The 57,671-nt window shown below is 54.5% G+C and carries 49 protein-coding genes; 13 read left to right on the top strand and 36 right to left on the bottom strand.

The genetic code is table 11. The features are described from left to right. The first annotated feature begins 122 nt into the window (after window positions 1–122). Together HY282_18700 and HY282_18695 are read left to right on the top strand one after the other, a co-directional pair. A complete protein-coding gene (locus HY282_18700) occupies window positions 123–2,603 on the top strand; it encodes an MMPL family transporter (protein MBI3805787.1) in 2,481 nt (826 codons plus the stop codon). A 150-nt stretch (window positions 2,604–2,753) separates the two neighbouring features. Next, on the top strand, window positions 2,754–4,289 hold the full coding sequence (locus tag HY282_18695) for a diguanylate cyclase (protein ID MBI3805786.1): 1,536 nt from the start codon (window positions 2,754–2,756) through the stop codon (window positions 4,287–4,289). A gap of 31 nt (window positions 4,290–4,320) precedes the next feature. Here the strand turns inward: HY282_18695 and HY282_18690 are convergent, their stop codons facing one another. The 5 genes from HY282_18690 to HY282_18670 form a co-directional block, all read right to left on the bottom strand. Continuing rightward, complete coding sequence (locus HY282_18690) at window positions 4,321–4,944, bottom strand: exopolysaccharide biosynthesis protein (protein MBI3805785.1); 624 nt, start codon at window positions 4,942–4,944, stop codon at window positions 4,321–4,323. Window positions 4,945–5,038: 94 nt separating this feature from the next. Further along, window positions 5,039–6,703 carry a radical SAM protein gene (locus HY282_18685; GenBank protein ID MBI3805784.1) on the bottom strand — a complete coding sequence of 555 codons (1,665 nt, stop codon included), beginning with the start codon at window positions 6,701–6,703 and terminating at the stop codon, window positions 5,039–5,041. 371 nt (window positions 6,704–7,074) lie between these two features. Next, window positions 7,075–8,013: a metal-dependent hydrolase gene (locus HY282_18680; GenBank protein ID MBI3805783.1), complete on the bottom strand. Its 939-nt coding sequence runs from the start codon at window positions 8,011–8,013 to the stop codon at window positions 7,075–7,077. A gap of 90 nt (window positions 8,014–8,103) precedes the next feature. After that, the gene (locus HY282_18675) at window positions 8,104–8,604 is read right to left on the bottom strand and encodes a hypothetical protein (GenBank protein MBI3805782.1); all 501 of its coding nucleotides are present in this window, start codon (window positions 8,602–8,604) and stop codon (window positions 8,104–8,106) included. A gap of 134 nt (window positions 8,605–8,738) precedes the next feature. Beyond that, entirely contained in the window at window positions 8,739–9,095 is a 357-nt protein-coding gene (locus HY282_18670) for a hypothetical protein (GenBank protein ID MBI3805781.1), read from the bottom strand. 128 nt (window positions 9,096–9,223) lie between these two features. On the opposite strand from HY282_18670, the gene HY282_18665 reads away from it, so the two are divergent. The 5 genes from HY282_18665 (at window position 9,224) to HY282_18645 (ending at window position 13,466) form a co-directional block, all read left to right on the top strand. Next, entirely contained in the window at window positions 9,224–10,030 is an 807-nt protein-coding gene (locus HY282_18665) for an alpha/beta fold hydrolase (protein MBI3805780.1), read from the top strand. 75 nt (window positions 10,031–10,105) lie between these two features. Then, entirely contained in the window at window positions 10,106–11,290 is a 1,185-nt protein-coding gene (locus tag HY282_18660; protein MBI3805779.1) for a pyridoxal phosphate-dependent aminotransferase, read from the top strand. A 726-nt stretch (window positions 11,291–12,016) separates the two neighbouring features. Further along, window positions 12,017–12,439, top strand: coding sequence for a DUF1841 family protein (locus HY282_18655; protein MBI3805778.1), 423 nt, complete (start codon window positions 12,017–12,019; stop codon window positions 12,437–12,439). Between the two features lie 16 nt (window positions 12,440–12,455). After that, window positions 12,456–12,932, top strand: coding sequence for a peroxiredoxin (locus tag HY282_18650; protein ID MBI3805777.1), 477 nt, complete (start codon window positions 12,456–12,458; stop codon window positions 12,930–12,932). Between the two features lie 30 nt (window positions 12,933–12,962). After that, window positions 12,963–13,466, top strand: coding sequence for a hypothetical protein (locus tag HY282_18645; protein MBI3805776.1), 504 nt, complete (start codon window positions 12,963–12,965; stop codon window positions 13,464–13,466). On the opposite strand, the gene bioB is transcribed toward HY282_18645, so the two are convergent. From bioB to HY282_18625, 4 genes are all read right to left on the bottom strand, one after another. Next, window positions 13,415–14,446 carry a biotin synthase BioB gene (gene bioB, locus HY282_18640; GenBank protein MBI3805775.1) on the bottom strand — a complete coding sequence of 344 codons (1,032 nt, stop codon included), beginning with the start codon at window positions 14,444–14,446 and terminating at the stop codon, window positions 13,415–13,417. The genes HY282_18645 and bioB overlap by 52 nt on opposite strands. A gap of 69 nt (window positions 14,447–14,515) precedes the next feature. After that, complete coding sequence (gene corA / locus HY282_18635; protein MBI3805774.1) at window positions 14,516–15,481, bottom strand: magnesium/cobalt transporter CorA; 966 nt, start codon at window positions 15,479–15,481, stop codon at window positions 14,516–14,518. Window positions 15,482–15,578: 97 nt separating this feature from the next. Continuing rightward, window positions 15,579–17,309: an ATP-dependent DNA helicase RecQ gene (locus HY282_18630; protein ID MBI3805773.1), complete on the bottom strand. Its 1,731-nt coding sequence runs from the start codon at window positions 17,307–17,309 to the stop codon at window positions 15,579–15,581. A 55-nt stretch (window positions 17,310–17,364) separates the two neighbouring features. Beyond that, window positions 17,365–18,321, bottom strand: coding sequence for an NYN domain-containing protein (locus HY282_18625; protein MBI3805772.1), 957 nt, complete (start codon window positions 18,319–18,321; stop codon window positions 17,365–17,367). 258 nt (window positions 18,322–18,579) lie between these two features. Here HY282_18625 and HY282_18620 point away from each other — a divergent pair, with 258 nt between their 5' ends. Both HY282_18620 and HY282_18615 read left to right on the top strand, forming a co-directional pair. Further along, window positions 18,580–18,831, top strand: a complete 252-nt coding sequence (locus HY282_18620; protein ID MBI3805771.1) for a MoaD/ThiS family protein — start codon at window positions 18,580–18,582, stop codon at window positions 18,829–18,831. 61 nt (window positions 18,832–18,892) lie between these two features. Then, the gene (locus HY282_18615; GenBank protein MBI3805770.1) at window positions 18,893–19,333 is read left to right on the top strand and encodes a molybdenum cofactor biosynthesis protein MoaE; all 441 of its coding nucleotides are present in this window, start codon (window positions 18,893–18,895) and stop codon (window positions 19,331–19,333) included. 90 nt (window positions 19,334–19,423) lie between these two features. Here HY282_18615 and HY282_18610 read toward each other — a convergent pair whose 3' ends face one another. The 14 genes from HY282_18610 to HY282_18545 form a co-directional block, all read right to left on the bottom strand. Continuing rightward, window positions 19,424–20,851 carry an amidophosphoribosyltransferase gene (locus tag HY282_18610; GenBank protein ID MBI3805769.1) on the bottom strand — a complete coding sequence of 476 codons (1,428 nt, stop codon included), beginning with the start codon at window positions 20,849–20,851 and terminating at the stop codon, window positions 19,424–19,426. A 14-nt stretch (window positions 20,852–20,865) separates the two neighbouring features. After that, entirely contained in the window at window positions 20,866–23,088 is a 2,223-nt protein-coding gene (purL, locus tag HY282_18605) for a phosphoribosylformylglycinamidine synthase subunit PurL (GenBank protein ID MBI3805768.1), read from the bottom strand. An 80-nt stretch (window positions 23,089–23,168) separates the two neighbouring features. Continuing rightward, window positions 23,169–23,888, bottom strand: a complete 720-nt coding sequence (gene purQ / locus HY282_18600) for a phosphoribosylformylglycinamidine synthase subunit PurQ (GenBank protein MBI3805767.1) — start codon at window positions 23,886–23,888, stop codon at window positions 23,169–23,171. Between the two features lie 31 nt (window positions 23,889–23,919). Next, the gene (locus HY282_18595) at window positions 23,920–24,297 is read right to left on the bottom strand and encodes a response regulator (protein ID MBI3805766.1); all 378 of its coding nucleotides are present in this window, start codon (window positions 24,295–24,297) and stop codon (window positions 23,920–23,922) included. After that, window positions 24,290–25,138, bottom strand: a complete 849-nt coding sequence (locus HY282_18590; GenBank protein MBI3805765.1) for a GAF domain-containing protein — start codon at window positions 25,136–25,138, stop codon at window positions 24,290–24,292. Before HY282_18590 ends, HY282_18595 begins: the two co-directional genes overlap by 8 nt. A 64-nt stretch (window positions 25,139–25,202) precedes the next feature. Continuing rightward, window positions 25,203–26,285: a chemotaxis-specific protein-glutamate methyltransferase CheB gene (gene cheB / locus HY282_18585; protein ID MBI3805764.1), complete on the bottom strand. Its 1,083-nt coding sequence runs from the start codon at window positions 26,283–26,285 to the stop codon at window positions 25,203–25,205. A 13-nt stretch (window positions 26,286–26,298) separates the two neighbouring features. Further along, on the bottom strand, window positions 26,299–27,153 hold the full coding sequence (locus HY282_18580) for a protein-glutamate O-methyltransferase CheR (protein ID MBI3805763.1): 855 nt from the start codon (window positions 27,151–27,153) through the stop codon (window positions 26,299–26,301). Beyond that, window positions 27,150–29,219, bottom strand: a complete 2,070-nt coding sequence (locus tag HY282_18575; protein MBI3805762.1) for a HEAT repeat domain-containing protein — start codon at window positions 29,217–29,219, stop codon at window positions 27,150–27,152. The genes HY282_18580 and HY282_18575 overlap by 4 nt, the downstream gene beginning before the upstream one ends. Window positions 29,220–29,244: 25 nt before the next feature. Next, on the bottom strand, window positions 29,245–30,396 hold the full coding sequence (locus HY282_18570; protein MBI3805761.1) for a response regulator: 1,152 nt from the start codon (window positions 30,394–30,396) through the stop codon (window positions 29,245–29,247). A gap of 101 nt (window positions 30,397–30,497) precedes the next feature. Continuing rightward, entirely contained in the window at window positions 30,498–32,720 is a 2,223-nt protein-coding gene (locus HY282_18565) for a methyl-accepting chemotaxis protein (protein ID MBI3805760.1), read from the bottom strand. Window positions 32,721–32,760: 40 nt separating this feature from the next. After that, on the bottom strand, window positions 32,761–33,255 hold the full coding sequence (locus HY282_18560; GenBank protein ID MBI3805759.1) for a chemotaxis protein CheW: 495 nt from the start codon (window positions 33,253–33,255) through the stop codon (window positions 32,761–32,763). Window positions 33,256–33,264: 9 nt separating this feature from the next. Continuing rightward, the gene (locus HY282_18555; protein MBI3805758.1) at window positions 33,265–35,367 is read right to left on the bottom strand and encodes a HAMP domain-containing protein; all 2,103 of its coding nucleotides are present in this window, start codon (window positions 35,365–35,367) and stop codon (window positions 33,265–33,267) included. A gap of 1 nt (window position 35,368) precedes the next feature. Further along, complete coding sequence (locus HY282_18550; GenBank protein MBI3805757.1) at window positions 35,369–35,938, bottom strand: purine-binding chemotaxis protein CheW; 570 nt, start codon at window positions 35,936–35,938, stop codon at window positions 35,369–35,371. Between the two features lie 76 nt (window positions 35,939–36,014). Beyond that, window positions 36,015–36,302, bottom strand: coding sequence for a MerR family transcriptional regulator (locus tag HY282_18545; GenBank protein ID MBI3805756.1), 288 nt, complete (start codon window positions 36,300–36,302; stop codon window positions 36,015–36,017). A gap of 365 nt (window positions 36,303–36,667) precedes the next feature. Between HY282_18545 and HY282_18540 the strand changes: the two genes are divergently transcribed. Next, entirely contained in the window at window positions 36,668–37,780 is a 1,113-nt protein-coding gene (locus HY282_18540) for a hypothetical protein (GenBank protein ID MBI3805755.1), read from the top strand. Window positions 37,781–37,793: 13 nt separating this feature from the next. Next, window positions 37,794–38,240, top strand: a complete 447-nt coding sequence (locus HY282_18535) for a hypothetical protein (protein ID MBI3805754.1) — start codon at window positions 37,794–37,796, stop codon at window positions 38,238–38,240. Between the two features lie 193 nt (window positions 38,241–38,433). Here the strand turns inward: HY282_18535 and HY282_18530 are convergent, their stop codons facing one another. The 11 genes from HY282_18530 to HY282_18480 all read right to left on the bottom strand — a co-directional run bounded on the left by HY282_18530 (window position 38,434) and on the right by HY282_18480 (window position 49,997). Continuing rightward, the gene (locus HY282_18530) at window positions 38,434–40,509 is read right to left on the bottom strand and encodes a chemotaxis protein CheA (GenBank protein ID MBI3805753.1); all 2,076 of its coding nucleotides are present in this window, start codon (window positions 40,507–40,509) and stop codon (window positions 38,434–38,436) included. A gap of 7 nt (window positions 40,510–40,516) precedes the next feature. Further along, a complete protein-coding gene (locus HY282_18525) occupies window positions 40,517–40,888 on the bottom strand; it encodes a response regulator (protein MBI3805752.1) in 372 nt (123 codons plus the stop codon). A gap of 86 nt (window positions 40,889–40,974) precedes the next feature. Continuing rightward, a complete protein-coding gene (locus tag HY282_18520) occupies window positions 40,975–42,150 on the bottom strand; it encodes a DUF4388 domain-containing protein (GenBank protein ID MBI3805751.1) in 1,176 nt (391 codons plus the stop codon). A gap of 2 nt (window positions 42,151–42,152) precedes the next feature. After that, on the bottom strand, window positions 42,153–42,401 hold the full coding sequence (purS, locus tag HY282_18515) for a phosphoribosylformylglycinamidine synthase subunit PurS (protein MBI3805750.1): 249 nt from the start codon (window positions 42,399–42,401) through the stop codon (window positions 42,153–42,155). Window positions 42,402–42,459: 58 nt separating this feature from the next. Further along, window positions 42,460–43,758: an adenylosuccinate lyase gene (locus HY282_18510; GenBank protein ID MBI3805749.1), complete on the bottom strand. Its 1,299-nt coding sequence runs from the start codon at window positions 43,756–43,758 to the stop codon at window positions 42,460–42,462. Then, the gene (locus HY282_18505; GenBank protein ID MBI3805748.1) at window positions 43,751–44,296 is read right to left on the bottom strand and encodes a hypothetical protein; all 546 of its coding nucleotides are present in this window, start codon (window positions 44,294–44,296) and stop codon (window positions 43,751–43,753) included. The genes HY282_18510 and HY282_18505 overlap by 8 nt, the downstream gene beginning before the upstream one ends. Window positions 44,297–44,373: 77 nt before the next feature. Next, window positions 44,374–44,811 carry a transcription antitermination factor NusB gene (gene nusB, locus HY282_18500; GenBank protein ID MBI3805747.1) on the bottom strand — a complete coding sequence of 146 codons (438 nt, stop codon included), beginning with the start codon at window positions 44,809–44,811 and terminating at the stop codon, window positions 44,374–44,376. A gap of 100 nt (window positions 44,812–44,911) precedes the next feature. Beyond that, a complete protein-coding gene (locus HY282_18495; GenBank protein MBI3805746.1) occupies window positions 44,912–45,376 on the bottom strand; it encodes a 6,7-dimethyl-8-ribityllumazine synthase in 465 nt (154 codons plus the stop codon). 25 nt (window positions 45,377–45,401) lie between these two features. Further along, window positions 45,402–46,604: a bifunctional 3,4-dihydroxy-2-butanone-4-phosphate synthase/GTP cyclohydrolase II gene (locus tag HY282_18490; GenBank protein ID MBI3805745.1), complete on the bottom strand. Its 1,203-nt coding sequence runs from the start codon at window positions 46,602–46,604 to the stop codon at window positions 45,402–45,404. A 178-nt stretch (window positions 46,605–46,782) separates the two neighbouring features. Further along, window positions 46,783–48,192, bottom strand: coding sequence for a type I glutamate--ammonia ligase (glnA, locus tag HY282_18485; GenBank protein ID MBI3805744.1), 1,410 nt, complete (start codon window positions 48,190–48,192; stop codon window positions 46,783–46,785). After that, window positions 48,189–49,997, bottom strand: coding sequence for an NAD+ synthase (locus tag HY282_18480; GenBank protein MBI3805743.1), 1,809 nt, complete (start codon window positions 49,995–49,997; stop codon window positions 48,189–48,191). Before HY282_18480 ends, glnA begins: the two co-directional genes overlap by 4 nt. A 361-nt stretch (window positions 49,998–50,358) precedes the next feature. Here HY282_18480 and HY282_18475 point away from each other — a divergent pair, with 361 nt between their 5' ends. Together HY282_18475 and HY282_18470 are read left to right on the top strand one after the other, a co-directional pair. Then, the gene (locus HY282_18475) at window positions 50,359–51,423 is read left to right on the top strand and encodes a glycosyltransferase family 4 protein (GenBank protein ID MBI3805742.1); all 1,065 of its coding nucleotides are present in this window, start codon (window positions 50,359–50,361) and stop codon (window positions 51,421–51,423) included. Window positions 51,424–51,461: 38 nt separating this feature from the next. Then, window positions 51,462–53,636 (top strand): amylo-alpha-1,6-glucosidase, encoded by a 2,175-nt coding sequence (locus HY282_18470; protein MBI3805741.1) that lies wholly within the window; start codon window positions 51,462–51,464, stop codon window positions 53,634–53,636. 83 nt (window positions 53,637–53,719) lie between these two features. Here HY282_18470 and HY282_18465 read toward each other — a convergent pair whose 3' ends face one another. Both HY282_18465 and recJ read right to left on the bottom strand, forming a co-directional pair. Then, window positions 53,720–55,897, bottom strand: coding sequence for a bifunctional (p)ppGpp synthetase/guanosine-3',5'-bis(diphosphate) 3'-pyrophosphohydrolase (locus HY282_18465; GenBank protein MBI3805740.1), 2,178 nt, complete (start codon window positions 55,895–55,897; stop codon window positions 53,720–53,722). Then, window positions 55,891–57,657: a single-stranded-DNA-specific exonuclease RecJ gene (gene recJ / locus HY282_18460; GenBank protein ID MBI3805739.1), complete on the bottom strand. Its 1,767-nt coding sequence runs from the start codon at window positions 57,655–57,657 to the stop codon at window positions 55,891–55,893. Before recJ ends, HY282_18465 begins: the two co-directional genes overlap by 7 nt. Window positions 57,658–57,671 lie beyond the last annotated feature (14 nt).

Raw genomic sequence — 57,671 nt, 5'->3', positions numbered from 1 at the left:
CCGGAGGAAGCCGGACCGATTTGCACTCTTCCGTATAAAATGGTATTCTTTAAAAGCTTTTTGCCCTCGCCGCGGCATGGTTTCGGCGCCGCACCGTTTCGAAATGAGGGCTTGGGAGATCAATGGCGAGAAAGTACTTCGAGTGGATCACGAACCACGCCTATGCCGTGATGGCGGGGGTGGTGATTATTACCCTCCTTTTTCTTCTGAGACTTCCCCTCCTCAAAACCGAGCTCGATCCAAAACGGATTCTTCCGCAAGACCATCCCTATATCCAGATGAACAACAAGATCGAGCAGCTCTTCGGAGGGGGCCGCACGGTAGTCGTCGGCGTCGTCTCCAAAAACGGCACCATCTTTACCCCGCCGCTCCTGGCCAAAATCGATCGGATGACCCGTGAGATCGAGAAGATCCCCGGCGTCTACCCCGACAACGTCCTCAGCCTCGCCTCGCGAAGGGTCAAACACCTTCATGTCAATGACCAAGGATTCAACGTCGAGCGGTTAATGCCCGAGGTCCCGGGCACGCCGGAGCAGGCCGAGGCGATTCGTCAGCGGGTCTTTGCCAACCCCCTTTTTGTCGGCTCGCTCGTCTCGGCCGACGCAAGCGCCGCGGCGATCGTGATCGATGTCCAAGACACCGAAGCGGCGGAGAAGATCCGAAAGGCGACCGCCGCGATTGCGGAGGGGCCGGCCGCCGAGCCGGTGAGCGACCTGGCGATCTACAACCAGCTGAAAGCAATCGCCGACAAAGAGAGCGACGGGACCACTTCCATCCACCTCGGCGGACTGCCGGTCTCCCTCGCCTTTTTAGAGAAAGACACCGCCGTCATGAACCGATGGGTCTTCCCGGCGGCCTTCGTGATCATCATGCTGATTCATTACCTCTCGTTCCGGACCTTTCAAGGGATGATCATCCCGCCGCTGACGGCGCTCCTCAGCGTCATCTGGGCGCTCGGGTTTATCAGCTTCACCGGGATGAAGCTCGACCTTTGGACGAAGGGGCTGACGCCGATCTTAATCGTGGCGATGGCCGCCGGCCACTCGGTGCAGATCCTCCGCCGATTCTATGATGAGCTCGAGTATGCGATCGGGATGGACATCCCCGACCCGGCGCAGAAGACCGCCGTGGTCGAGGCGAACTCCAAAATGGCGCCGGTGCTCCTCACCGCCGGCCTCGTCGCCGCGGCGAGCTTTGCTTCGCTGATCACCTTTAAACTCTCCACCTTCCAGTCGTTCGGATTGATGACCGCCTTCGGCATCGTCAGCGCCCTCGTCCTGGAGATGACCCTTGTCCCGGCGCTCCGCTCGCTGATTCCGCCGCCGAGCGGAGAAGAGCTGGAAGTGGTCTTGCGGAAGACCTTCGCCGACCGCCTTCTCTCGAAAGTCGCCGCTTGGACCCTCGGCCCTCAGGCGAAGTGGATCTTGATCGGCGGGGTCGGTACGGTGTTGATCGCATTTCTTTTCGCCGACCGAATCGTCTTGACCAATTCACTGCGCGATCTCTTTTTCCAGCATACCGCGCTGCGCAAAGACGACCGGGTGTTAAATGAAAAGTTCGGCGGCACCTCGACGCTGAACATCCTCGTCAGCACCCCTCAGCCGGATGGCCTGAAAGATCCGAAGATCATGCGGGCGATCGAGGGGCTCCAGACCCGGCTGAAGGAGAATCCGGCGGTCGGCCGGACCGAGTCGTATGTTGACTACGTCAAGCGGATGCGGCGGACGTTCTATCAGGACGACCCGAAGTCGGAGCAGATTCCAGACAGCCCCGAAGAAGCGGCGCAGTTCCTCTTTCTCTACTCCGTCTCCGGCAATCCGGATGATTTCAAGCGGCTTGCCGATATCGGATATCAGAACGCGGTGATTTTGACCTTCCTAAAATCGGATACGACCCGTCTCGCCGAGCAGCTGGTCCAGACAATCAACGAATATAAAGCGGCGCACTTTCCCCCCGATGTGACGATCGGCATCGCTGGAAGTGTCCCGACGACCCTCGCGCTCAATGAAGTAATCATCCGCGGGAAGCTCTTGAACATCGTCCAGATGATCGCCATCACCTTTATCCTCTCCTCGATCATCTTTCGATCGTTCTGGGGCGGGGTCGTCGTCGTCATTCCGCTTCTGATCGCCGTCATCTGGAACTTCGGATTTATGGGATTGACCGGTATTCCGCTCGGGATCTCGACGGCGGCGGTCTCCGCGATGGCGGTCGGGATGGGGGCCGATTATGCGATCTACCTCCTCTATCGGCTTCGGGAGGAGCTCGCGCTCAACCGTCACCTTGAACGGGTGCTGCACGTCACCCTGACCACCGCCGGAAAAGCCATTCTTCTGATCTCCGGCGCGTTCGCCGCCGGCACCTTCCTCGTCACTTTTACCGGCTACTACTTCCATATGGAAGGGCTCCTGATGCCGCTCGCCATGCTGACGAGCGGTGCCGCCGCCGTGGTGCTGATTCCCGCCGTCGTCATGACCTTCCGTCCTCACTTCATCTTTCGCGTCATCCCTTCCGAGTGGATTGAGCTCTATACCCGCGGCGAGACGCAGAAGTTCAATGTCGAGGGAGATGTCGTTCGCAAACCGGGGAAAAAGTCCAAATAACCTCTCTTTTTTACCTGACCGTTTTGGCCTGGTTTGAGAAATAATCTCGATATAAAAAAGAGGTTGAAGTTTAAAAGATCGGTGTTATAATTCGCATACTTTATTTTCCTGCTCGACCCGACGAATCCCGAGTCCTCACAGAAAAGGCCGATGTCGCTCTACTCCCAAAATGAAATCCATATTCAAAGCAGCCTCCAGGCCTACCGAAAGCGCCTTATTTACCTCTCCGCCTCGGTATACATCTTCAGCCTCTTTCTGATCTTTGCCGTCTCCAGAACCCTTCCGCCGGAACAGGTCTCCTGGCCCGGCGTCATCTTTATTCTGGTCAGCGGCATTTTCTCGATTCTCGCCCTGATTGCCGTCCCCTGGCACCGGCTCCGCCCCGACTGGCTGCTGATCATGGCCTTTCTCTCGGTGGTCAAGATCCGTCTGCTGATCTCCGTCACCGGTGAAAGCGCCAGCCCCTTTTTCTCGCTCTATCTTTTCGTGATCATTTTATCGGGCGCTTTTTTCACCGGACTTCCGCTCCTCTCCGTGGTCCTCTCGGTCGTGGTCGTCTCGGCGAACGGCTTTTTCTTCGGACCGCGCCCGCACTTTGACCTCCAATACCTTCTTTCTATTTCGGTCTATGCTGTCGCGGCACTGGTGACCAACCTGCTCCTGAAAGACCTCTATCGAAAATCAGACCAGGCCCAGCGTGCGGCGGAGCAGCTCGAAACGCTCTACGAAGCCTCGCAACTCCTTCATACCGAGCCGATGAAGCAGCTCCCCTTTGGGCTGATTTTGGAGCTCGGCCGACGGGCCACGCGGGCACGGTCGGCGATTCTGGAAATTCTCGACGAGACCGGACACCTCCTCTGCTTTTCTAAAGCCGGTCCCTCCGCGGGCGACAGCGACTCTTTAGAAAAACTTCGATTGGATCTTCGCCCCTTCCATCCGGTCGGGTGGACCGATCCGCCGGAAGAAGCGGTGGAAGAAGTCTTCTCCGAGTCGAAGAGCCCTTGGACACTTCATGTCGGAGAAGGTCACCTCGAACTGTTGATCTTGGAAGAGAAGCCGATTGGGCGGATCTGCGTCGCCGACAAATGGGACGGGGCCCCCTTCAGCGCGGAAGATCAGATCATGCTGGTTCGCCTGAGCCGCGACATCGCAATCGAGATTGAAAAGAGACGGTTGCTGAAAAAGATTCAGACGATGGTAATCACCGACGAGTTGACCGGGCTCTCAAACCATCGACACTTCTACGAACGCTCGAAAGACGAGATCGAGCGGGCATCGCGGTATCTTCACTGCTGCTCTCTATTGATTATCGATGTTGACGATTTCAAGCCGATTAACGACACCTACGGTCATCCGGCCGGCGACGCCGCTTTGAAAGAGATCGCCCGGACGATCCAAGCGGCGGTCCGCAACACCGACCTCTGCGCACGGTACGGCGGCGATGAATTTACGGTCGTTCTTCCGGAGACGACGAAGGAGGCGACGCAGAATGTCGCGGAGCATTTGCGGGCCGCCGTTGCCGGCCTTCACTTTGAGTCGGGCGGCAAGGAGATCCCGCTGTCGCTCAGCATCGGGATGGCGACCTATCCCGAAGATGCAACCGATTTGACCACGCTCATCGCCGCCGCCGACGCCGCCCTCTATCATTCCAAACGGATGGGGAAAAACCGCATCTCCGCGCTGTAACACTCTTTCCAAGCCTGAACGAAGAATCCGCTTAAAATCCCAACCAACTTAATCCTGCTTTTCCGACCCACACCAGCGAGACAAGATAAATCCAGGTCAGGCCGGCCATCAGGTAGCCGGCGACGATGACGAGGCCGTCGTTCTCCATCATTCCCGCGGCGGTAAGCAGGATCGACCAGGCCGGCAGGGTGTTGGTGAACGGGATCGGAAGCGGGAGCGCCAAGACAAAGCCGCTGATCAGGATGGAGAGGCCGTTGAAGAAATTCAGCGAGGGCCACTCTTTGAAAAAGCGGAGCCGGGGATGGAGGATCTTCTCCAGACGGGTGGCGATCGCCAGCGCGGCGTGAATAATTTTTTCGAGGGTCGAATATGGAATCTCAATGGCGAGGAGCCGCCGCGGCAGCCACGGCCGCTGCCGCAGGGCGATCCGCAGGCCGAAGAACATCAAGATCAGGCCGAACGGGGTCGACAGGCCTGGCAAGGGGATCGGCGTGCAAAACGGAAGGGTAAGAAGAATGACCAAGACATCGAGCCCGCGGCCGTGGAGGATCTCGATGATCTTCCCGACCGTCATCCCCTTGCGGCCCGCTTCCCTCAGAATGAACCGAAGATCCTCCGAAAGCCGCGTGGGATGGGTTCCCGCATTCGATGTCAAAATTCCCGCTCCTCCGTTGATCCGGCCTGCGTGCTCTTTCGCATGATCGGATGATTATAACGAAGCGGAGGAGGGGGAACAATCCCCTTTCGAACTATTTGCGTCCCTCTCCGATCCCGATCGCTTCCGGAACGCCGCGCTCCGGGGTGGAGGGGAGAACTTTCAACGGCTGCGCCTTGACGACCGGGGTCATCGCGAGATCGGGGCCGGTTTTTGGGGTGGGATCCTTCTCTACTTTTCGGGCGATCCGAGAGAGCTTCCAATACAACGCCGCCATGCCGAAGATGGTTGATCCGACCTCCCGAAGGCGCCGCCAAGCAAAGACGAGTCGGCCCTCCTGCGGCAGCGACGGACGCCGCTCGGAGCGGTGCTTTCTCCGGATGATTCCCGCCTGAAGCGGATGAACCCCCTCGACAAACATCGATCCGCGGAACCAGAGCATCTGGCTGACCATCTTTCCGACGTTCCGCTCCCCGTCGGCCATCCGGCGGCGGAAGATCGTTTCGATATGCTCAAAGGTATAAAAGGTCTTCCAGGCGTCGTGATAAGCCCGCATCCACTCTTCCTGCGACATCTTTGAATGGGCCGTGCAGGGATGTTCGGAGTCGTATTTGTTCATGTCGGGATCGAGCCAGACCCCTTGATTGACCAAAATCTGATGGTCCTCCGAACCGGGGAGCGGCGTGAGAACAAAAAATTCGACCAGGTCGAGCGGCAGCTCGTTCTTGAGGACCTCGACGTCGCGCATCACCGACTCATAAGTGTCGTTCGGAAAGCCGATGATGTAGCCGGCATAGGTGACCGCCTTCGTCTTCCGCCACGCCTGGAGCATCGTCCGGTACTCTTCGACGTTATTCTGCTTCTTCCCGGTCTCCTTCAGCGTCGCGCTGTTGACACTCTCCAATCCGATAAAGACCTTCTTGCAGCCGGCCTTCGCCGCTTTTTCGATAAAGCGGGGGAGCCGGTGGCAGGCGGTGTCGACCTGAATTAAGAGCGAGATCCGGATCTTCTCCCGCTCGCGGAGGAGAATAATCCGGTCGAGGATCGCCTCCCAATTTCGGTTCCGGGCGAAATCGTCGTCGGTGATGAAGTAGCAGTTGAGGCCGCGCCGGTGATTCTCCCGGATGATCGCTTCGACGTCGTCGGCGGTCCGCCAGCGGGACTTTCTCCCCTGCACGTTGATGATGGTGCAGAAGCTGCACTCGAAGGGACATCCCCGTCCGGCATCGAAGGTCGTCATGTTGCCGACGACCCGCGTCACCGTCTCCACCGGCAAGATCGGCATCGGCTGGCCTTCGAGCGACGGGAGGTCCTTCATAAAGTTGTATAGCGGTTTCAGGCGGCCGTGCAGCGCATCTTCGAGCAGATCCCCCATCCGCTCCTCCACCTCCCCAGCCACCAGCGTGATCCCCTCGTCCATCGCTGCCTTGAGATCTTCGGGAAGTTCCTTCAGCATCGAGAGGCAGCCGCTGACATGAAACCCGCCGATCATCACCGTCAGGCCGGCGGCCCGAAACGGCCGCGCCAGATCGATGGACCGCGGGAACTGGTTCGACTGGACCCCTGCAAAACAGATGACCCCCGATTCATTCGGCGCCTTCAGTTGCTGAATGATTTTTTGAACCGGAATTCGCTGATTGATCTCGTCATAGACATCGATCGCGAGATCGACATCGGCCCCCAACCGTCCCGAAGTCCGCACCTGCTCGGTGATGGTGTAGAGACAGGCCATCGTATTGCTCGGAATCGCCGACCGCATCCATCGGATGACATACCCTTCATCGTCATAATGAGACGGCTTGATCAGGACAACGCGGAAAGATCGCTTCAAATCAGCTCCTTATACAGAAAGTCTTTAAACCAGACGTCCCTCTAGAGGGGAGGGGCCGGAGAACCAATGCCGGTGGAAATGTGGATTGGCATTTGCAGTATAGCAGTTTCTAAAAAAGAAACCAGAGGAATTTGCTCTGTAGAAAGAATTATCCAGGTGAATTTAGAGGAAGTCATTTGACTTCATCCAATGATAACACATCCCACGATCCGATATTCCGAGGCTGCCTCACGTCCGCTCCCCTATCCGAGGGATGGCGGAAGAGGTCGAGCTTCATCCGATTCTCCCCTCGCTGCCGGTCAGGGTGACCGGAGGGGGGTTGCGGTCGGCAGCGCGGTCCGCTCCTGCCCAACCGGAAATCGGAAGATAAAGGGGGTCATGCGCGGGAGGACCAATGTCCGAAACCGCAGGTCATAGACAATCGCCTCCGCCGTTTGCTCCGTGAGATTCCAAACCGGCGCTTTGAAGAACCACTCCAAACGATGCGCCAACGGGGTCCGCCGCGCTTCTTCGACGACCGGATGGCCGACCTCGGTCACCACCTCTTCGCGCAGATCGATTCCGGCTGTCCAGGGGTGGACGAGGTAGATCCGATATTGCTTCCCCTCCCGCGTGACCCCCCGCCACCGGTGCGGACCGAGCGGCTCCGGAAAGACATAGCTGAAGTCGACCGGAGTACCCGCCGCGGCGTTGACGATCTCCTGCGCCCGTAGCCGGCTCCAACCGCAAAAGGCAAGGTAGAGAAGAACCATCGCCGCTGAAATCTGCGAAAGTCCGATCAGCGATTCTTTAAACCGACGAAGGCGAACCAAGAGGAGCGGCATCGCCAGCAATCCGGTTAAAATCAGATCGATGATGAAGACGATGCCGAGCTCCGGACGCCAATCGCGCCATGGCCAGAAGAGCACCACGCCGAAGGAGTTGATCAGGTCGAAGAAGAGGTGGACCAACGCGCCGAGGAGGGTCAAACCGATCACCGTCGGCCACCGAAGCTGCGGATAGAACCGCCGCAAGATTGCACTTAGGATGAAAACCCAGATCGGCAAGAGCAGAAGGGAGTGCCCGAAGGTGCGCCGCATCAGGATGGCGGTCGGGTCGCCGGTGAGGACCACAGCGGCATCAATGTCGGGAAGGTTGTTGGCGAGCGCCAGGATCGGCACCGCCGGCTTGCCGATCCGCTTCCGGAAGAACGCATTCGCCATGACGACGCCGACGAGGGTGTGAGTGACGTTATCCATCTGAGGATTATAACATCGTCGAGGTCGGGCAAACAATCTACCGATGGAGCCGATCGCTTCTGATGGAATCAGTTTTGAGGAAAGCGGACCCTAACGCTGCATAAAGAGACCGCAGCGGATGGAGAATGTCTTTTCTAATTGATCGAGGGCCCGATCAACCTGGTGCATCTCCCGGTTCAGCCTCTCCGGATCGTCGATGGCCGCTTCCAAGGCATGCACCTGCTCTTTAATCGACTCGACTTCGACGAACAGGTCTTCATCGAAGGCGAGAAGCTGCTCGAGCGGGTCGATCGACCAGGGATCGAAGCGTCCCCGGTCATTTTGGCCTGCATACCGGATCAGGTTCCCCAGCTTGTCGATCTTGACCGAAAGATAGTCGATCCCTTGCAACAGGCCGAGCTCTTTTTTTTCTATTAAAGCATCCAGCGCCGGCTTGATCTTCTCCAGTCCACGACCGCACCCTTGTAACTCTGAAACGAGACTCAAGCGGACCACCCGGTCTCGCTCCCGAATCGCCTCTCGGTCCTGATGACCGGCCACACCGGGGACGATTCGCATCCATTCCTTCAGATCGTTTTTCCATCCCATCATTTCACCTATCTTCCTCACTAAAGCGCTAAAGCGGTCTATCCCTCGAATGACCGGAGCAGGTACCGATCCGGTCTCTCGGTGCAAAGGTAGCAGAGGTCGGTTCCCTGTCAAGGCGAGAGAAAAAAAACGGGCCGCTAACCCTGCTCGCGGAGGATGGTCCGCGACTCGCTGCCGAACGAAAAGCCCTCTTCCACCTTCCCTTGAATATTGAGTCTCTCCCCTTTGCGGGGAAGCGGCTTGGAGGTCACGACCTGAATCTCTCCGGTACCGTCGGTCAAAATAAAATATTTGTAGAGGACCAACGAATAGGCATCTTTGACCTCTCCGGCGACCTGGACCGTTTTGCCGACCCAATCGCGCGGATGGCCCTGGATTTCGCCGATCGGCACCTCCGGATTTTTCTTCTCTTTCGACATCGAGGCGCAGCCGGCCCCGACGAAAAACAGCGTGATCAAGATCAAAAGAACCCTGCCGGAACGTTGTTTCTTCATCTGTTTTCCTCCAAAACGCCTCTCTCCATTGTAAGGAATTTTCGGAGGGAAGCACAAGCGGGCCCCGGTGCGGCTTCTCAATCGGATTCTGATCTGTTATAGTTCCAAAAATTGGAGAAGAACGTTCAATGGCGGAATCATCTCTCCCCCTTCACTGCATCGACGGAGGCTCCGGTCCGCCGCTGCTGCTGATTCACGGACTCTTCGATCTTCTGGAGACCTGGGAACGGCTGATTCCCCTCTTATCGGATCAATTTAGGACGATCGCAATCGACCTTCCCGGCTTCGGAAAGAGCCCCCTTCCCGCCGCATGGGAAGAGAGTCTTTCGGGAATGATTGAAGCGGTGGTTCAATTTCTCGATGCCCGCGGGCTCGACAAGGTCTCGATCGTCGGGAGCTCGATGGGAGGGGGAATCGCCCTCGGCGTGGCCGGGAGGCACCCCGACCGGGTCGACCGGATTGTGTTGCTCAATCCATACGGTTTCCCCTCGACCCCCTATGCGGTCGAGGTCGCGCGAAGCCGCATCTTGGGCCGGCTCCTCCCTTTTCTCCTTCGAGAACCGACACTGAAGCGCTGTGCCCGATCGATCTTCCAACGCTCCCTTCACGACCCTCAATTGATCTCCGACGTTTTGATCGAGCGGGTGACCGCGCCGTTCGCCACCCTCCGGCAGCGCCGGGATCTTTTCCGATTCTTACGCGGTATCTCCGCCGTCGAGATGCGGGAAATCGATGCGCTCTTGCCCCAGATTCGTCAGCCGGTGCTGATCGTATGGGGTATAAACGACCGCTGGCTGACGATGGAGCATGCCAACCGGCTCCATCAACATCTTCCAAACAGCCGATTGATCACAATCCCCGACTGTGGCCATCTCCCGCAGATGGACAAACCCAAAGTGGTGGCGGAAGCGATCCATGAATTTATAAAGAGATAATCGACGCCGTCGCCGGGGAAGGGAAAGTCACTCCCGTCATTTGATCTTTTCATCGATTCCTCATAAAATACCGTCATGTTCTCAGACCTCGCGAACGATTTCCAAGGTGAAACCAATCCGCTCTACCGCGAGCGAAACGCGCTCCAAGCCCGCGGAGAGAAGATCATCGATCTTGTCTCCGGAAATGTCCACCATCATGATTTGGTTTACCCCCAAGGCACATTGGAGCGGGCGCTGCAAGAAGGAGCGCGCCTCGCCCAGACCTATCGGCCTGACCCGCTCGGCCAACAGACCGCCCGCGAGGCGATCAGCCGGTCCTATCTAAATGAAGGGCTCTCGATCCCGCCCGAGCAGATTCTCTTGACCCCCGGCACGAGCCTCTCCTACTGGTATGCCTTTCGATTGTTGGCCGATCCGGGGGATGAGATCCTCTCCCCGCGTCCCTCCTATCCCCTCTTCGATGCGATCGCTACGCTCGCAGGGGTCCGAATGATCGGCTATCGACTGAGAGAGGGGGCGCGATGGGAGATCGACTTCGATCAGCTCGAATCTCAGATCACGCCGCGATCACGCGCAATCATCCTGATCTCCCCTCACAACCCGACCGGCGCCGTCGCGACTGAGACGGAGATCGCGCGGATTGCCGAGATCGCCGGACGTCATCAGTTGGCCATCATTTCAGACGAGGTCTTTAGTCCGTTTCTCTTTAAGGAGCATCGGCTTCCCCGCCCGGCCGCGGCCGACGGACCGCTCGTTCTGACGTTGAACGGCTTCTCGAAGATGTTCGCCCTGCCGGGAATGAAGATCGGCTGGATGGCGGTTACCGGCAGAGCGCCGGAGGTCGAGAAGGCGATGATGGCGCTGGAGACGATCTCCGATACTTTTCTTCCGGTGAACGAAGCCGCCCAATTCGCCATCCCCGCGATCTTCGAAGGAGGAAAGACCTTCTCGGCCGAATATCAGGCCGCCATCGCAGAGCGTGCGCAGCGTGCGGTTCGGATCCTCTCCCCATCCCGCCGACTCTCTTTGATCCCGCCGGAAGGGGGCTTCTATGCCACCTTGCGATTGAATAATTCAAACGCCGACGAAGAAGAGATCGCACTCGAGCTCCTGCGCCGGGAACGGATCCTCGTCCACCCCGGCTACTTTTATGATCTCGATCCGGCGCATCTGATCTTAAGTTTTGTCTCAGCCCCTCCCCTGCTCGAAGAAGCCCTAAATAGACTCAATGTCTTCATAAACTCAGGGAGCCATCTCTAATGTTGTTACCTAATCAAATACCAAAAACTTGGGAATGGTAATGGCCCCAGACCCCCTGTATTAAGTTCGTGGGGTTTTACCCCCCCACGGCCGAACTCGGCGCGACCGCACAAAGAGCAGTGCGGACTGTGCCTCAGACAGGCGCCCTGTAAAGGTAGATGGAACATTTCATTTATAGCGGTGGCACACTGCGTCCTCGCTCCACCCATCCCCCAGTGGGGCCCTTGCGCTCCGACACAGCGTGCCACCGAGGAGATAAACCCAAATCTAGTACTGTTTGTGTTTGAATTAAAAAAGATCGTAAGCGACTGCGCGACAAGGGCGTACTACGCCCCCCCACGCTGCTGCGTTTTATATCAGATGTCTCACCGACCGAATCAGGTCACCTGTCGAAGCACCATCCACGATGCTCTTTCGTGCGTGGTGCAAGTTGTGACCGTAAGGGGGGAGCGGGGGGGATCTCTCCCCCCGGCTGCACGGGGAGGCCTTGGGGTGGGGCAAGGCGCACCTGGTGTAACGATCAGAAATCCATCTTCTTCTCCTTGCGCCGGCCCCACAGATGATAAACGGCCGGGCAGTCGGCCCCCACGGTGGGGGGTGGGGCGAAACCCCACGCCCTATGCCTTCAAATAAGACGCTGCCCATGATTCTCCAAATTTGACTTCAATCAATCCCCCGTTATAAGCTGAATCTTCTCCGTCGAAAGTGATTTCTGAGCAAAATGCCATGGACTTTATGACCGCCCAGAACCGGGCGCGTTTTTTCGAAATCTGGAAGAAAGCAAAAGAGAACCAACCGATCGAGGGAGAAGAGGCGCTCTTCGCCGAAATCATGCTGGAGCATCGCGAGCACCATTCACTCTTCGATCTCGGCGAGGGGGCGTTCAATATCGACTTCGCCGCCCGCCGCCAGACCAATCCCTTTCTCCACACGGCGCTCCACGCGATGGTGGAGCAGCAGATCCGATCGCATCAGCCGGTCGAGGTCGAACAGGCGCTGCTGTCGCTCCTCTCCCGCGGAGAGTCTCGACACGAGGCGCTCCACCGGATCGGCGGGCTGCTTGCTCAGACGATTCATGAGGCCGTCACGCAGAACAAATCGATCGACGAGGCCCGGTATCTGTCAGGCCTTCGCGAATTCATCCGCTAATCTAAAAGGAGGGACCATGGAGAGACATCTTGCGGAAGGGGTACCGGCCCCCGATTTTAACCTTCCCACCCAGGAGGGAAAAAGCATTCGGCTTTCCGACTACAAAGGAAAGAAAAATGTGATCCTCTATTTTTATCCGAAGGACGACACCCCCGGCTGCACCAAAGAGGCCTGCAATTTTAGGGATGACATCAGCAAGTTTCGGGCGGCCGACGTTGAGATCCTCGGCGTCAGCACCGATCCGGTCGCCTCGCACCAGGTCTTCGCGCAGAAATATCAGCTGAATTTTCCGCTCCTCGCCGACGACAAGAAAGAGGTCGCCCAGCTTTACGGCGCGCTGAACCCCGAAAAGGGATATGCCAAGCGGATGACTTATCTGATCGACAAAGCGGGAATCATCCGTCGGATCATTCCCGCCGTCCAGGTCGACGGACACAGCGAAGAGCTGCAGCGGGCGGTCAAAGCGCTCGCCCCCACCCTCCCGATCGATTAGTGGTTCGACCGGGAGGGAGACGGTGTCCCGATGTCGATAGATCGAAAACCCACAACCGCGGCGCTTAACCTCAGCGCCGATCGAGGAGAGCGGATCGGCAATCCGAAAGGCGCGCCGGAGGGAATGGCAATCGAATATCTTCTTCCGGGAGGATTGAAGGACGATCTGCTCTATCTAGAAGGACCGTGGCGGCGCTTCTCCGACCGGTTGACCTTTTCAGGCCCCGGCGGCGGCGCGATCTATATTCGGTATACGGCGAAGGAGGTCTGTCTGGTGATGTCGTCGGAGGAAGAAGCGGTCATCTGGATCAATCACGATCGGCGAAAGATGCGGCGGGAGGAACTCGGTCCGGATGGGATGATCGATGATAAGGGGCGCGCGTGGGTCCGGGTCACGGCGCATCGGAACTATCGGCTGATCCGAAATCCCGGCGCTGAACAACACGAGCTCCGGCTCTTTACTCAGGCGCGGGGGCTCTCCCTTTACGCTTTTACCTTCGATTCCGGCGACTCCGGAACCGACTCGCCGCAGTAGGCGACGGCACGCAGGCCGAGATCGTCGATCATCTTCAGGTCGTCTTCCGGCGTTCGGCCGAGCGTCGTGAGGTAGTTTCCAATGAGGGTGTGGCTCGCGCCGGCGGCGAACATCCACGACTGCAAATCGCGCAGATGGACTTCCCGCCCCCCGGCGGTCATGATGTCTTTCGACGGGAGCATCAGCCGATAGACGGCGATAATTTTTAAGATTTCCATCGGACGGAGCGGCGGCAGATTCTCGAACGGCGTCCCCTTGATCGCATGGAGGAAGTTGAGCGGCACGACATCGGCGTCGAGCTCCTGGAGGGCGACGGCGAGCTCGACTCTCTGATCCGGATTCTCTCCCATTCCAAAGATCCCGCCGGAGCAGATCCCGATCCCCGCTTCCTTACAATATTGAATCGTCCGGACCCGGTCGTCATAGGTATGGGTGGTACAGATATTGGGGAAGTGCGATCGGGCGGTCTCGAGGTTGTGGTTATAATAGGCGAGTCCCGCCTCTCTTAATTTGAAGGCGATCTGCCGGTCGGCAATGATCCCGAGCGAGGCATCGGTCCGGGTATGTCCGGCGGCAACCAGCTCCCGAATCCGCTGCAACACCGCTTCGAGCTCCCGCCCTTCACGCAGTCCCCACCAGGCGGCGACGATGCCGAACGCCTCGGCGCCGTTGCTTCCCGCCTCCTTGGCCGCCTGGATGATCCCGTCCGAATCCATCAGAGGATAGGTCGGGACCCCGGTGTCGTGATACGCCGATTGCGCGCAGAAGTTGCAGTTTTCCGAGCAATTTCCCGCCTTCGCATTGACGATCGAGCAGAGGTTGATCTGATCGCCCCGGTGGTGATGCCGAACGCGATTGGCCGAGGCGATGAGATCGAAGAGATCGGGCCCGGCCACCTGCATCAGCCGGCATCCTTCTTCATAGGTCAGCCGCTCTCCGGCAATCGCCTTCTCTTCCATCCGACGGATAAAATCCCGCATCGTCCCCTCCCCTTTTATTCCAGCATTCCAACCGTGACAATTTTGGCGGAGTTTAGCATAAGACTTTCTTTAAAGCCATTTCTTTTTTCTGAAGAAATGGAGCATCCCGGCGGTGACGATGAGCATGATGCCCAGGACGACGAAGTAACCGTACCGGGTGTGGAGCTCTGGAATGTTGTCGAAATTCATTCCATAAATTCCGGTGATCAGGGTGAGCGGCATCAACGTCGCCGTGAAGATCGTCAAGACTTTCATGATTTCATTGAGGCGATTCGAGATCACCGAGAGATAGGCATCGAGGGCGCTGGTGATCAGGTCGCGGTACGATTCGGCGAGGTCGGTGATCCGGGCGAGGTGATCATAGATGTCGCGGAAATAGATCGCCGCCTTCGGGCTGATCACCGGAAAATTGTCCCGGCTCAGCCGATTGAGGATCTCCCGCTGGGGACTGGCGACCCGACGGAGATGCATGATCTCTTTCTTGAGGGTAAAAATTTTGTTCAGCGTCGCCCGGTCCGGGTGCGAGAAGACCTCCTCTTCGATCCGGTCGATCGCCGAATCGAATTGATCGAGCACCGGAAAGTAATTGTCGACCATCGTGTCGAGAATTTCATGCAGGAGAAAATCGACGCCGTGCGTGATCGACGGCCCCTGCTTCACGCAGCGCTCCTTCGCTTTGGCGATGCTGCGGGAGGGCTCGTCGTGGTAGCTGACGAGATAATTCGGACCGAGAAAGAAATTCATCTCGGCGGTGGCGAACCGCTGGTCATCCCCCGCGCGCGATCCATGGAGGACGAGAAAGATGTAATCGCGGTAGTCGTCAATTTTGGGAAGGAGGGTCTCCGAGATGCAATCTTCAATGGCGAGCGGATGAAAATGAAAAACCGAGGAGAGGATCTCCGATTCCGCCGCTGTCGCCGCTTCCAGATCGACCCAGACCTGGTTTTTCGAATCTTTGAGGAGATCGGAGAGAAGGGAGACCTCTTTGAAAGAGCGCAGCCCTGCTTCTTCCGAGTAAACCAGAACCGAAATCATAACCGAACGCTCAGAGGGAGCAGGCCCGGTTTAGGAGCTGGATCAGGACGTTCACTCCGCAATCCGAAATCCGCACCCCGCATTCTATCCCCCTCCCTCATCCCCGCTCGATCTCCTCCAGGAAGAGGGCGCCATACTGGGCCAACTTTTTCGGCCCGATGCCGCTGATCTGAAGGAGCTCGGCTTCGGTGTGAGGACGCTGCGCCGCCATCTGGAGCAACACCGCGTCGCTGAAGACCAGATAGGCCGGCAGTCCCCGCTCATCGGCGATCCGCTTTCGAAGCGCCCGGAGCCGGGCGAAGAGCTCTCCTCCCTCTTGGAGGACCTCCTCGCGCGCCGGGAGCGGCCGCTTTTTCCCCCGGAGAACCGACGCCGCTCGGTGCGTGGGACGGATCTCTTCGAGCAGATCCCATTTGGCGCAGAGGTCGCATGCGCTGCCGCAGGCGGCAATCGTCTCGCCGAAGTAGCCGACAAGCCGCTGATGGCGACACCCCTTCCCCTCGGCAAACGAAAACATCTCCCGTGCCTGCGCCCGGCTCTTCTCCCGGACCTGCGGATCGTTCGCCGCGTCGGAGAATCGATCGTAATTGATCACCTCCGACCAGGAGTAGAAAAGGACGCAGTCGCTCTCCACCCCGTCGCGGCCGGCGCGGCCGATCTCCTGATAATAAGACTCGATGCTCTTCGGCATGTCGCGGTGGATGACATAGCGGACGTTCGGCTTGTCGATCCCCATCCCGAAGGCGACGGTCGCGACAATCACGTCAATATCGTCCCGGCGAAACGCCTCCTGCGCCGTGCTTCTCTCTGCGGTCTCCATCCCGGCATGGTAAGCGAGGGTCCGGACGCCGTTCTCTTTTAAGAAGGCGGCGGTCTGCTCCGCCGATTTGCGGCTGAGGCAGTAGATAATTCCCGGCTGCCCGGCGCGAGATCGAACCAGATTGAGAATCTCCTCTTTCGTCTCCAGCCCTCCCCCCTTCTTATAGCCATGCAGGCGGAGGTTCGGCCGGAAAGACGACCCGCGGAGGCGGCGCGGCGCAATCATCCCGAGCTGCTCGACGATGTCCGAGACCACCGCCTCGGTGGCGGTCGCCGTCAATGCCAAAACCGGCACCTGTCCGAAGCGGGATTTGAGACCGGAGAGACTTCGATAGGAAGGGCGGAAATCGTGCCCCCAATGGCTGATGCAGTGCGCCTCATCGACCGCAATGAGGCTGATTTGACAGGTCATGAGCAGCTCGAGCAGAAAGCCCTCGAGCCCCTCGGGAGCGGCATAGATCAGACGGTATTCGCCCCCCTTCAGACGGGCGATCCGCTCGCGCCGTTCTTCGAGCGTGAGGCTCGAATTGACAAAGGTGGCCGGAATGCCGACTTCGGTCAATGCGTCGACCTGGTCTTTCATCAATGCAATCAGGGGAGAGATGACGAGGGTGGTGCCGGGAAGAATCCGGGCCGGGATCTGATAGGTCAATGATTTGCCGGCCCCGGTCGGCATCACGCCGATGCAGTCGCGTCCGGAGAGAACGGCCTGAATGATCTCTTCCTGTCCGGGGCGAAAATGGGTGTAGCCGAAGATCGATTCGAGAATCGACTGCGGTGAGGTGCGCGCGCCGAGGTCGGCCGGGGTCGTCGCCGCCAACCGCTTCAGGGAAGCGACCAACGACGCCGTAAAAAGAGACGGCTCCGCCCGGAAGAGCGCCCGAAGAAAATCAAGGCGTTGGTGGAAGAGGCGCGCCCCCTCGCCTGGGTCGGTTTGCCCCAATGCGACGAAGCGCGCCAGCGCTTCCACTTCTTCCGCCACCCGGTCCTTTGTCCATGTTTGAGCCATTGCCGGTGAGCTTAATGGAGATCGGCAAAAAACTCAAGGGGGAAACGGAGCGGCTTCAAGATTCGCCTTCGATCGGTGGAGAAGGGGGTGCTGTCGACCCAACCGCAGCCACCGGGGTCTCCTCCCCCTCGGTCGATCCTTCCGTCGGACTCTCCGTTGAACCTTCCGTCTGACTCCATCCCGGACCGAAATCGAGGATGATATATCCACCCGAGGTTTGATCCTTTTCCAGCACGAGCCACTTCCGGCTCTCAGCCTCTTCCAAAAGCTGATTGAAATTCCGGAAGCCGTAATACGACTCGTTGAAGCCGGGCTTCCGGCGACGCAGCGTCTGCTTGACCATGGAGCCCCAGACTTTTCGCTCGCCCCGCTCGTTGAAGATCGCTTCGACTGTCTCTAGGACCAGGTTCAGCGCCTCGTTCCGCTTCGTCTCCCGCTTCTCTTCATCCTCTTTCACCTCGGTCTTGACGACCGGCGCTTTGGTGGTTGTGGTCGGTCGGGCCGGGGCCGGCTTCGGCTTGCGCCGGCCGGTCTCCCGGACCAGGTCGTCATAGAAGATAAACTCATCGCAATTGGAGATAAGGAGGTCTGAGGTCGATTTTTTCACCCCCACCCCGATCACCGCCTTGTTGTTCTCCCGCAGCTTGCTGACCAGCGGTGAGAAATCGGAATCACCGCTGATAATTACAAACGCGTTGATGTGCGACTTCGTATAGCAGAGGTCGAGGGCATCGACCACCATTCGGATGTCGGCGGAATTCTTCCCCGACTGTCGAATGTGTGGAATCTCGATCAATTCAAACGCGGCCTCATGCATGCCGGCTTTAAACTCCTTATACCGGTCCCAATCACAGTACCCCTTCTTGACCACGATGTTCCCTTTAAGCAGAAGCCGCTCCAATACCTTATCGATATCGAATTTGGCATAGCGGGCATCGCGTACGCCGAGCGCAACGTTCTCCAGATCACAAAAAACAGCCATATTGAATGTATTCTCAGTATTGGTCGCCATCGATTCAGCACTCCTTTCAAAATGACAGGCCATTTTACCCTGTTTTGATGAGACAGACAAGCACCGATCTATTTTGGGGAGTTCTCGTTCAAATTCGACAGGGTCCGGTCGGCTGAGGGGGATCGAAACAAACGTGAAGCAAACGGCCGCTTTTCGGGCGATTTCCTCCCGAAAAGGGTGTAAGAACCTCGATAAAATCCTTGACAGCCACTATTGAAAAAGGTATCCTTTTTTTAACTTTTCTGGAGCAAAATAGACATGGTAAAAGTTCGTTTTTTCGCGGTCCTTAAAAAAATTGTTGGGAAAGAAGAGGTGGTCCTGGACGTTGAAAAAGGAACCACCTTGGAGCAGCTTCTCGGTCGGCTGGAGCGGGAGCTCCCCCCCTTGAAAGATATTTTGAAGGAGGGGAGAATTCTCATCTCCGTCAACCAGGAAGTCGTTCCCAAAGAATGCCTGATTCAAAATGGGGATGAGATCGCTTTTCTCCCCCCGTTCGCCGGCGGATCCTAGCGCGGATGCTAGGATAGACCGGTGTCCTTTATAATCCCCTGATGGATAAGGAATCGCATCGATGGATACAAAACAGCTTTCCGAAAGAATCCGGATTCAGACCGAAGATTTCAGTGTCGAAGCAGAGACCAATAAGGTGAAGAACAGCTCCAAACGGATCGGTGGCATCGTCACCTTTCTCGGCACGGCGCGGGACTTCTCCAAAGGTCGGGACATCAACAAGATCGATTTTGAGCATTACCCCGGCATGGCCCAGAAGCGCCTCGCAGAGATCCGGGAGCAGGCATTAAAGGATTATGACATCATTGAGGTCTCGATCATTCACCGGGTCGGTGAAATTCCGGTGGGCGACAATATCGTTCTGATCGTGGTCGGCGCGGAGCACCGGAAGGACGCCTTTCGGGCCTGCTCCTGGTGCATCGATGAATTAAAGCGGATCACGCCGATCTGGAAAAAAGAGACGACCCCCCAAGGGGAGGTCTGGGTCGAAGAGCATCCATAAACGACATGCTTTGGATCGAGGATCAAAAAAAAGGGATGGAGTGAATCCATCCCTTTTTTTTGATGAAGTCTGTTTCAGCCGGCGCGGCCGTTACTTGCTCTCCTCGAAGAGCCCCAGCTGAATGATCTCCTCGCCGGTGAAAGGGATCGGATAATTGCCGGAGAAACAAGCGGTGCAGAAATGCCGATTCTCTCCCTCTTCCGAATTGTAGACAGCGCGAAAAAGCCCTTCCATCGAGAGGTAAGAGAGGCTGTCTGCGGTAATATACTTTCGGATTTCTTCGACGCTGTGGCTTGATGCCACGAGCTCTTGCCGGGTCGGCGTGTCGATCCCATAAAAACAGGGCGAGACAATCGGCGGAGAGCTGATCCGGACATGGATCTCCTTCGCCCCGGCCGCCCGGATCATCTTGACGATCTTTCGGCTGGTGGTTCCTCTGACGATCGAGTCGTCGACCACCACCACCCGCTTCCCCTCCAAGATTTCCCGCACCGCATTGAGCTTGATCTTCACACCGAAGTGACGGATCGACTGCTGCGGCTCGATAAAGGTCCGGCCGACGTAGTGATTACGAATCAATCCGGTATCATAGGGAACGTCCGAGGCCTCCGAATACCCCAATGCGGCGGGGACGCCGGAGTCGGGGACCGCAATGACGATATCAGCCTGCACCTTTCCCTCACGGGCCAATTCCATTCCAAGGCGCTTGCGGATCTGGTAGACATTCTTGTTAAAGATACGGCTGTCCGGCCTCGCAAAGTAGATATATTCGAAGACGCACTGCGATGGGGAGACTTTGGAGAAGGGCTTAAACGAAAAAATCCCCTTCTCATTGATCTGAATCACCTCTCCCGGCTCGACATCCCGGACATATTCCGCATCGATCAAATCAAAAGCACAGGTCTCCGAGGCTAAAACATACCCCTCCTTTATCTTTCCGAGGCAGAGGGGACGGACACCGTACGGATCGCGGACGCCGATGAGCCCTTCTTCCGAAAGAAAAAGGAGAGAATACGCCCCCCGCACCCGCTCGCAGGCGTCGACAATCCGCTGAATCAGACGCTCCTGGCGGGAGTGGGCGATCAGATGGATGATGACCTCGCTGTCCATGGAAGATTGAAAGATGGCGCCGTAGGCTTCCATCTCATCCCGAAGAAAGCTCGCATTGATCAAATTGCCGTTGTGCACCATCCCCAGCCGGCCCAAGGCGTAATTGACCATCAATGGCTGGACATTCTCCAGGCAGTTGTCTCCGGTGGTCGAGTAGCGATTGTGACCGATCGCAGCATGTCCTTTCAATCGCTTCAACCGATCTTCCGAGAAAATGTCGGCGACCAACCCGGTTCCCTTTTCTTGATGGAAGTCATTCCCATCATAGGTGACGATGCCGCTCGCCTCCTGGCCGCGATGTTGGAGTGCGTAGAGGCCGAGATAGGTCAGGTTGCCCGCCTCAGGATGTCCGTAGACCCCGAAGATCGCGCATTCTTCCTGTAATTTATCGAAAACCAATTCGTCCAATTGCTTCACCCGGCTTATTCCAAATAGGTTGTTAAGCCCCTCGAATAGGCTTCCTTCATCTCAGGGAGGGAGAGGTCGATCAAAGGATCTTTCTTGCCCGGCAAATGGATCTTGAGCGCGTTTCCTTCGGTGGTCCCCAAGATCGAATAGGCGACGCCGGCCTCTTCGATCAAGCTTCGCAATCTGTCCAGATGCCGCTCCTGGAGGCTAACCACAATCCGCGATTGAGACTCCCCAAAAAGGAAGGCATCGGTCCGGACAGCCCCCGGATCTAGCGCAATCATAGCACCCACCGAGGCCGATGACAAGATACAAGATTCGGCGAGCGCAACGGCCAATCCCCCCTCGGAACAATCATGCGCGGAGGAGAGAATCCCCTCCCGGGCGGCGGTTAAGACCACCTTTTGGACCCCCTTTTCCTTCTCGAAGTGGAGCAGCGGGGGATACCCCCGTTCTTGATTATGGAAAAACCGGAGGTACTCGGTTCCTCCGAGCTCTTCCAGCGTTTCTCCAACCAAAACCACCACCTCATGCGGCGCCTTAAACCCGGCCGTCAGGGGCGTTTTCATCCCTTCAATCAATCCGACCATGCCGATGATCGGCGTCGGATAGATCCCAAGCCCCCGCGTCTCGTTATAAAAGCTGACGTTACCGCTGACGACCGGGATACCGAACCGGTTGCAGGCGTCGCTCATTCCGTCAATGCAGACGGCAAAGTGCCACATCGTCTCGGGGCGCTCCGGATTGCCGAAATTCAGACAGTCGGTCAGCGCGATCGGTCTGGCCCCGACGCAGACCAGATTGCGCGCCGCCTCGGCGACGACAATCGCCCCGCCGTAATAGGGGTTGAGAAGACAGTAGAGGCTGTTCCCATCGACCGTCATCGCCAGGGAGCGATCGGTCCCTTTGATTCGAACCACCGCCGCATCCCCCCCGCCCGGCCCGATCACCGTGTTGGTCTGGACCATGTGGTCGTATTGGCGATAGATCCACTCTTTGCTTGCGATGGTGGTCGATGAAAGGAGTTTTTTGAGCGCCTCGGAATAAGATTTCGGCTCCTGAAGGGAATCAATGTTAAAGGATTGGATGAGCTCTTGAAAACGGGGGGTCTCAATCGGACGTTCATAGACCGGGGCCTCGGCAGTCAGCGCAGCCACCGGAATCTGCGCGACCATTTGATCTCCATTCTTGATCGTCAGCATCCGATCGGCGGTCACCTTTCCGATGACAGCGATATCGAGGTCCCACTTCCGGAAGATCGCTTCGACCTCCGCCTCCCTCCCCTTTGTTGCCACCAGGAGCATTCGCTCCTGCGATTCCGAGATCATAAACTCTTCCGGCGTCATTCCCGGCTCGCGACTCGGGACCTTCGAGACATCGATTTCAATCCCCGTTCCGCCGCGATGCGCCATCTCGGAAGAGGAGCTCGTCAGGCCGGCCGCCCCCATGTCTTGAATGCCGATGACCGCACCGGTCCGCATCACCTCCAGGCAGGCCTCCAGCAGGAGCTTCTCGGTGAAGGGATCTCCCACCTGAACCGTGTGCCGCTTTTCTTCCGACTGGCCGAGCTCGGCGCTCGCCATCGTCGCCCCATGAATGCCGTCTCGACCGGTCTTCGATCCGACGTAAATGACCGGGTTTCCGACCCCGCCGGCCGCCGCTTTGACGATGTCTTCCCGCTTGGCGATCCCAAGGCAGAATACATTGACGAGCGGATTCTTGGAGTAGATGTCGTTGAAGTAGATCTCCCCTCCGACCGTCGGCACCCCCATGCAATTTCCATAGGCGGCAATCCCCTCGATCACCCGGTCGAGCAGATAGCGGTTCTTCGGCTGTTCGAGCGATCCGAAGCGAAGGGAGTTCATCAATGCAATCGGCCGCGCCCCCATCGTGAACACATCTCGAAGAATCCCGCCGACGCCGGTTGCCGCCCCTTGAAACGGCTCGATAAAGGAGGGATGGTTGTGGCTTTCGATCTTGAAAACGGCGACCCATCCGTCCCCGATATCGACGACCCCCGCATTTTCTCCGGGGCCTTCAATGACATGCTCTCCCTGCGTCGGGAATTTCCGGAGATGCACCTTGGAGCTTTTATAGCTGCAGTGCTCGCTCCACATAACCGAAAAGATCGCAAGCTCGGTCGAATTCGGTTCTCGTCCGAGCAAATCAAGAATTTTTTTGTACTCTTCATCCGTTAACGGATGAGAAGAAGGTCGGCGTTGCTGAACGTCTGCCATGGATGCCTGCCGTTGTGGTTAGAAGGGTTGATTAAAGGACCCCAGGCTGCTGGGGATGGGTCGATATCAATTGAACAAAACTATTTGCGCCCCGTTGTTCCTCCTACCGGGGAGGGGAGGGCGCGTTGTAGGGATTGAAAAAGCTTGATACCATCTTCACCGCCTAACAGAGGATCGGAGACCCGTTCCGGATGGGGCATCATGCCGAGGACATTTCCCGCTTCGTTTGAGAGGCCGGCGATTTGATCGATCGATCCGTTCGGGTTGGCCGCTTCTGAATCGACCCCGTCCGCGCTCGTATACCGAAAGATGATCTGGTTTCGCTCGCGGAGGCGCGCCAGACCGGCATCATCGATAAAGTAATTCCCCTCGGCGTGGGCGATCGGAAGGGTGAGGATCTGCCCCGGCTGATAGAGCGACGTGAAAGGGGTCTGGTTGTTTTCGACCCGGACATGGACCGTCTTGCAGATGAACTTAAGTGAACGGTTGCGCCGGAGCGCCCCCGGCAACAACCCCGCTTCCACCAAAATTTGGAAGCCGTTGCAGATCCCGAGTACATGGCCTCCCCGCGCGGCGAAGTCAACCACCGCTTTCATAATCGGCGAGAAGCGGGCGATGGCACCGGCCCGCAGATAATCACCGTAAGAAAATCCGCCGGGTATGATCAGTGCGTCAATTTCGGGAAGCCGGGTCTCTTTATGCCAAATAAAGGTGGTCGGCTCTTTGAGAACCCCTTGCGTCACATAGTGGCAGTCGCGGTCACAATTAGAGCCGGGGAAGACAACGATTCCGAAACGCATTCTCTCCTCAATTTGTAAATTTATTAAATTTCTATTCCGTTTTTAGGAGCTCCTTCACGATCTTCAATAGCTCATTGGTCTGAATCGGTTTTGACAGATACGCGTTGGCGCCTAAAGCAAGCCCTTTATCCCGGTCGGCTTGAGACCCTTCCGTCGTTACAATGACGATCGGAATAGAACGGTAGGTCGGATCATTCCGGATCATGCTGACCAGCTTTAGACCGTCCATCAACGGCATGTTGATATCCGAGACGATCAGGTCATAGCGATTCTCCCTTAACTTCTTCAGCGCATCAACGCCGTCGCTCGCCTCCACGATCTTTGAATTCGGAATTCTCTTTAAGCTGAATGTGATCAGCTGCCGCATCGTCGGCGAATCTTCTACCACGAGGAAACGAATCTCAGCCATTTTGCCCCCGTGAATCTTGCCCGCTCAGAAGGTCAATAAAGCCTTGGATCGTCGATAACTTCCTCGCCGACTGGGAGTAAAGCTTGGCGCTGAAAATTGCGGTAGCGGCATGTCCCGCCAGCATCCCGAAGAGCTCTTCGTCGACCCGAGTCAATTTTTTCTTCTTTTGCTCGAGAAGCGTGAAGACGGCAATGACCCCCAGGGTCTGATCTTTAATCTTTAACGGAACGCAGACGATCGGATGGATCTCCCCTTCCGTCTCGGTTCTGCTTAAATCTTCCTCAAAAAAGTTTTCGCCGCTTTGAAATGCCCGGCCGATGATTCCCTCGCCGATCCGAACCTTTTTAGGGCTTTTTGCTTCCATCCCTTCGGATGCAATGGTAGAGAGGACTCCGGATGCCTCGTCCAATAACATCAGGGCAAATCGCTCCGCACCGACGAGATTGATCATAATTTCGATGATGGTCCGCAAGACCTCTTCGAAATCGAGCGTCGAATGGAGCTGATTGCTCGCCACATAGAGGTTCGCCAAATTGTTGTTTTCTTCTTCGACCTCTACGTATTTGGTTGCGAAATTCTTGTTCTCCTCCTCAACCACCCTGAAATGATCGGAGAGACGCTTTCGCTCCTCTTCCGCCTCGGCGAGACGTTCTTGTAACTGCTGAATTTGAGGTTGGCTGTATTGCTGGCTCAGCGCATTGTTCTCTTCCTCAAGCTTCAAAAGCTTATAGCGGAGCCGCTCATTTTCCTTGAGCAGCTCTTGTGTAAACTCCTCCCCTTTTTTGAAAACGCGGAGGAATTCTTCCGCTTTTTTCGACAGGTCGTTTTCTCTTCGCTCCATATCTCCTTACCTTCGAGGTGGGAAGGCCGGTGGATTATATCACACCCCCATTCAAACGCCAACCCTATTTGGGAACCGACCGGCCATACCGATTAATCTCAGCAACCATTTTGTGAAGCGGCAAAATCCGGTCGACCACCCCGGCTTCTATCGCCTCGCGAGGCATTCCGAATACGACCGCAGTCTCTTCCGATTCTGCAATCGTCATCCCCCCTTTTTCCTTGACCTTACTCAGTCCTACTTTTCCATCATCTCCCATGCCGGTGAGAAGGAGACCCAATACCCCGCGACCGAAAATGTCGGAGGCAGAGGACATCATCAGGTCGACCGATGGAGCATACCGATCTCCATCTCCCTTCTTCTTCAAACAGGTATAAATCCGAGAACCCCGCTTCTCGAAAATGAGATGGTGTCCCCCGGGAGCGATGTAGACGCGGCCCGGTTCGAGCGGCTCTCCCCCGTCGACCTCGGAAACCGGCAGGTGCGAGAGCTTATTCAGACGCTCTGAAAAAGACTTGGTAAATCCCGCCGGCATATGTTGAGAGACGACCACCGGCATCGGAAATGTTTTGGGAAGATTCGAAATAATTTCCACCAAGGCCGGCGGCCCGCCGGTCGAGGCGCCGATCGCGAGAATCCGTGAGACCCCCTCCTTCTTTTTGGACAACGGCTTCGACAATTCATCTTTGGATTGGATCTTTGCCATCTTCGCATATTTCTTTGACAAGCTTTCACGCGAGATGCTTGAGATGGTTTCAATTTTGGTGATCAACTCCATCGGATCATCCAGCAAAGAGGCGTTACCCGACGGCTTTTCATAAAAATCACACGCCCCCAATTCAAGCGCTCTAAATACGCTATAGCCGTCCGACCGGGCTGAAATCACCAGTACGGGGGTTGGATAATAAACCATGAGCCAACGCAGAAAGGTAAACCCATCGATATGCGGCATCTCCAGGTCGAGGAGGATCACATCCGGCTTGTTTTCCACGACGCTCTTCATCGCCTTCTCCCCGTTCTCGGCCAATCCAATCACGCTGAGATTTTTAAATCTCTGAACGACCACGTTGACCAACTGCCTGAACAACGGCGAATCATCAACGATGAGGAGATTGACCTCGGGACGGGACAGGCTTTTTCTTTCCATATGCTTCTTACCCCTACTTCGAAAGAAACGGTTTTTGGTAAATCAGGTCGTTTTTAAAGTGCTTTAATGCATACCGCGTCGAAAGGTTCATCAGCGACTCGGAGTGGCCGAGAAAGAGATATCCGCCCGCTTTCAGTTTTTCATAGAACCCCTCAATGACCCGCTTCTTGGCCGGCAGGTCGAAATAGATGATTACATTCCGGCAAAAAATAATGTTGATACCGGAGAGCAGAATCCATTTGTCTTGGTCGTTCAGGTTGAGATAAAGAAAAGAGACATTTTTTTTTACCTGATCACTGATTTTATAACCGGCTCCTTCCTTTGTAAAATATTTCTTTTGAAAATAGGCATCGGTCGCACGAAAAGCGGAAGGCTGATAAATCCCCCTCCGTGCAAATTGCAACACATTCTGGCTGATATCACTCGCGTAGATGTCGACGGTCCAATTCTGAAGGGAGGGATTCTCCAAGAACAACATCGATAATGTATACGGCTCCTCACCGGTCGAACAGCCAGCGCTCCAGACCTTCAATCGTTTCTTCTTGGCTTCAACCTGAAGCAACTCGGGAAGAACCTCCTGCCGGAAGGTCTCCAGCTGTTGATTTTCCCGAAAGAAGTAGGTCTCATGGATCGTCAAGATATCGATCAGCGAAGCGAGCTCCTCCTCCCGCTTCTGATCGTATTTGAGGAAGTAGTAATAGTCGCGAAAGTTGTCAAACTGCCGTCTTCGCGCGCTCTGCTGTAGCCGGCTCTCCATGATGTATTTAGAATCTTCCGAGAAATAGACGCCGGAGAGCTCATAAATCATGTCTCGAAGAAGGCGAAATACCTCCTCGCTGAGAACGATCTGTTTCTCTCCAATATTCATTCGTTCCCAGCCAGCGTCGGCCCCTGCCCTGATCCAATCTGCAATAGGATCGCCTGCGCCGCCTCTTTCACCATCATGTCTTCGTCTGAATGAGCAATCGCTTTCAGAAAAGGGATCGAGGCGCGGTCGCGGAGAGAGCCGATGGCATGGATGGCCGCCACCCGTATCGTCCAGTTGGGATCGCTCAAGAAACGTTGAAGCAGCGGGAGGACAGAGGGCTCCCCAAGGCGGCCGAGCGCGAGGATCGCGGCCTTCCTGACATCGATGTCCCGGTTATTCGTTTCGGCCAGAGCGAGCGGGAGGAAGACCTTCTCTCTGCGCTCTCCAAGCACAGACAAGGCGGCAATTTTTACGACCCCCACCCGATCTGCCAGCAATTCGAGAAGCAGCCGCTGCGTCTTCTCTCCCTCCAGGCGCGCGAGGAGAGGAGGAATTGCCGATCGAACCCAAATATTCTCGTCGTTCAAAAGCGGCTGAAGGTTCTCGATCAAATCGGGAAGCTGCTGGCATTCTTTCCGGAAAAGCATTTTGAGCGCCGCCAATCGGACTTCCGCCGATTCATCTCCGAGCGCCAGCAGAAGATGTTCCGACAGCTCCGGCAAATCGAAAGCGCCTAATACTTCCACTGCGATCTTGCGAATTTCCGTCTCCGGGTCTCTCAGCAGCAACCCTAATAACGGAATCATTTCCGGTGCCCCGAGCTGCCCAAGAATAAAGAGTGCACTGGAGCGAAGGGCGGGGCTCTCATCTCTGAGAAATGGGAGGAGAATCTCCCTCGACAAATCCCCCTTCATTTGAAGGAGTGCCTTTACCACCGCTTCTTGGACATTTGGATAGGGATCTCCCAGCAGTGGCAGCAGCGGCTCAATGGCTGAGGGATCTTTCATCCTTCCCAATGCGATCGCTGCGGCCTGGCGGATATGGCCGTTGCTGTCTCGGATCAACTCCAGCAGCGTCGGAACCGATTTGCGATCTTCCACCCTCCCGAGGACCTTGGCGATGACCTCTCGAACCCCCTCTTCTTGGCTCTTGGAATGCAAAATCAGCCGATCAACCCCTTTTTTCCCGATCTCCACAAGGGCCGTTATCACCTCTTCTTGACATTCACTGAGAGCCAGTGCAAGAAGCGGCGAGGTCGCCCGGACCTCTTCCACCCATCCGAGCACGCAGATTCCCGCCCGTTGCAAAGATGGATCTGGGTCTTGAAGGGTTCCCATTAATAGAGAATAGATCTCTTCGCCATAGATTTTCCGGGTCGCCTTTTGAATGCGAATCCGATCGGCCTCCGATTGCCTTCCTGCCAAGGCGATAAGCGCCTTAAGGGCCGCGTACCGGGTTCCCTTTGGCCCCGATTGGAGCGCCGAAAGGATGGTAAGGACCGCTTCCATATTGCCGAGAGCGCCTAAGGCCGCCAGCGCACCCTTCCGGTAGATCTGTTTACTTGAAATCTCGATAAGCGGTTCGACCGCCCGGATATCCCTGATCTGTTGAAGCGCCCGCATTGCCGAGAAAACGAGGAGAGGGTTATCCTTTTTTAATATCTCCACCAGCGGCAGCACCGCGGCGGGATCTCTTAACTTTCCCAACGCCTCCACGGCCGATGCCGCCACATTTTCATTTTCGTCCGCGAGAAATTTCATCAGGTCGGGCACCGACCGCTTATCCCCGATTTCTCCGAGCGTGTCGATGATCAATTTCCGGATATCGGCATCAGCCCCGGTCAGAGACAGAAGCAGCGGCTGCACGGCCGCATTGCCGATTTGAATAAAGACTTCGACCACGGCATTTCTCATTCCGATATTTTTCTCGCCGATGCCTTTCTCATCGGCCTGCTTCTCCTGGCCGAGCCGGTCGATCAGCTGACCGACAATCCGATTCCGGTCGACCTGCTCCGCCAAGATGGTCACTGCTGCTTTCCGAACCCGCCACTCTCCATCTGACAAGGCAGCAATGGCATAATCAATCGCGCCCCCGGCCGGGAGTCCGGCCAACGCGTTTAGGGCGCAGAGCCGGGTTTCAACCTGGTCGCTCTTCAAGTTCGCTATTTCTTCTTGAATCGATTTCATCGATGCCCGATCTGATCGACAAGGGTCAGGAAGGCGCTCCCTTCTTCTTCAGAATAAAATCATCAAAAGCTTCTTTATAAAAATCGTCTCTTCTCTCTAGTTCCTCCGCAACCCGGGAGTGATAGTGTTTCCTCCCTTCCTCAATCTCTTCTTTGAGTAATTCAAAAAATCGATCGGACCGGAGTCCCTCCTCGACCTTCTTTTTGTTGTACAACACGATGTCCGAAACGATAATGCGTGCCAGCCGTCGGGCATCCTCAACCTCTTTGGGTTCCTTCACCGGCGGAGGCGCCTCTACCGGGGGAGGGGAAAAGCTCTCTTCCGTCACCGAATCGGATGTTTGCTCTAAATCAAATGTACTTTCCCGATCTTCAATGGCCGGTTTAGAAGGGGTAAAGGAAGTCTCTTTCTCCATGAGAGGATCGGCGGTCGGCTCCATTTCGAGCGGCTCAGCGGTCGCCAAGATCGGCCGGCCACCCATCCGATTCAGATGTTTTTTAATTTGGACCAGAAGGTCCTTCTCAACATTGTGCCGCTCGATATAATCATCCGCCCCGAAAAGAGAGCTCGGTTCCCGACGATATTTATTGTTCTTGTCATAGATAGACGCCAGCAGAATTACGATCGTTCCCTTCAACCGCGAATCTTTCTTGATCAAATTACAAAAGTCGCTTCCAAGACCATCCGGAAGGCCGATATCGATCAGGGCCACTGCAGGATGATGACGATTCAATAACGAGAGGATCTCCTTTCCTGAATTCGCTTCGATCATATTGAAGGACGCGCTGGCGAGAATCTCACGGACCAACTCTTTGGTCCCTTCGCCATCAATCGCCACGACCACTTTTCGGGGATCACCCGTTGAAGAAACGACCCCGTTTTGAGAGGTCTCCTCTCTGGACAACCTCTCCGGGGGAAGGGATCTCTCCAGAGCAGGAGGAGGAATGGATCTCTCGGCGGCGGGAGGGATGGACCGCTCCGCCAAAGAACCGGACCGTTCCACCGAAGGGGGCGATTTCCTAGTCGGCAAGGCTTCCTTGGGCTCTGCCAGGATATCGATCTCCAATCTCGCCTTTAATATGGAGCGACACCCGATGCAGACGAGCGCCGTATCATCGTCGAGATGCTTCATATCAATGGTCAGCTTTAATTGACACTTCGGACAAAGTATAGTCATTCCCTACTCCTTCTCACCAACGGAATTCCGGGAGAGCGGTGATTCTCCCCGGAAGTCCCGCTTAGAAATTCCTTTTCGAAATCAGTATCGATCTTTCTGCGCTAGAGCTTAAACCTTGAAATCTCCGCTTCCAACTGTTGGGCCTGCTGCATCAACTCTTCGACCGCAAAACCAACCTTGCCGACCGTGTCGACATTTTCGTGCGTCACCTTTTTAATCTGATCGACCGCATGCATAATCTCTTCGCTTTGCCCTTTCTGATCAAAGGTCGAATTGGCAATCTCCTGGGCCAGGCGAGAGACCTCCTCCACCGTTTCTCGGACTTTTTTCATCCCTTTCGAATGACTCAATAAGACCGATTGCAATCCTTGCGTGATCGATTTCATCTTATGGGTGACTTCAATGATTTTTTCAGATCCCTTGCTCTGCTCATTGGTCGCTCTCGCAATTTGATGCACCATCTGGTTGACCCGTTCCATCGAGGTGGTTACCCGCTTGACAGCCTTCGATTGCTCTTCCATCGTATTGGCCACGAAATTCACCCGATGCGTGGAATGGCTGATGCTCTCGACAATCTTGCCGAGGGCTTCATGGGCCGATTTCGAAAACTGAACCCCTTCTTCGACGCGAGTCGTTCCGACCTCGATCGCCTGAACGGCCACTTTCCCTTCGGATTGCAGCGCTTTGATAATTTCATGGATCTCATGCGTGGAAGAGGCGGTCCGGTCGGAGAGTTCCTTGATCTCGTTTGCGACCACGCCGAATCCCTTTCCATGCTCTCCCGCCTGCGCCGCGATAATCGCCGCATTCAATGCCAAAAGGTTGGTCTGCTCCGCAACCTCATCGATGACGCTGAGGAACCGACCGATGTTCTCAGTTTGTTTCTGGAGATTGCGGATGACTTCAAATACTTCCATGGAGTATTCCTTAATTCGTGCCATCCCCTCCATCGTCATCTCAACGGTTCTCTTTCCGGTGTCGGCATTCACGCTCACTTGATTCGAGAGGTCGACTGTTTGATGAATACTGTCCCGCATCTCCTTGAGCGACTGGTCCATCTGGATCATCGCCGAGGAGGTCGTCTCGGCTTCTCCCAGCAGCGTCTCCACATTCTCGTCGATCTTTTTTACGGAAGAGGACATCCATAGAATTGAAGAGGAGGTCTCTTCCACCGACAAATTAAGGACCGTCATATTCTTTGCAATTTCATCCATCGCAACGCTCATCTGTTGGATCGCTTCGGCACTCTCTTTGGAGATGCCCGCCAAGCTCTCGCTTGTTTCCGCGACGTTGCGAATGCTGCTGTTCATCTGCTCAATCGAGACGGAGGTGGCCTCCGTGGCATTGATTTGAATCTCCGCCCCTTGCATGATTTCTCGGCTTCCTTGTAAAACGCCGCTGGAGGTGGATGAGACCTTTCGCGCCGCTCCCAAGATCTGGGAGATCAGGTTTGCGAGCTTTTCAGCAAACAGGTTGAACCCGCCCGCGAGCTTTCCAATTTCATCACTGCTTTTCACCTCCAATCTTTTCGAAAGATCCCCCTCACCCCCTGCAATATCTTGAATTCGCTCCGACACCTTAATCAGCGGCTTCATCGCGAGCCGCCCCATCGAGAACTTCAGCAAGAATCCGGTGGTTAAGAGGGTGGCCATCGAAATGATGAAGAGATTCCTCTTTTGCTCCCGGATGTCTTGATAGGTTCCATCGATTGAGGTGGAAATCATCAAAACGCCGCGAAGCTTATGGTCCGAGTTATGGCAAAGAAAACAACGGTCAAAATTGGGAAGGGCCTTTAAGTAGGTCATCACATTTTGGTCGCCGATTTTCTCGAAGTAATAGGTGTCGGGGCGCGTCGGATCCTGCTGATACTCGCGGAACGCGGTCCGGAATTCGGTCGTGGTCACGCCGTCCGCCAAATTATGCTCTTTATTCGGGTGATTGCCGATCCATTCCGGACGAAGACCTCCCGGAACCCTTGTCTTCACATCCTCCAATGTCGTGAAATCTTGAAAGGCTTCCTGGGTGCCATTTCCGGTTTTTCCCCGTATGATTTGAATTCGGACCATGCCTGGAATATCTTTTAAGTCTTGGATGATGTGTCTTGCGATATCGGCTCTGAAGTTGACCATGCTTCGGTCCAGCGTTCGATGAATCGACGATGCGAGCATTTCGGATTTATCGTGCGATTGTGAGATCGCATATTTCTCGATTCGCTCCGAGAGAAGATAATAGAGAAATCCAAATCCACACAGCAAAAAGGTCAAGATGATCGCCAGGATCTTTGCCTGCAGGTGATTCGCGAAATAGACTCTCAACTGTTTCATTTTTCTCTCGTGTTTTGGGAAGAATAATTCTCAGTTCGATTCAGCCCCGGCTGAGGGCCGATTCGATCTGAGATAGTTCCATTTCCGTCCAGAGCTGTTCGAGACCGAGCAATACAATCAGCTGGGTATTCATCCGATAAACCCCCTTGATGTAGGGAGCATTTTTATCCAAAATGGCTTCAACGCTTTGGATCTCTTCGCCGATCACCATCACCTGGACCACCCGGTCGACAAGCAACCCGATCTTTTGCCGACGCACATCCAGGATTAAGATATGTTGCGCCGATTCGGCGGCGGAAGAAGCCTTCAGTTTTTTTCGCAAATCGATTACAGGAACGACCCGACCTCTCAAATCGATGATTCCTTCTATCCCATTTGCGGCGCCCGGCAAAGGCCGAATCGATTTTGCATAAATGATCTCTTTAACCGATTCGATCGGCACCCCATATTCCTCTCCGGCGACAAAAAAATGGACGATTCTTCTCTGGGTGGCGGACGGCTCATTTTTATTTTCGATCCCTTTAAAGGAACTCATCGGATTCCGTTACACCTTAAACCGATCAATCTCATCTTTGAGCCCGTTGGCCTGAGTAATCAGGCCCTCGACGGCATCTCTCATTTGGAGCGCCATCTGCATGCTGACCTGCGTGATCTGGTGAATCTCCAGGATCGATTTGACAATGACTTCGCTCCCTTTTTTGTGCTCGCTCATGCCACGGCCGATCTGCTGGATTCGGAGGGTGACATCCTCAACCGCATCACTGATCTGCTTGCTTCCATTGGCTTGCTCTTCCGTCGAGCTTTTTACCTGTCGGGTGATGACCCGCATCTTCTCGGATGCCTCGGTAATATGTTCGATCCCCTCCATCTGTTCCTGCATGGCCCGGTTAATTTGTTGAACCATGACATTCATCTTTTCCATCGCTTGGCTGACCTGATTAATTGCTTGAACCTGCTCATACGTGGCTTTTTCAATCTGTCGGGACATCGATGACGACTGTTTCGACGTCTCGAGAATTTTGTTCAGCGATTCGCGCGCATTGACCGAAAGGCGGACCCCCTCCTCTACACTCAGGGCCCCTTCGTTGATTGAAACAACCGCATCTTTCGCCTCCGTCTGTACATCGACGATCAGTTGCGCAATCTCTTTTGTCGACGAGGCGGTCCGGTCGGCCAAATTTTTGATTTCATCTGCAACGACTGCAAATCCTTTCCCTTGCTCACCGGCCTGAGCGGCTAAAATAGCCGCATTTAATGCAAGAAGGTTCGTCTGTCGCGTCACCTCATCAATAACGGTCAGGATTTTCCCGATGTGCTCTGTTCTTTCATCCAGTTTTTTGATGACGTTCTCAGATTTTTCCACCGTTCTTTTAATCTTCTCCATCCCCTCGATGGTCTTCTCAATCGCGCCCATCCCAAGTTCGGCGGCATCTTGGCTCACCTTCTCTGTCATCAGGGCAGACTCTTTTGCATTCTTCTCCACCTCGCGAATCGAGGCGTTGACCTCATTAATGGAAGCGGTCGTGGCCTCGGCATTCATCGACAACGCATCAACGTGTTCGACGACCTGCTTGATCGATCCCGACATTTGAAGAAGAGACGAAGCGGTGTCCTCTACGGAGCCCGATAGGGTCACCGTGCTGGTGGCAACCTGACTGATCGCGGTACTCATCTGGATTAATGACGAAGAGGTCGCCTCCGCAGAGGCGGACAGTCCGTCGATATTCTCAGAGATGCTTTTGACGGAGGCGTTCATCTCTTCAATAGATGAGGAGGTCTTCTCCGCCGCCTTGGCCTGGTGGTTGGCTCCTTCATTGATCCTTTTTGCATTCAGCATGATTTTGTCGGAGACGGTCGCCACCTGTTGAGAGGCATCCTGAATTTTCTTGATCATTCCTTTCAGACCGACCGACATTTTGGACAAGGCCGCTGCCAGAATACCGACTTCATCGTTCGTTTTGATCTCGATCGATTGCTGAAAGTTCCCTTCTGCAATTTGAACAGCAATCGCACTCATCTGCTCTAGCGGACCGATAATAATCTGGGCAAAAAACAGAGAAATGACGATGCCGATGCCGACGAGCAATGCGATCACCGGGAGGATAATCGTCAGAAGACGCCCCGATTCGGCTTCGATATTCTTCAAGGAAAGCCCGAGTCGGACCGATCCCACCCGTTTCCCCCCCTCCGATCTCATCGGATTTAAGATGACCGGTGCGACGACATCGAGATAGTTTCCGGAATGATTCCGATACCGATAGACCGTGGGCTCGGCCGTCTTAACGGCTTGAGTCGTGAGCGGGTCGGTGTGAATTGGGTCGGATTCACTTTCCTCTGAACTAAAAATGACTTTACCGTCATTGTTAATGAGAACAAGATAGACCGTTTCCGATCCGTCGACGATGCCGAGGGTCATCTGCTTTAGGAGGGCTTTGTCTTCTGTCGAAATCGCTGCACTTCCATTGCTTGCTACGCTGCTCGCCAATGCCAAACCGCGCTTCTGCAGTTGACTCTCAAAAGATCTTTGTAATCCGACGAACAGGGTTAATCCGATGATGCAGCCGATCATCATGAGCAATAAACTGATGACGAGCATGAACTTAAACTTTAATCCCAGTTTTACACTTATTTTTTCTGCCTCTTGCATATCACTCCTCATCGACACGATCGAGTTCCAATACTTTTTCAGTCTCTAGAAGAATGAGGAGGCGATCCCCATGTCTGGCAATATTTCGGATGAACCCGCTGCTACTGGCGGCGACGCCGGCGGGAGGCGGCTCCAGACGATACCTCAACAGCCGAGCCACATCATTTACCTGGTCGACCAGCATGGCCGCCCTTCCCTTTTCCGTTGTGCAGATGATGAACCGGCTCTTCGGTCCTTTCACAAAGGCAGGCAGACCCAGCTTAGAACGGATGTCAAAAACGGGAATCACATTTCCTCTCAGGGTAATAATGCCTTTAATATAAGCAGGGGTCCGTGGGAGCATGGTCATTTCGGCCATTTTTGAAATTTCCTGAACCAGCTTGATGTCGACTGCATATTCTTCTTCTGCAAGATTGAAGGTGAGGAGTTCAACCTCTTCCGGATCTTCCAAAAAGGGCTCCTCGGGGGTATCGTCCGATTGATCTTTAATGGAAGACGATGGAAGGTTCCCGTCTTCCGTCGGTGACAACGCCCCTTCCGAAGCGTCGGAAGCCGGAGGGGCGTCTGACACCGCGCAGGTTTCCTGAGGAGGCAATTCAATGTCTTCTTGAGTCAATTCCGGCGTCGACACACTCGCGCCACCTTTTTTACTCGGCCGTCCCTTCTTTGCCATGAGACTCCATTCGTCTAGACCAATTCTCTCGAACCTTTTCGGCGGCCTTGCTCACGATAAAGCCTTCATCCGTTAATGCTTTCACCTCTCTCAGAAAATAAAAATCCTGATCGGTAAATTTCTTAAAAACTTTTTTCCCGTGCGGCTCCAAAATGGGCCTGACCACCCCAATCAAAACCCAGTAATCCAACTGTCGATGTGAGAGGTTCAGTCGTCTGCATATTTCCTTGGGCCCAAACCGGTGCGGTATCGGTAGTTCCATGACGATGTCTTTCTTTTTACATGAAGAAGGTTACAATCACATCCCACAGGGTTGTGGGAATTTTGATCTGGAGAACTGCAAGCGTCATGCCTCTTCGGTATAAATAGGGCTTATAAATTTTTCCAATCATAACGTGTGCTTCCAATCCGGAAACGCAATCCGGATGAAAAGATTTCATTCTGATGTGTAATTACATTCCGGAGAACGACCAAAAAATGTCATTGACATATTACGGCCTTGTGGTATCTTGTAGCGGACTTTTCATCTCATCAGTGTCCTAAGATAAGCCCTGAAATAATAACAGTTTGCGGATTAAGAGCAGTACGACGCGCATTTGTGTAGTCCATCCTGCGAGGAGAAGGTAGATGAGTCAAACACACGGACGGTACCGACCATTTATTTCTCTATGGGGAATTCTGTTCTTCCTATTCTTATCTCTTTCCGTAGCACATGGATTTGAAATCAAAGGTTTCTCCGATGTTGATTTTTTAAAGAGCACGCTGAAGGGGGATCCGAATGAAAACGGATCATTTTCATTGGGAGCGATCGATCTTTATGTTTCGGAACTCGTGACAGACCATATTGAAATTCTGACCGAGATGGCCCTGGAAGATGGAGGCGTTGACGTCGAGCGGCTTCAGATCGGATATATTTTTAACGATGCCCTCAAAATCCGGGCAGGTCGTGTCCACAATGCTCTGGGCTATTGGAATATTACCTTCCACCATGGAAAGCAGATGCAGACCACCATCGATCGCCCATTTTTCATTAAGTTTGAAGATGAAGGGGGTCTTTTTCCGGTTCATCTGGTCGGCGTCTGGACGGCAGGCCGCTACTCGCTCGGACCGCTCATTTTCGGATATGATCTGATGGTCGGGAATGGCTCTAGAATTATGAATGTCGGGGCGACCGAGGGGGTAGAACTTGACCCGAACAATGCCACGGATGACAATAAGAATAAGGCGGTCTCATTTCGCCTTCAGGTCAGCCCGCGGTTTATGACCGCACTCAAGATAATCGGCTCGGGGAGCTTTAGTAAAGTGGATGGGTATGACTCGACCGGCCTCCGGGTCCTCCAGGTCAGACAGCAAATATTGAATGCCGCTCTCATCTATGATCAAGAGGGGCAGCCTTTTGAACTGCTCTCCGAAGTCTTTTGGGTAAATAACAAAGATGAGCTGGCCGGTCTGGGAACCAGCAGAAACACATTTTACTATGTGCAGCTCGGATATACTCTAATAGATTTTCTGACTCCCTATACTCGCTTTGAACAGAGCCTCATTCAGGAAGCAACCCCAACACGCGCCGGGGATCCGTATATGGCGGCGCTTTCCGCCGTCGATAGATGGATTGCCCTCGTGGGAGTGCGGTATGATATTTCCGCTGAAACAGCATTAAAAGCGGAGGTGCGGAGAGTTCACGAAAGAGGAATAGAAAATCACTCCGAATACGCCGTACAGTGGTCATTCGCATTCTGAGAGGAGGGAGAGAATGTTAAAGTCAGCGCTGCTTCTGATGGCTTCCATCGCCATCTTCTGGGCAGCCCCGGTCCGGGCGGAGGACATCGCAATTATTGTGAACGGGCAGGTTGATATTACATCCATATCCCTCGACGACGTGCGGGAAATCTACCGCGGGAAAATTCAATTCCTCGCGGGGAAAAGACTCAAACCGATCGATCAGGCGGAAAACCAGGAGATCCGGAAGGTTTTCTTGGGAGAGATTCTTCGAATGTCGAAATCAGAATATACCAAGCATTGGATGCATTTGGTTTTCCTGGAGGGGACCAACGCCCCGGTATTGCGGGACGACAGCACCGCGGTAATCGAGTCGGTCCGAGAATCAGAAGGGGCCATCGGTTATGTCTGGAGTTCCGAGGCAGTCCATGCGAAAGGGGTCAAAGTCGTTTCAACCCTCCATACAACGGCAAAGAAATAATCGGCCCGCCCCTCACCCACCGCGCTTTCAAGCCTTCTTTCCATTACAATTCGCTTCAAACCCGTCCGATAGAGAACCCCGCATTTGCCTTTCAATCAATCTAAATGCAAATTCGCCAGTCACTTCGGAAGAGCGTCCGGTCGTTTATTCATTTAGGATGGATGTGACTGATGGCTGGAGGGCGGAAAGGATTCTATCCCGCCGTAAGTTCGGTTTTCCGTTTGTCTTTTCGTTGAAGCGCCTCTTCGATTAAAGAGGCCACATCGAGCACCAAGATCGTTTTACGACTTCCCAATTCAGTTGCCCCGGAGATCCCAGGAACATCTTTCAAAAGATCACCCAATGCCTTAATTACAATTTCCTGTTGGCCTTCGATTGCATCGACCACCAATCCAATTCGCTTCTCAGCCAACCCAACCACAATCACATAAAGGCGCTCGTTGGAAGACCCTCCTCCCCTCAAATTAAAGAGATCTTTTAAACGAATCAGAGAAAGGGTATGGTCCCTCAGGCGGATGACCTCTTTTCGCTCTATCGTCTTTATTTCTTTTTGTAATATTAAGAGACTTTCCGATACGGCGTTCAGAGGAATGGCAAACGTCTCCATGCCGACTCGAACAATCAGCGCTTTAATAATTACCAGCGTAATCGGCAATGTGATAATGAAGCGAGACCCCCTTCCCAGGACGGTCTCGACATCGACCAAGCCTGAAAGCTTAGAGATGTTCTTTGCAACCACGTCGAGACCGACCCCTCTTCCTGAAACTTCGGTGACCGTCTCACGGGTCGAAAACCCGGGGAGAAAAAGCAGATTAATCAAATCCCGTTCGCTATATTCCTTCGCCGGATCGATGAGCCCTCTCTCCAGTGCCTTATGATATATCCGGTTGGTATCGATGCCCCGGCCGTCATCCTCAATTTCGATCACGATGTGATTCCCCTTTTGTATTGCACGGAGATGCATCGTCCCGACGTCCGGCTTGTTGGCTTTTGCTCTTTCTTCCCGGTTTTCGATACCATGATCCAGGGCGTTTCGAATAAGGTGAAGAAGGGGATCTGCCAATTCTTCGACCATCGACTTATCCATTTTGGTTTCTTCACCCGAAATCAGCAGGTTCACCTCTTTGTTCAAATCTCGCGACAGCCGACGCACCGTCCGGATCAGACGATCAAAAATCTGTCCGATCGGGATCATCCGAATTTCCACCAGTCGCTCCTGAAATTCGCCGATCCGCTTATCCAGCATTTTCGAGGCTTTTAACAACTCTAGAGACGGTCCTGAAAAACCGGTCTGCTCAATGAGATCTTTGCTGATTTGGCTCACCACCGCTTTACTAAGGATGAGCTCTCCAACCATATTCAAAAGCACATCGAGCTTTTGAATATCGACCCTGACCGTTTGCGTGAGGCTTCGGAGCGATGCCGATTCTTGCGGCGCGCTCAAAGCGGTCGGGTTTTCCGCCGAGGATGGAGCGGCAGAAGCGTTCTCTGTGCGCTGTATCGGAGCAATCTCTGTAGCATTTTTTTTTCGGATCTCACGAACAGATACCCGCTCCGAGACGATATCGGGAGCCAAGGGAGGACTTCCTGTCGGAACACCGACAATCAGGTTAAACTCCATTCCCCCTTCGTTGGAGGAACTAATATTAGGGAGCGTGGTGATAATCTCCCCGAGGCTTTGAATCTTTGCGCTCAGGGCCGAGAGGTCGGTATCAAATGTCTCGAGCTTAAATTTTGCCTGCACTTCATACAGGACGGTATCCCCTTTGATATTCTCTAAAAGGCGATGGCTTTCATATTCCGTGAGGACGTTCAATACGGCGGGATCGAGGTCGACCCCTTCCAGCGGTTTGGCTCCGCTCTCTTGAGGTTTTCCGTTCAGGACCGCCTGTATCCGCTCGTCCAGAGAAGAGCCTTCCGGCCCTTCCTTTCCCTGTGTGGCGGACTCGATCATCCGCTGCAGCAGATCGACTCCATCAACCAGGACGGAAAATACTTCAGCGGAGAAGCTGAGCTTTCCCATGCGAAGCCGGTCGAGCATGTCTTCAAGGTGATGGCTTAACTGAGAAACATCGGTCAGCCCGATCATTCCCGACATTCCCTTGAGGGTATGCGCAGCCCGAAAGATCGCATTAATGATATCCGGTTTAACCTGGGCTCGGTCGGGAAGGTTTTCAATGATTTGAATATTTTGATGGAGGAGGTCTATCAGCTCTTCCGCCTCAGGAACGAAATCGGTCAATGCCGGATCATTTCTCTTCTTGACCATGCGTCTCCTAATTCAGCTTTAAAAGCTCTTTTACGACCTTTTTAACTTGCTCGGGATCGAACGGCTTAGTGATGTATCTCTTCGCACCGAGGGAAAGCCCTTTTTTGATATCGGCCTGACCGGTTTCCGTCGAGATAATGACCAGAGGAATATTTCGGTATATCTCATGGCTCATGATGAAGTGAACGATTTCAAGACCGTTGATTTGGGGCATGTTGATATCGGTCATAATCAGATCAAATGGCTGCATTGGGAGGGCCTTGAGGGCCTCAAAACCATTGGTCGCTTCCACGGCGTCGACCCCATCAATCTCCTCAATCGCCGAGACCAAAAGTGATCGCATCGGCGCAGAATCATCTACCACAAGCACCTTTTTGATTCCTTCTCCTCCAATCGATGATTAATCCCTTACTGTGGAGATCGAGTCGAGGCGTTCTAGATTAAAGCGCCTCTCCATCTGAGTCTCTATGCAGGCCCCCGTTGCCTCACCTCTTGTAATTTCCTCTCGAGCTTGGCCTTTCCGAAAGCGAAACCGGCAACTCTGACAAAAGCCTCCAGCCCTTCCGTTTCCGAGATTGTATTCCGCTCTGGCAGGTTATCTCCATACAACAGGGCAATGACCTCTGGACCATTGAGTAACGGTGCGAGAAAAATTTCCTCCGGCCACCCTCCTCCAATTTGATCGATGAAATACCGGTGCCATTTTTCCTGTGGGAACGTTCCTTTGTAGCGCCCTTTGTTTTCGATGACCTCCCTAAAAAGGGACGGTTCCGTCAATGGGATTTGAACCTCGCGAATTTTTTCATCCGCAACCTGGTCTTCAAATTGAAGGCCGAATTGACCGAGTCCCAGAATATCCTGACGCCGAACCAAAAAAATAATGGCGCGGTTCATCACCTCGCTCGCAAAGCGTAGAACAAGAAGGGTGATTTCGCTGCCGCTCGCCGGTCCGGAGAGTTCCTCAATCATCGATGTCAGCAGGGCAAGATCTTTCCGATAAGATGTTTTTGTCGAGGCATCCACCGATCCGCCTCCGGTTGAAGAAGCATCTTTTTCGAAAGAACTTTGCCCCTCTGGGGAATCCGGCTCAGCGGAGGGAGGAGACCCGTTCGAGACGGGAGGAAGCGTTTTCTGCTCCAGCTGATCGCGCTGATCGCGTTCATACTCATCCTGAAGCCGGCTCGCTTCCATCATCAAAAAATCAAGGTTGAGTCCCGACTCCAGGGTCAAGTCATTGGCCACCGGATTTCCAAGTTCGAAATGAAACGAGCCGCTTTTCCAATTGAGGAAATCCCGAACGACCTCGGCCAAATGATTCCTGAGCTCCTGCTCCAGCACTCCTTTAGAGACCGCTCCGATTTTTTCTAAAACGGCTCCAATCGGAAGCTTCGCCGGCCCTGTTTTCTGGAGCTTCAACGCTTTTTCCAGCTCTTCCGTCGTGATCAATCCTTTTTTGATTAACGTATAACCAAGACGGTTGACGCTGTCGGAACTCCCATAAATCAGCATCCCTTTATTGAAGACCAGACGCCCGGTTCCCTCTTTCCGGATGACGGTCAAGACACCCGAACGCTTGCTGAGGCTGATGATTTGAAAAATATCGGCCAGGCCGAGATCTTCAAGTCGTCCTTCAAGACTCATAATTATCCTTCGGGGTCGATTTCATAACGGTATGTTTCAATAACAGTATTGGCGAGCAGCTTTTCGCACATTTCCTTGACACTCTTCTCGATCTGATCGGCCGGTCCGGGGGCGAGAACCAGTTCCATATACTTCCCGACGCGGGCCTCCTTGACTCCCTTAAAACCGAGAACCGAGAGCGCATGCTCTATCGCCTTTCCTTGCGGGTCCAAAATGCCGCTCTTCAGCGTGATATAAATTTTTGCTCTCATCTCTTTATCCTACTCTGTAATGATACCCTAAAATGGTTTTTTATGACCGCAAGACCCGTTAAGCGCCACTGAAAACCCGCTTGTAAATCGCTTCGATATGAGCGACAAATTGATGCGGATCGAAACAGCCCTCGACTTCCTGAGCGCTCAACTTTTTCAAGACCTCCGGTCGAGAGAGGATCGCTTCTTTAAAAGATCCCCCTTTATTAAAGACCTCCATCGCGGTAGACTGCACGATCTCATACGCCTGTTCACGCTCCATCCCCTTCCGAATCAAGAGGAGCAGTACCTTTTGGGAATAGATCGTTCCCCCCGTCCGTTCCAAATTCTCGGCCATCCGTTCCGGATAGACGAAAAGGCCTTTCATGATTTTGGTGAAACGCGCCAGCATGAAATCGAGAAGAATGGTGCTGTCTGGAATAATGATCCGCTCGACGGAGGAGTGGCTGATATCCCGCTCATGCCAGAGGGGAACGTTTTCAAGCGCAGCGTTGGCGTTCGATCGGATAATGCGCGCCAAGCCGCAAATATTTTCGCAACCGATCGGATTCCGTTTGTGAGGCATTGCAGAGGAGCCCTTTTGCCCTTTTTCAAACGGCTCTTCCGCCTCGAGCACCTCCGTCCGTTGCAGGTGGCGAATCTCGGTGGCGAATTTTTCAAGACTGGCCGCAATCAGGGCAAGCGTCTGAATAAATTGGGCGTGTCGATCCCGCTGAACGATTTGATTTGAGACCGGTTCCGGCTTAAGCCCCAGCTTTTCGCAGACATAAGCCTCGACGGAAGGGTGGAGGTGGGCGAATGTTCCCATGGCACCGGAGATCTTCCCGTAGGAGATCACCTCCTTCGCTTCTTCCATACGATGCAGATTCCGCTTGATCTCGTCATACCAAAGGGCTATTTTCAGACCAAACGTAATCGGCTCTCCATGAACCCCATGCGAGCGGCCGATCATGACTGTCTCCTTATACTGCTCCGCCTTTTGTTTCAGCACGATCATGAGCGCGCGAAGATCGCCGAGGAGAATGTCCGAGGCCTGGCGCATCATCACCGCCAGTGCCGTATCGAGCACGTCGGAAGAGGTCATTCCCAAATGAAGATAACGTCCGTCCTCTCCGACTTTTTCGGTGATCGACGTCAAAAACGCAATGACATCATGTTTGACTTGCTTTTCCAGTTCGTCGATTCGAACAGGATCGATCTTCGCCTTTGAGCGGATGACCTCCGGCACCGATTTCGGCACCTCTCCTTGTTGCACCATCGCCTCGCAGGCAAGGAGTTCCACCTGAAGCCATGTTTCGTACTTGTTTTTTGACTCCCAAATCGCCGTCATTTCAGGCCGGCTATACCGATCAATCATGTTCTACTCTCACCGCCGAAAGCGCACCGCTCCGGACATAAGTTCCATTCTTAATCATCTGTTGAAGGGCCCTCGCCTTCTCCCCATCTTTAACGACAAAGGTCAAATCAAACGGCTCGATCCGTCGGATCTCCTCCATTCCTCTCAAAAAAGCTTCGACCAAAAGAGAGCAATCGAGAGGGCGGACGGGTGACATCGGCAGCTCAACGGCACATTCTCGCGCTTGAAAACCGACAATCGTCTGAAAAACTTTTTTGGCAACGGAACTAAAATAGGAGTAATCGTATGCAGCGCTGGGGCCCAGACCTGCCAAGACCACCTTGGGAACTTGCATCTTCTGCTGTGTGGCAAGGAGGAGGATCTCACCTAACTTTCCGGTGACCTTCCCCCGCATTAAGAGGGTCGAGAGGATACCGCCGTAGAGCCAATCGACCTCTCCAGCCAGGCCCCGCAGCGGTCGAATGTCCTCAAAACAAGAAACCACGAGCACCTCGGAATGAAGTGTCGTCAGCTTCCCGGAAAAGATATTTACCCGCACCACGCACTCCCGGTCAAACACAGACCGACAGACCCGCTCTTCTAAGGGCCTCCAGGTCCGAGGTCCATCGTTTCCTGTTACATCGCCCCCTGCTTCAGGTCGGTCGGATTGTTCGTGACCTCATCATGGTGAATACGGTCCAGAATTCCGTTGACGAACGCCCCTGAATCTCCGCTCCCGTACTTTTTTGCAATCTCGATCGCTTCATTGATCGTGACTTTCGGCGGAATTTCTTTTAAGAAGAGAAGCTCAAAGATGGCGAACCGGAGGATGTTTCGATCAATGGCCGCCATCCGTTCACGCGACCAATGCTGTGCGTATTTTTCAATGAGCTGATCGATCTCGGAAAAATGTTTCAACACCCCTAACACCAAGAGCTCGGTGAATGCTTTCACCTGAGGAGCAGCCTCATTCTCAGTCCAAAAGGCAGGAGGAATCTCAATATGATTCCCCGTAAAATCAATTTGGAAGAGCAGCTGCAGGGCCAGTTCCCTGGCTTTTCTCCTAAAGCCCATCGGCTTGGCTCACTGGGTATAAACCGGATAAAAACAATGTCATCATTGTATAAACACCTTTCGTGGTATAAACACCTTTCGTGCCGCCGTTTTTACCGAGTCACTTCAGTTTTCGATATAAGTGCGCCATCTCAATGGCCGCCATCGCCGCTTCCGTCCCCTTGTTGATTTCATCCCCTGATCGGGCCAATGCCTGGCTCATGGAGTCGGTCGTCAGCACACCGAAAATCACCGGCAATTCGAGATCAAGCGAGAGCTGACCGAGGCCGCGACTGACTTCCGCACTGATGTAATGGAAATGGGGGGTCTCCCCTTTGATTACGGCACCCAAACAGATCAAGGCATCAAAACGTCCGAGGCGCCCCAGCTTTTTTGCCGCGCCGGGAAGCTCGAAGGCGCCGGGCACCCTGACGATCTCAATGTCTTCTACCCCGGTCCCCCGCGCCTCAAGCAATTGAAGCGCCCCCTTGAGAAGGGGATCGGTAATGGATTGATTGAACCGACTGACAATAATTCCAAATCGGAATCCGGCGCCGCTGGTCCCCCCTTGCCACTCTTGCACCATCTTGTGTCATCTCTTCCGATGGGGATCAAACATTGTCCAGTATATGTCCGAGCTTCATCTTTTTCGTACGAAGGTAATGGACATTCTTTTCGTGCGGTTCAATTTCAATCGGAATTCGCTCGACGACCTCCAGACCGTACCCTTCGATTCCCACAATCTTCCGTGGATTGTTCGTCATCAACCGTATTTTCCGAAGCCCCAGATCGACCAAGATCTGAGCGCCGATGCCATAATCCCGGAGATCCGCTTTAAAACCGAGCTCTAAATTGGCTTGGACGGTGTCTCGCCCACCGTCTTGAAGTTGGTATGCCTTTAATTTATTCACCAGACCGATGCCGCGCCCTTCTTGGTTGAGATAAAGGATGACACCGACCCCCTCCTTCTCCACCCGGCTCATGGCGGCATGAAGCTGCTCTCCGCAATCGCAACGATTTGAGGCAAAGATGTCGCCCGTCACACAGCCGGAATGAACCCGGACAAACACCGGCTTGCTCCCTTTGATCTCCCCCTTCACCAGGGCGATGTGAACCTCATGATCAATTTCATTTTGATAGGCGACGGCATTGAAATCGCCATATTCGGTCGGCAGATGCGCCTCAGCCGCCCGATGAACCAGCGATTCCCGCTTCATCCGATATTCGATTAAATCCTTGATCGTCACCAGCTTCAGATCGTGCTGCTTTCCGAATTCGATGAGGTCGGGAAGGCGGGCCATCGTTCCATCTTCGTTCATAATTTCGCAAATAACCCCCGCCGGATAAAGGCCGGCCAGACGAGAGAGGTCGACCGACCCTTCCGTCTGTCCCGCGCGCTTTAAAACGCCCCCCTTCTGCGCCCGGATTGGGAAAACATGCCCCGGCCGAACCAGATCGGCCGGCTTCGTCTCGGGATGAATCGCGGCTAAAATGGTGACGGCGCGGTCCTTTGCCGAGATTCCGGTGCTGACCTCTTTTCGCGCATCGATGGAGATGGTGAACGCAGTCCCGAACGAAGAGGTATTCTCTTGAACCATCGGCGCCAATTGAAGCTGTTCCGTCCGCTCCTCGGTCAAGGTGAGGCAGATGAGGCCGCGTCCATGCTTCGCCATAAAATTGATCACCTCGGGAGTCACCTTTTCCGCCGCGATGACAAGGTCCCCTTCGTTCTCGCGATCTTCATCATCGCTGAGGATAATCATCTTCCCTTTTTTGATGTCGGCGATGGCCTCTTCAATGGTGCTAAATTTCATTATTTTTCGTGACCTTTCATCAAGAAATGACAATGCCGGAGATTGATGTAAATATATAGGAAAGGCCCTCTCTTGTCAAACAACGCGCCCTTTATTCTCGCGTAGATACGGCCTACGAAAGACAACAAAAAGGGCCTGCCCCTATCGAGGCAGGCCCTTCGGTCGTTGCGTCTTGTTTTTAGATGTCGTAGTAGAGGAAGAACTCATAAGGATGGGGCCGCAGCCGCATCGTATCGACCTCTTTGTTCTTTTTATATTCCATCCAGGTCTGGAGGATATCTTCACTGAAGACATTTCCCTTCAGCAAGAAGGCATGGTCTGCCTCCAATGCCGCCAGCGCCTCGTCGAGGCTTCCCGGCATCTTCCGGATGGCGGCCGCTTCCTTCCCCTTCAACTCATAGAGATCCTTATCCATAGCATCTCCCGGATCGATCTTATTCTCAATTCCGTCAAGACCGGCCAGCAGCATCGCGGAGAAAGCAAAATATGGATTGCAGCCGGGATCGGGAAACCGGACCTCGATCCGCTTTGCCTTCGGGTTGTTCGAGTACATCGGAATTCGGATCGATGCACTCCGGTTGCGGCTGGAATAGGCGAGGTTGACCGGCGCTTCAAAACCGGGGGTCAGCCGCTTGTAAGAGTTGGTCGTCGGATTGGTCAATGCCGCCAAAGCATGGGCATGCTTTAAAATCCCGCCGATGTAATAGAGACACATCTTGCTGACGCCGGCATATTCATCCCCGGCAAAAAGCGGCTTCCCCTTCTTCCAGATGCTCTGATGCGTATGCATTCCCGAGCCGTTGTCGCCGAAGAGCGGCTTCGGCATGAAGGTGACCGTTTTCCCATACCGCTTCGCGACGTTCTTAACGATATACTTGTAGAGCATCAGTTTATCGGCCATGACGACGAGAGAATCGAACCGCATGTCGATCTCGGCCTGTCCCGCCGTCGCAACCTCGTGGTGCTGTTTTTCGACGATGATCCCGGCCTTTTCCATCTCGCGGCACATTTCCGCACGGATATCTTCTTGGCTATCGATGGGAGGGACGGGGAAGTACCCTTCTTTGTGGCGCGGTTTATAGCCGAGATTGCCTTCCGCCTTACCGGAGTTCCAGATCCCCTCCTCCGAGTCGATGAAGAAGTAGCTGCTGTAGCTGTTCTGATCGAACCGGATGTTGTCGAAGATAAAAAATTCAGCCTCGGGTCCGAAGTAGGCGGTGTCGCCGATTCCAGATGCCTTCAGGTAGGCCTCCGCTTTCTGCGCGATATAGCGGGGGTCTCTCGGGTAAGGCTCATTCCGGATCGGGTCCTTGATATTACAGACGACCGATAGGGTCGGGATCTTCGTGAACGGATCCATGATAGCCGAGTTCGGATCAGGCACGGCCAGCATGTCGCTCTCGTTGATTGCCTGCCATCCCCGGATGCTCGACCCGTCGAAGCCCGATCCCTCTTCAAAGATCTTCTCTGTAAACTCGCCGATCGGCGTCCCGAAATGCTGCCAGGAACCGAGAAAGTCGACGAACTTAAAATCGACCATCTCGACCTTGTTTTTCTTTGCGAACTCTAATACCTCTTTCGGTGTCATAGCTTCTCCTTTCCCCTTTTTCCTCTGTTTTTTCCGTCCGGCTTTCCGTCCGAACCGCTTGTCTTGCTTGCCTGATAAAAACTACGATATTTGTTGGTGATCGGTATTCTCCGATCCTTTCCCAGTGCGCGTGGGGTCAATTTGATCCCAAGGGGGGCCTGCCTTCTTTTAAACTCCGACAAATCGACCAAGCCAATCACTTTGGCAATAACCGCCGGGTCGAAACCCATCGAAACAATTTCATCAAACGACTTGTCTTCTTCGACATATGCTTTTAAGATCGGATCGAGCACTTCGTAGGGAGGAAGAGAATCCTGATCGGTCTGGTTCGGGCGAAGTTCGGCGGTCGGCGGACGGGTCAGGATCCGTTCCGGAATAACCGGCTTTCCCTTTTTGTTCCGTTCAAGCGCCAGTTCATAGACCAAGGTCTTCCAAACATCTTTGATGACCGCGAACCCGCCGGCCATATCTCCATACAAGGTGGCGTAGCCGACGCTCATTTCGCTCTTATTTCCCGTCGTGAGAACCAGCCACCCGAACTTGTTTGAGAGAGCCATCAGCAAGTTCCCCCGGATCCGCGATTGAAGGTTCTCCTCGGTAATATCGGCCGGATTATCTTGAAATTCCGGAGCGAGTAAATTGAGATAGGACTGAAAGGGGGGCTCGATCGAGAGGGTAATGAGCCGGACTCCCAAATGATGGGCGAGGTTTTCCGTATCCTCCCTGCTCTCCTGCGACGTATAACGGGAAGGCATAAAAACACCGATGACATTTTCCTTCCCCAGGGCATCGACGGCAATCGCCGCAGTCAATGCGGAGTCGATGCCCCCTGAAAGGCCGATCACCCCTTTTTTAAAGCCGTTTTTGTCGACATAATCGGACAAACCGAGAACGAGCGCCTGATACATCTCATCCAGCCGAGGAAGGTGATCTTCCAATGTCGGCGTAATCGCTCTCCGCTTCCCCTCGTGCTTCAGATTCCCAAAGTGGTACCGTTCAACCTGCGGAAAGGCCTGCTCTAACTTTTCTTTACGTCGCCGTGGATCATGGAGCCGCGCTCTAAAAACGGAATCGACCGAGAGGTCTAGAGTGATGAATGATTCCCGAAACTGCTTCGCCCTCGCCAGCAGTTCGCCACGCTCATTGAAGACGAAGCTCCCCCCATCGAAGATCAGTTCGTCTTGTCCCCCGATTAGGTTGACGTGGGCGACAATAACCGCATTGTCCCTCGCACGGGTCGCCAGCATCTCCTCCCGGAGAACCCCTTTCCCGGCATGATAAGGGGAGGCGTTGATATTCACAATCACCTCGGCGCCGCCCCCCAGCGCTTGGGCATACGTCGGGCCTTCCGGATACCACATATCTTCGCAGATGTTGACGCCGATCGTAATATCGTTCAGCAGAAAGACCGGGGCGGTGGTGCCTGCCTGAAAGTAGCGGTTTTCATCAAAGACCCCATAGTTCGGGAGATAGCACTTGTGATACGTAAAACGGATCACGCCATCATGAATGACGGCGGCCGCGTTGTAAATATCTTCCTCCCGATCGACAAAACCGACAATCGCGGTCAATCCCTTGCATTTCTTTGCGACCTCATGCAGCGCCTTGAGATTTGCCTCGATGAACTGCGGTTTTAGGAGCAGGTCTTCAGGGGGGTACCCTGTAATGGCCAGCTCCGGAAAGGCAATCAGATCGACCTTGTTCTCTCGCGCCTTCTCAACGGCGTCCGTGATCTTCCGTATATTCCCTGTGAGATCACCGACGGTGCTATTCATCTGTGCCAGAGCGATCCGAAGGTTCCGCATTCACCCCCAAAAATAAAATGCCTTGCAACAGGAGGGTTGCAAGGACAGCATTGTCCCAAAAAAAATGGCGTCTTCTCCTGGTGGAGAAGACGCCATTGTCTTCAAGGTTTGACTTGGAAACGATTGTGTAGATTTTTACCACATCGAAAAATGATTGTCAAGAAAATTTAGAAACCGCCTAAAGGAGGCGAGAGGTCGCGTGCAATGAGGACCTCCGCCCACTGTATTGACTCGTAAAAAAACGATATGCTATCGTTTTTATATGAGATCTAAAATATCCCTATAATGCTCATCTGATCGAGCCAAAGACCTGCCTCCCCTTTCTCGACGAAAACAGCAAGCGATTAAGTCGGAGTTCCAAATGAAAATTGCACAAATTGCTCCCCTTTATGAGAGTGTTCCGCCGAGACTCTACGGAGGAACCGAGCGGGTCGTCTCTGTCCTGACCGAAGGATTAATTCAGAGAGGACATGACGTCACCCTCTTTGCCAGCGGCGATTCGACGACGGAGGCCCGACTCATCCCGGTCTGCCCGGAAGCCCTCCGCCTCAGTGGGGTCAAAGACCCCTGCGCAGACCATATGCTCGAACTTGCCCTCGTTTATGAGCAGGCCGATCAGTTTGATCTGATCCACTCCCATGTCGACTATTTTACCTTTCCCTTCGCGGCTCAAGCCGCGACACCGACCATTACGACCTTACACGGGCGGTTAGATCCCCCTGAGCTTCAGGCAATTCATCGGTATTATAAATCCCATCCGCTCATCTCCATCAGCAACAGCCAGAGAGAGCCTTTCCCCTTCGCGAACTGGGCCGGAACGGTTTATCACGGTTTGCAGATGGATCGGCATCGTTTTTATCCTAATCCGGGAAAGTATCTCGCCTTCCTCGGCAGGATCTCCCCGGAAAAGCGTCCCGATCTGGCGATTGAGATTGCAAAGCGAACCGGCGTCCCGCTGAAGATCGCCGCAAAGGTCAGCGATCAAGATCGCAAATATTTCGAGCAGGTCATCCGTCCTTTGATCACCCCTCCCCTCATTGAATATATTGGCGAGGTCGATGAAGAAGAAAAAGATATCTTCCTCGGTGAAGCGCTCGCCCTTCTCTTCCCGATCGATTGGCCGGAGCCGTTCGGTCTGGTGATGATCGAGTCGCTCGCCTGCGGAACCCCGGTGATCGCCCGCCCCTGCGGCTCCGTACCGGAGATATTGATCGACGGGACCACCGGTTTTATTCACTCGGAGCTCGACGACCTGGTCGGTGCGGTAGAGCGAATCGACACCCTTTCTCGGCGGGAGTGCAGAAAACATGCGGAGACCTTCTTTTCGGCCGAGCGAATGGTTGAACAGTATGAACGGATCTATGAGAAACTTTCGGCAACGCGGGAGCGGCCTCTCTCAGCGGGTAAACTTGCAGAGGCGGTCTAACCCTGTAAAGGTCGGTTGACCACGACTGAGGAGAAGGAATGAGTGATGAAACCGCCCTTCGAGACGACTATTACATCCTGACCTCGCCGATCGCGGCCGGCATCCGGAAGCTAAGCTTAAAGCAGAGCGAGGCCTTCATTGTATGTGACAAGTTTGGAAACTTTCGAAGCCGCCTCCAGGGAGAGCTCGGCTTTTATTACGAGGGGACACGCTTTCTCAATCTGCTGGGGCTTCGGATCAATGAGGAGTATCCCCTCTTTCTCTATTCAACCCTCTCCTCGGACGACAGCGAAATTATCGTCGATTTGACCAATCCCGACTATACGATCAATCACCACCTGGTGATTCCGCGCAACACCGTCTTTCTCCGAAAACGTCTCCTCCTTTATGGAAACACCCTTTACCAAACGCTGTCGTTTAAAAATTTTCATCTCCAGCAGATCGAGCTGAAAATCACCCTTTCCTACGGCGCCGATTTTTTAGACGTCTTCGAAGTGCGGGGGACGGAGCGGCCGAAACGGGGGGAGACCTTCCCGCCCGAATACCGAAAAGAAAGGGAAATGGCGCTTTTCAAATATCGGGGATTGGATGATATCGTCCGGACCACGCAGCTGAAGTTCGATCCCCCCCCGGAGCATGCAGACGGCGAAGAGGCGACCTTCTTTATACAGCTCGCGCCACAACGGGAGTGGGTTCTACACCTCTGGGCCACCGCCCACCAAGGGGGCGGAAAATGGATCAAGCGTTTGCAGCTTCCGGAAATCATCAACAAAGTTCGAAAAGGGATTACCAAGCGGGAGAGGGAGCGAACCCGAATCGTTACAAACAACGACTCCTTCAATCAGCTCCTCAATCGATCGCTCTCAGACATCCGCGTTCTGGAGACCGAAACCCCCTACGGACCTTATCCCTATGCCGGTATCCCTTGGTTCGTCGCCCCATTCGGACGAGACGGCATCATTACCTCGCTGGAGATCCTTCCCTACCAGCCGCAGATCGCGCGGGGCACCCTTCGTTTTTGCGCGCAGCTTCAGGGAAAAGAACGAAACCCTTTCTTGGATGAGACGCCGGGGAAGATCTTCCATGAATATCGCAAAGGAGAAATGGCGAACCTGCGCGAAATTCCCTTCATCCCCTACTACGGCAGCGTCGACTCGACCCCCCTCTTCCTCATCCTTCTCTCCCAATATGTCTCCTGGACCGGCGATCTCGCCTTCGCCGAATCGCTCTGGCCGAATGCGATGGCGGCGCTGGAGTGGATTCGGAAGTATGGCGACCTCGATCAGGATGGCTATTTGGAATATCATCGCGAGTCTCCGATCGGCCTTCAACAGCAGGGATGGAAAGACTCGCACGACTCTGTCTTCCATGAAAATGGACAATTCGCGGAAACGCCGATCGCACTGTCGGAGGTTCAGGGATATGCGTACGCCGCCCTCATCGGGCTCGGTTCGGTCGCCGCGCTGCTCGGAAAGAGCGATCTACAGATGGAATTGATCAGTGATGCAGAGCGGCTGCGAGAACGCTTTGAACGGGATTTCTGGAGCGAGGAGCGACAGTTCTACGCCATCGCCCTTGATAAGCAAAAGCGGCGCTGCGAGGTAATCACCTCCAATCCGGGCCATTGCCTCTGGACCGGACTGATCGATGAAAAGCGGGCTCGCATCGTCGCCGACCGCTTGGTGAGCCCGGAGATGTTTTGCGGATGGGGGATTCGAACCGTCGCGGAAAATGAGACCCGTTACAATCCGATGAGCTACCACAACGGCGGCGTCTGGCCGCACGACAACGCGTTGATTCTCGCCGGCCTGAAACGCTACGGATTCAATGATCATCTTCGCCGCGTCGCCACCGGTCTATTCGAAGCGACACAATTTATGGAGAACGGTCGCTTTCCGGAGCTCTTCTGCGGATTCGCCCGGACGTCGGGACATGGGCCGACCCCTTATCCGATCGCCTGCAGCCCGCAAGCATGGTCGGCAGCCTCGATTTTCTCGATCCTAAGTTCTTTCCTCGGATTAACCGCAGATGCCGTCAACCGGCGGCTCTATTTCACCGATCCGATTCTGCCGGACTGGCTGAAGTGGATTGAAATCACACAGCTTCAAGTGGGAGAGGAGCGGGTCGATTTCATTGTTCGGGATGGGAGGACCGGCGCCCTGGTCGAGGTCACCGGCAAGACGCCGAACGTGGAAATTATTACGAGGCGGTAGCGGAAATTAAAATGCCGGATACCGCACAGGGTCTTCTAGCATCCCCCTCAAGCTCGCTGTTCCGAACGCCCCGTTGAGGCGTGTCAGCCTTTTCTCACCCTGCGCGCCTGCAGCACCCCTTCCACCTTCTCGACGTTTTTTAGAACCTTCTCCAGATGTCTCGTATCGATGATATCGATGACAAAGTGGAGGGTCGCTTTTTTGTCTTCCGTGGTGATGATCTCCGCCTGACTGATGTTCGCCCCCGCTTCCGAAATGGAGGAAGAGACCGAGGCAAGCAGGCCGGGGCGGTCTTGGGTCAACACCGAAATATCGACCGGGTGGGTGGCGTCGGCCCGTTTGTCCCAATCGACCTCGACCAAACGGTCTTGGTCGTAATCGAGCTCATCGATGTTCGGACAGTCGACGGTATGGATCGAGAGACCCCGTCCTCGCGTGATGAAGCCGATGATCTGGTCACCCGGAACAGGGTTGCAGCATTTGGAGAGGTGGATCAAAATGTCATCGAGCCCGCTGACCTTCACCTCACTCTTGGCCAGCCCGACTTTTTTGATCAGCTTGTCCTTGAACCCTTCCTTCATCTTCGGCTCGGGCAGCAGCGGCCGGATCACATGCTGCGCGGAGACCTTGCCATATCCGATGGCCACGAAGAGCTCCTCGATCGATCGAATCCCCTGCTCTTTCAGGCCGGTCAGGATCTGGTCCGATTTGAAGACTTCCGACGGGCTGAGGTTTTCTTTCCTCAGCTCCCGCTCCAAGATCTTTTTTCCGATATCGAGGCTGCGGGCCCGCTCCTCTTCCTTGATGATGTGCTTGATTTTCGCCTTGGCCTTGGAGGTCTTGACGATCTTCAGCCAATCTTTGCTCGGCGCATGGGTCGGCGAGGTGAGGATCTCGACCGCGTCGCCGCTTTTCAGCTGATACCGAAGCGGGACGATTTTCCCGTTGACCTTGGCCCCCACACAGTGATTTCCGATCTCCGTGTGGATGGCATAGGCAAAATCGATCGGGGTCGCCCCCTTCACCAGCTCCTTCACATCCCCCTTCGGGCTAAAAATGTAAACAACGTCGGTAAAGAGATCGGTCTTGACCGAATCCATAAACTGCCGCGTATCGGAAAGCTCCTGCTGCCACTCCACCAGCTGTCTCAGCCATGCGAAGGTCCGCTCATCTTTCGGATTGAGCTGGCCCCCTTCTTTATAGGTCCAGTGGGAGGCGATCCCTTCCTCCGCGGTTCGATGCATCTCATCCGTCCGAATTTGAAATTCGACATGCCTTCCTTCAGGTCCGACCACGGTGGTATGGAGCGACTGATAGAGGTTCGATTTGGGAATGGCAATGTAGTCTTTAAATCGCCCCGGAACCGGCCGCCAAAGCGAGTGGATCAATCCCAAAATCGCATAACAGCTCATTTTAGTATCGGTGATGATCCGAATCCCCATGATGTCATAGACTTCATCGAATGGGATGCCGCGCTTCTCCATCTTCTGATAGATCCCGAAGATATGTTTGTAGCGCCCGGTCACCTTTCCCATAAAACGATTTTCCGATAACGTCTTCAAAACGGCGTCTGTGACCGATTGCATGTACCGCTCGCGCTCCTCCCGGCCGGTCGCCACTTTCTGGACCACCGAGCTATAGATGTCGGGCTTGAGATAGCGCAGACAGAGATCTTCCAGCTCCGATTTGATCCAACCGATCCCAAGGCGGTTGGCCAACGGGGCATAAATTTCGAGCGTTTCCTGTGAGATGCGCTCCCGCTTTTCTTCCACCAGCGCATCGAGGGTCCGCATGTTATGGAGCCGATCGGCCAGCTTAATCAAGATCACCCGAATATCTTCCGCCATCGAGACGATCATTTTTCGGAAATTCTCGGCCTGCTTTTCTTGATAATTTCTGAATTCAATTTTACCGATCTTAGTGACCCCGTCGACGATGTTGGCGATGTCGTCTCCGAACTCGCGTCTTAACTCCTCTTTGGTATGAAACGTATCCTCGACGACGTCGTGCAGCAGGCCGGCGACGACCGAAGGAAGATCGAGCTTCAGCTCGGTCAGAATTCCGGCGACTTCCAAGGGATGCTGAAGAAACGGCTCCCCCGACTGCCGGCGCTGTCCTTCGTGCGCTCTCGATGAAAAGCCATACGCCTTCTTCAGCGGAGAAACGTCGGTCTGCGGCGCATAGGCCTTGATCCGCATGACGATGTCATCCAACGTCAGCTTTTGTGCGGGAGGTTCTTTAAAAATCAATCGACTCAACATCCTTCCTTACGGGGATCATCCCCCTCCGTCTGCCGGTAAATTTCTTTCAATCTTAGAAAAATGCGTGCTTCACCCTGCCACCGGCTTTGCTCCGGCGTGAAGACCAGATCGACCTTCGCCCCTTCGTTGCAGGCGTCCCAATCAAAGGTCAGATGACGAGGCGCCACAACGTCGAGCGTCCAGCCCTTCTGATTGCGGACTTTAAAATAGACGGAACGGTCCGGCTCCCGGCGCAATGAAATAAGCAAGACACCTCTGACCAAAAAAACCGGCGCGGGATGACCCGGTCCGAACGGCGCCAGCGGCGCTATTTCCTGCATCAACCGGAAGGTGAGCCTCTCCAAATCGATCTCGGCGTCGATCAAAGGCCTTTTGGCGGTTTCGACAACGGCGCATTGCGGGAGCAGATCGGAAAGCGCTTCCCGGAACGGATCAATCTGCTCTTTTTGAATCGTCAAACCGACCGCTCCGGCATGCCCACCGAACTTATTCAGCCAGCGGCGACAAGAGGAAACGGCTTGAAATAGATCGATCCCTCCGATGGAGCGTCCTGAACCGCGGCCGATCCCCTCCGGCGACAATGCAATGACGATGGCCGGTCTTTGATACCGCTCGACCAGACGAGACGCGATGATTCCCACCACACCCGGATGCCATTCCTCTGAGGAGAGGACCAGGACCGGTTCCCGGTCGAGATCCTGGCGCTCCCTGACCTGCCGATCGGCTTCTTTCCAGATCTTCGCTTCGATCTCCTGCCGCTCTTGATTGTAATGATCAAGGCGCTCCGCCTGAACGAGCGCGGTCTCGGGCGACGCCGCGGTCAGCAACGCCACCGCTTCCTTGGCATGGTAGAGCCGGCCGGCCGCATTGAGCCGCGGGACCAAGGCATAGGCCAAGGTCCGCTCCGTTGCGGAACCGGGCGCATCGCCTCCTTTTTCAAAGAGCGCAGCAATGCCAGGCCGTCTTCCCTCCCGGATCACCTCCAACCCTTCTTTGACAAAATAGCGATTTTCGCCGACGAGGGGGGCGACATCGGCCACCGTTCCCAGTGCCACCAGATCGAGGAGCGGACGGAGTGCCAATGCCGAGAGGCCGCAGCGTTTAAACACCGCCTCCGCCAATTTAAAGCCGACACCGACCGAGGAGAGCCCATCGAACGGATAAGGCCGCTCCTGCGGGGCGTAAGGATTCAAAATAGCGGCCGCCGGCGGGGGCACCCCCTCGATTCGATGGTGATCGGTGACGATGACGTCGATCCCAAGACGGGAAGCCTCGGCAATTTCGGCATGCGCCGTGCTTCCACAGTCCGAGGTAATCACAAGCGACATTCCGTCGGAAGCGGCCTGCTGCAATGCGGCGACATGCAGACCATATCCTTCGCTGAACCGGTCCGGGATATAGTAGGCCGCCGGATAACCGAGCAGTCGAAAGAGTTCAACCAAAAGGGCGGTGCCGGTGATGCCGTCTACATCATAGTCACCATAGATCAGAACTTTTTCGCCCCGCTCGATGGCCGACAAGATCCGGGAAACGGCCGGCTCCATCCCATCGAAGAGAAAGGGATCGTAAAGCAGATCTGTGGAAGGCGACAGAAATCGCTTTGCATCGAACAAAGAGCGGAGCCCCCGCCCCACCAACAGCCGGGCAGCCAGGGGAGAGATCAAAAGCTCCTCGGAAAGACGCATGACTTCTTTCGAATCAGCCGAATCAGCCGCCCGCTCTCTCCAAATTGGTGTATTTTCCCTAATTAATTCAATCATTAGATCATTCCTGG

This window comes from Candidatus Manganitrophaceae bacterium, from assembly GCA_016200325.1.
Taxonomy (GTDB): Bacteria; Nitrospirota; Nitrospiria; order SBBL01; family Manganitrophaceae; genus Manganitrophus.
The sequence above is the reverse complement of the archived record's forward strand: the minus strand, read 5'-3'. Positions and strand labels throughout refer to the sequence as shown.

Coding starts and splice junctions, on each gene's coding strand:
- HY282_18680 (MBI3805783.1), bottom strand. CDS start 8,013: ATGGATAACGTCACTCACACCCTCGTCGGCGTCGTCATGGCGAATGCG.
- corA (MBI3805774.1), bottom strand. CDS start 15,481: ATGATTTCGGTTCTGGTTTACTCGGAAGAAGCAGGGCTGCGCTCTTTC.
- HY282_18535 (MBI3805754.1), top strand. CDS start 37,794: ATGTTAAAGTCAGCGCTGCTTCTGATGGCTTCCATCGCCATCTTCTGG.
- HY282_18555 (MBI3805758.1), bottom strand. CDS start 35,367: ATGCAAGAGGCAGAAAAAATAAGTGTAAAACTGGGATTAAAGTTTAAG.
- HY282_18520 (MBI3805751.1), bottom strand. CDS start 42,150: ATGAGTCTTGAAGGACGACTTGAAGATCTCGGCCTGGCCGATATTTTT.
- bioB (MBI3805775.1), bottom strand. CDS start 14,446: ATGCGGGATTTTATCCGTCGGATGGAAGAGAAGGCGATTGCCGGAGAG.
- HY282_18655 (MBI3805778.1), top strand. CDS start 12,017: ATGGACTTTATGACCGCCCAGAACCGGGCGCGTTTTTTCGAAATCTGG.
- HY282_18495 (MBI3805746.1), bottom strand. CDS start 45,376: ATGGTGCAAGAGTGGCAAGGGGGGACCAGCGGCGCCGGATTCCGATTT.
- HY282_18545 (MBI3805756.1), bottom strand. CDS start 36,302: ATGGAACTACCGATACCGCACCGGTTTGGGCCCAAGGAAATATGCAGA.
- HY282_18630 (MBI3805773.1), bottom strand. CDS start 17,309: ATGGCTCAAACATGGACAAAGGACCGGGTGGCGGAAGAAGTGGAAGCG.
- HY282_18660 (MBI3805779.1), top strand. CDS start 10,106: ATGTTCTCAGACCTCGCGAACGATTTCCAAGGTGAAACCAATCCGCTC.
- HY282_18615 (MBI3805770.1), top strand. CDS start 18,893: ATGGATACAAAACAGCTTTCCGAAAGAATCCGGATTCAGACCGAAGAT.
- purQ (MBI3805767.1), bottom strand. CDS start 23,888: ATGCGTTTCGGAATCGTTGTCTTCCCCGGCTCTAATTGTGACCGCGAC.
- HY282_18475 (MBI3805742.1), top strand. CDS start 50,359: ATGAAAATTGCACAAATTGCTCCCCTTTATGAGAGTGTTCCGCCGAGA.
- purL (MBI3805768.1), bottom strand. CDS start 23,088: ATGGCAGACGTTCAGCAACGCCGACCTTCTTCTCATCCGTTAACGGAT.
- cheB (MBI3805764.1), bottom strand. CDS start 26,285: ATGGAAAGAAAAAGCCTGTCCCGTCCCGAGGTCAATCTCCTCATCGTT.
- HY282_18650 (MBI3805777.1), top strand. CDS start 12,456: ATGGAGAGACATCTTGCGGAAGGGGTACCGGCCCCCGATTTTAACCTT.
- HY282_18470 (MBI3805741.1), top strand. CDS start 51,462: ATGAGTGATGAAACCGCCCTTCGAGACGACTATTACATCCTGACCTCG.
- HY282_18625 (MBI3805772.1), bottom strand. CDS start 18,321: ATGGCGACCAATACTGAGAATACATTCAATATGGCTGTTTTTTGTGAT.
- HY282_18575 (MBI3805762.1), bottom strand. CDS start 29,219: ATGAAATCGATTCAAGAAGAAATAGCGAACTTGAAGAGCGACCAGGTT.
- HY282_18590 (MBI3805765.1), bottom strand. CDS start 25,138: ATGGAGCGAAGAGAAAACGACCTGTCGAAAAAAGCGGAAGAATTCCTC.
- nusB (MBI3805747.1), bottom strand. CDS start 44,811: ATGGGCTTTAGGAGAAAAGCCAGGGAACTGGCCCTGCAGCTGCTCTTC.
- HY282_18620 (MBI3805771.1), top strand. CDS start 18,580: ATGGTAAAAGTTCGTTTTTTCGCGGTCCTTAAAAAAATTGTTGGGAAA.
- purS (MBI3805750.1), bottom strand. CDS start 42,401: ATGAGAGCAAAAATTTATATCACGCTGAAGAGCGGCATTTTGGACCCG.
- HY282_18490 (MBI3805745.1), bottom strand. CDS start 46,604: ATGAAATTTAGCACCATTGAAGAGGCCATCGCCGACATCAAAAAAGGG.
- HY282_18675 (MBI3805782.1), bottom strand. CDS start 8,604: ATGATGGGATGGAAAAACGATCTGAAGGAATGGATGCGAATCGTCCCC.
- HY282_18540 (MBI3805755.1), top strand. CDS start 36,668: ATGAGTCAAACACACGGACGGTACCGACCATTTATTTCTCTATGGGGA.
- HY282_18595 (MBI3805766.1), bottom strand. CDS start 24,297: ATGGCTGAGATTCGTTTCCTCGTGGTAGAAGATTCGCCGACGATGCGG.
- HY282_18695 (MBI3805786.1), top strand. CDS start 2,754: ATGTCGCTCTACTCCCAAAATGAAATCCATATTCAAAGCAGCCTCCAG.
- HY282_18565 (MBI3805760.1), bottom strand. CDS start 32,720: ATGAAACAGTTGAGAGTCTATTTCGCGAATCACCTGCAGGCAAAGATC.
- HY282_18570 (MBI3805761.1), bottom strand. CDS start 30,396: ATGACTATACTTTGTCCGAAGTGTCAATTAAAGCTGACCATTGATATG.
- HY282_18465 (MBI3805740.1), bottom strand. CDS start 55,897: ATGTTGAGTCGATTGATTTTTAAAGAACCTCCCGCACAAAAGCTGACG.
- HY282_18580 (MBI3805763.1), bottom strand. CDS start 27,153: ATGAATATTGGAGAGAAACAGATCGTTCTCAGCGAGGAGGTATTTCGC.
- recJ (MBI3805739.1), bottom strand. CDS start 57,657: ATGATTGAATTAATTAGGGAAAATACACCAATTTGGAGAGAGCGGGCG.
- HY282_18530 (MBI3805753.1), bottom strand. CDS start 40,509: ATGGTCAAGAAGAGAAATGATCCGGCATTGACCGATTTCGTTCCTGAG.
- HY282_18700 (MBI3805787.1), top strand. CDS start 123: ATGGCGAGAAAGTACTTCGAGTGGATCACGAACCACGCCTATGCCGTG.
- HY282_18665 (MBI3805780.1), top strand. CDS start 9,224: ATGGCGGAATCATCTCTCCCCCTTCACTGCATCGACGGAGGCTCCGGT.
- HY282_18670 (MBI3805781.1), bottom strand. CDS start 9,095: ATGAAGAAACAACGTTCCGGCAGGGTTCTTTTGATCTTGATCACGCTG.
- HY282_18645 (MBI3805776.1), top strand. CDS start 12,963: ATGTCGATAGATCGAAAACCCACAACCGCGGCGCTTAACCTCAGCGCC.
- HY282_18560 (MBI3805759.1), bottom strand. CDS start 33,255: ATGAGTTCCTTTAAAGGGATCGAAAATAAAAATGAGCCGTCCGCCACC.
- HY282_18510 (MBI3805749.1), bottom strand. CDS start 43,758: ATGATTGATCGGTATAGCCGGCCTGAAATGACGGCGATTTGGGAGTCA.
- HY282_18480 (MBI3805743.1), bottom strand. CDS start 49,997: ATGCGGAACCTTCGGATCGCTCTGGCACAGATGAATAGCACCGTCGGT.
- HY282_18685 (MBI3805784.1), bottom strand. CDS start 6,703: ATGCGGTCGGCGATTCCGAGCAATACGATGGCCTGTCTCTACACCATC.
- glnA (MBI3805744.1), bottom strand. CDS start 48,192: ATGACACCGAAAGAGGTATTAGAGTTCGCAAAGAAAAACAAGGTCGAG.